This is a genomic window from Chryseosolibacter indicum (genome assembly GCF_018598585.1).
GTDB classification, from domain to species: Bacteria; Bacteroidota; Bacteroidia; order Cytophagales; family Cyclobacteriaceae; genus Chryseosolibacter; species Chryseosolibacter indicus.
Genome location: NZ_JAHESD010000022.1, coordinates 1 through 57,671, shown reverse-complemented (window position 1 = coordinate 57,671; position 57,671 = coordinate 1). Strand labels below are relative to the sequence as shown.

The window sequence follows — 57,671 nt, the reverse complement described above, 5'->3', positions numbered from 1 at the left end:
GACATATGAAGAAAAGGGGCTCGATAAAGACTTGTTAAAACAAATTTTCTTTCATGACATCTATACAAGCAAAGAAAAACAAAAGCAGGTTAGAGTTCCTTATACCGTTTATACAAGACTTCAAAAAGCAGGACCTCCAATTACTTTCGCAAAGTATTTTGGATATGAACAACAGAATATAAAGGGAAACGCTATTGCCGGAGCAGACGAACATCTTATCAAAGCGTTACTAAAGGATTCTACAGCAGTATCCTATAATAACCTGGGACTAATCTATAACACTAAAACAAAACAGGTTATTGATGGACTAACCATTTTACCCGTAGACTTAGACGACAATGGCCGGATAACAAACGATGAAAAAATATATTCATCACTAGATAATGTACTGGCTAAACTGGAAAGTGAAGAGGTGAAAAACGTGCCAATTGCAGATTTTCATCTCTCTATAAAAAAGAGAGGCTACAATGCAGATGCTCTTAAATTTTTGCTTTGGGTAATTTATAACGGACAAGACGATCTTAATGAATTTGGTTTTTTGAAACCTGATCTCAAACGTTTCTCCGAAGAGAAGCAGAAGTTTGAGCACCTCACCAGGAAATAATAAAAGTATTTATTCTATACATAAAGAGATTGCTGACAGATACATCAGCTCTTTTGAAAGGTGGATTCAATTGAGTTGATGTATTTGAAGGCAGGTATTATCAAAAAAGTCAGGACATCCATGAATAAAAAATTACTCAGTATATTCTTTTTCCAGTTAACTGTCGCCTTGGCCTTGGCCCAGGAAAATGTTAAGGGTATTGTTAAGGACGATTCAGGTGTGCCTATTCCAGGGGCTACCGTAAATGTAAAGGGGACGACAAAATTTGCAGTTACAGATATTGATGGCCAGTTTGTACTTGCATCTGCAAAGGAATTCCCATTCTCTCTTCAGGTTAACCTGGTCGGCTATAAATCACAAGAGATAGAAATCTATGAATTGATTGACGAGCCACTGGAAGTTGTGTTAAAAAATGATAACCTCCTTGACGAAATTGTTGTAGTAGGATATGGTACCCAGGAAAGAAAGGACCTGATAGGATCTATAGTCAAAGTTAATCCTGCCGAAGTAAAATCGATACCAACAGGAAGCTTTGATGCGCAATTGCAGGGGAAGGTATCCGGTGTACAAATTTCAAGTAATACCAGTGTTCCGGGAGAAACAGTTAATGTACGTATCAGAGGAGCAACGTCAATTAATGCAGACAATGACCCTCTTTACGTAATAGATGGTGTATTCATAAACAGCAATAGTCTTCAGACACTCAGTACTGGTGGAAAATCTACTTCACCCATTGCTGATATAAATCCTTCAGATATAGAAAGTATTGAAGTGCTTAAAGATGCTGAGGCTACAGCTCTCTACGGCTCTCGAGGTGCAAATGGTGTTGTCATCATTACTACCAAACGAGGAAATTTTGAACAGAAGCCGACGATAAATTTTAATGCTTCTTATGGATGGGCGAAGGCACAAAAGCTTTGGGATCTCGCAACGGGACCAGAACACGCACAATTAGTAAATGAGTGGTGGATTAATTCTGGTATTGATGATCCTAAGCTAAACCGTACTTTCGCCAACAGACCTTTTCGGCCAGTGTCAGAAGGAGGAAGGGGGCTTCCTGAAGAACAGCAAACTTACGACAGGCTTAGTGAAGTATTTCGAACTGCTGTACTTCAGAATTATGATATATCGTTGACGGGCGGTACAACTAATACCAAGTATTACATAGGAGCGGGATATAATAAACAGGAGTCAATATTGCGTCCTATTGATTTCTCCCGTGCCAGTTTTAAAGTTAATCTCGATCAGAAAGTAACAGATAAACTACAGATTGGAGTTAGTAACGTACTAACTCGTTCAGATAGAAACCAGGGCAGAGCCGGAGACGGACCTCAGGGAGGAATTCTGCAGGCTGCACTACATACACCTACCTATCTGTCTCCTTATAATGAAAGTGGCGTTTTAGTTGGCAGAGCTGGGTTTGATAATGTTACCCTGTTAATGCAAAACTATGATATCGGATCAGTAAGCTTACGTTATATCGGAAATATATACGGAGAAGCAGAACTTATCCCTGGCTTAACATTTCGTTCAAGTTTTGGAGTCGACTACAATAACTACGACGAATCTGAATACTGGAATACTTTTACGCTACTTGGAGCACAAGGCGGTTTAGCTACTTCAAGTGTTAGTCAATTTACGTCGTTATTAAATGAACAGACGTTATCCTATAAGAAAGAGATTGGGAAACATTCGTTTGGTGCACTGGTAGGTAATACCCTTCAAAGTGATGTTCTTACGCGGACATACGCAGAAGGTCGCGGATTTGCGAGTAACGATCTGAAAACAATATCTGCGGCGGCTACCACAGCAAGTACACAGAGTTGGACAAAGAGCAATCTTGCATCATTCTTTGCAAAAATTAATTATGGATTTAATAGTCGTTATCTCATAGATGTAAGTCTACGCGCCGATGGCTCGTCACGTTTCGGTGCCGATAATAAATGGGGTTACTTCCCTTCTGTTGGTGCTGCATGGCGTGTTAAACAGGAAAATTTCCTAAAGGACGTTAATGTCATCAGTGATCTTAAACTTCGTACAAGTTTTGGCGTAATTGGAAATCAGAATGGTATTGGCAACTTCGCGGCACAAGAACTTTGGTCAGGAAGTGCCTCTTATCAGAATAATCCAGGACTTTCACCTCAACAACTTTCAAATGCTGATCTTAAATGGGAGACCACACGACAGTTTAATGTAGGTGTAGATGTTGGTTTGCTTGCTGACAGAATCTCGTTTGAATTCAACGTGTACAATAAATATACCACCAATGGTTTGCTGCTTGTTGCATTACCTGCAAAAACAGGCTTTTCAAGTTATTGGAAAAATGGCGCAGAGATTAGTAATAAAGGATTTGAATTTGCAATCACATCTCAGAACATATCCAAACGAGACTTTTCATGGACAACAAGTTTTAACATTTCAAGAAACGTAAATAACATCGAGAAACTTGAGAACCCGTTAAAATATGGAAGCCGTGATTTGATTCTTCAGCAGGAGGGGCATCCGTTGTATTCTTTCTGGGTGTATAAAGAACATGGGGTTGATCCTCAAACTGGAAATGTAATTTACGATGAAGTTGTAAAAGATGGTAAAATCACAACAGAAGATCGTCAAATCTATGGAAGCATCTGGCCCGACTTCTTCGGCGGTATTACAAACAATTTAAACTATAAAGGATTTGATCTTTCAGTATTCTTTGCCTTTCAATATGGCAACCAAATATATAATCACAATAGGTTCTTTGGAGAAGGCGGAGGAGCGCGCGATGCCGCTCGCGTTATCTTTAAACATAACATAAATCGTTGGCAAAAGCCGGGTGACATTACGGATGTTCCAAGACCTGATGATGTAAACAGAAATAATTACAAAGATGGTGGAAGTCGATGGCTTGAAGATGGCTCTTTCCTTAGGCTTCGTTCTTTAACATTAGGTTATACGGTGCCTTCCAATGTAGCTCAACGCCTTAATCTTTCATCACTTAGATTTTATGTAGCAGGAAGTAATCTTCTGCTGTTCACAAACTACACTGGTCTTGATCCCGAATCAGCTTCTAGTAGTAGTCAGAACGAACAAGGGATTGACCTTGGAACTCCACCTCAACCCCGAAGTATCCAATTTGGTATTAACCTCTCATTATAAAGTTGGCATATGCGTAACAGCAATTTTAATATATACGTAACATTCTCCCTTGTAGCACTCACAGTACTTTCATCCTGCGACGAGTTCCTTGATGTAAAGCCAAAGGACGCACTGGCGACAAGTGAGACCGTAATCCTAGATAAATCATCGGCAGAGTCGGCCCTTCGCGGTCTCTACAATGCACTTGGTGATGCTGGGTATTATGGAACATCGTTTCAATCTATTGGCTATTTGTCCGGTGATAATATTCAATGGACCGGCTCTCAATCTCAAGTACAGGAGTTTATTAATCGCAAGGTGAATGCTGACAATGCCACTATCAGTTCTGCATGGAATGCGATCTATCGTACAATCAACAGGGCTAATAATATACTGGCGGCTGTTCTTGAAATAAAAGATGCTACGCTCTCGGAGTCTCTTAGAAGCCAGATTTTAGGTGAAGCTTATTTTATAAGGGGATTGGCATATTTCGACCTTGCCAGAACCTGGGGTGGAGTTCCCATCGTTACTTCTCCAACTAAAGCAGCTGGCGATAATGCCAATGTTGCTAAAACTTCAGTTTCTGATACGTACGCACAGGCATTAAAAGATCTTGATGCTGCCGAACCCTTACTACCGGAAACAATAGACAGGTACCGGGCTACGAAGAAGACCGTTTGGGCATTGAAGGCCAGGTACTATTTGTATCAGAATAATTATGTAAAAGCGGATGAATATGCAACGAAGATTATTGCAGATGTACGGTACAAACTTTTAAAACCATTTAACGCATTCTTTGCTTCCAATGCGCGAGGAACAGATGAATCCATATTTGAATTGTTTTATAACGGAACAACAGAAGTAAATGCGCATAGAAATCAGTGGCAACCTCAGTCAAACGGAGGTACAAGACAATGGGCACCAAATGATGCTTTGGTAAAACTTTTAAACGACCCTACCATTGGAGGAACAAGAAGTACGCTGGTTGCAAAAGACAATCAAAACAGATGGTACGGCAATCTGTACTACAGAACTCCTGCATCTGATCCATCTTATATAATACGAATAGCAGAGTTGTACTTAATAAGAGCTGAAGCACGGGCTCAACAAGATCAATTAAATGATGCGTTGAATGATCTGAACGCAGTACGTGATCGTGCTGGCTTGCTGGCAATTACTGCATCATCAAAAGAAGAAATCTTACTGACAATTGAAAACGAGCGAAGAGTTGAATTTGCACTTGAACCCCATCGGTGGTTCGATTTGGTCCGGACGGGAAGAGCAGATGAAGTTTTAAATGTAACCGAACCTTTCAGGCTTGTATTTCCTATTCCAGCTGACCAAGTGTTAACCGATGGTGATTTGGTGCCTCAAAACGATGGTTACTAGTTTAAAAAATAAATTATCTTTTATGGAACTTATAGAAACACCTGTAGCCCGGAAAGAAAAAAGTATAGTTAACGGTGGGCATGAGTTGAAGGATAAAAAGGATAACGTTCCCGTTACTCCAGCTTGGACTGCTTATGAGAAAGTAGCTTTCAGATTCTTTTTTATTTACTTCCTTCTGCAGGTGGTTCCTCTGGATTGGAAGTATTACAGCGACCTGCTGGCTCTTGACTGGTCGCCATTACACTTCAGTAATATCTTTTATGCTGCACGATATACGCCGAGATTTTTCTCAGATGTTCCTGTATTGCAAGATTGGCTCGTTATTGCTGTAATAGCAATAATAGGCACTATTGCTTGGGGCATTGTCGAGAGGAAGAATAAAGAGTACAATAATTTATACTATTGGTTGAGGGTTGTTCTTCGCTATCGGCTAGCCGTTGCGTTACTTGCTTATGGATTTATTAAATTCTTTCCAATGCAGATGCCTGAGCCTTCGCTGAGTAATCTCAATACCAACTACGGCGATATCTCTCACTGGAAGGTATTTTCCATGAGCACAGGTATTGTACCAAATTATGAATCCTTCCTGGGACTAATTGAAATATCAGCAGCACTTCTGCTATTATATCGGAAAACAGCCTCTGTTGGCGCATTCATTATCCTTCCTTTTACAGGAAACGTAGTGATGTCTAATCTCGCTTACGAAGGAGGAGAATATGTTTACAGCTTACTCTTGGTGTCATTTGCACTGTTTCTATTTGCTTATGATATTCCAAGATTAATATCATTAACTTCCTTCGAGAAGAGTACGCTGCCTTCACGCTTTAAACCCGATTTTAAAGAGGACTGGATTAGCAACGGTAGGATTATTGCGAAGAGCTCTTTTGTTTTCATTTTTGTTTTCTTCTACGGCTATAAAACATATTCAACCTACCAACAGGAAAAGGGTTACCAGTATCCTAATAGCAAAGGCTTGGTAAATGCACGTGGCATTTATAATGTAAAGGAGTTTGTATATAATGGCAAAACATTGCCCTATGCCGCTAACGATCCCATTCGATGGAAGGACGTCGTATTTGAAGAATGGGCCACGTTAAGCATAAGATCTAATCAGGCTGTAAATCTTGTTACTGCCACTACAGAAGAGATTTTTACAAAAGATACAGAGAGGAACTATGAGTTTGCCGGTATAACAGGAAGGCATTATTATAATTATAATATAGACTCTGCAAATCAAATATTAAAGCTTGTAAACAGAAACGGAAATTATCCAAAAGATCAATGGACATTAAAATATGATCGTACTACAGATGAGCAGATTGTTTTGTCAGGTACAAATCCTAATAATGATTCTGTTTACGTGGTTCTTGAACGGATTAACAAAAAATACTTGTTAGAAGAGGCCGCTAAACAAGGAAGAAGAAGAGGCCTCAAGCTTTGAGTGTAAACGTCGTAATCGTTACATCATCAACATTTGATTTAAACTTATTTGCTCATTATGGAATTAAATAATGTTAATATATCCAAAGAGAATGCTGAATACAATGCATTAGATGGAACTCAGGCTGTAATACAAGAGGCAGCACATTCGAATCCCGCTCATAAGTGGAAGCAGTGGCAGCTTATTGCTTTTCGTATCTCATTCATATTTTTTATTAGCATTTGTATTCCCAATAATTTTGAGTGGTATAAGCATGTCATTAATATCGATTGGACAAACCTTCACTACCGCGATTTGTATGACATTGCAAGGTTTGGATCAGGGTTAAACTTCTTCGGCAACTCCATCTTTGGGAACACATTGCTGGGATATGCCAATTGGATCATTACCTTAATCTTTAGTACTGTTGGTGGCTTGCTATGGACTTTCATTGACCAAAGAAGAAATCCTCAGCCAACGGAATACAATGTTCTATATTATTGGTTAAGGGCTATTGTGCGCTACCGCGCCGCAATAGGAATTATAGGATTTGGTTTTACAAAACTATTCCCAGTACAAATGCCTTATCCTTCATATGGTCTCTTGAATACTGACTTTGGTGATTTTACAGCGCAAAAAATATATTGGTTATCAATAGGTATTGTCCCATGGTATCAGGTGTTTGCAGGTGTAGTAGAAATAGGAGCAGGAACATTATTATTTTTTAGAAAGACTACTTTGTTAGGCGCGGCTTTGTTGTTCGGAGCGCTAGGTGATATTGTTTATGTCAATTTTGCTTATGATGGAGGAGTGCATGTATATAGCTCATACTTTGTTCTTCTATCAGCGTTCTTAATCGTTCATTATGTGCCTGCATTGTATAATCTTTTGATCCTTGAACAGCCTGCAAAAGTTGTTAGTTTCTATCCATCGTTCTCGAAGGCGTGGCAACAAGGCGTTAGGGTAAGTTTAAAAGTTGCAACTATCGCAATCTTCCTGGTACTTTTCTTTTACCTCCAATGGATAAACTTTTTATACGACCCATATAAACAGCCATCTACTAAAGGTGTAACAGCGTTAAGAGGTTATTATAACGTTACAGAGTTTAAAGTGAATGGAAAGGAAATCCCTTACTCTCCATTAGACACCACACGATGGCAGGAGGCCACGTTCGAGAATTGGACAACATTAACATTTAAAGTGAACAGACCTACTCCATTGGATCTTTCAAATGGAGGGGGAGATCCACAGCGCGATATCAATAGAACTTTTGAACTCACAGGTATTGCTGGCGGTAGACGTGTGTTTCATTATTATGCTGATACAGTAGAGAACATGTTATACCTGCAGGATAAATATAAAGCACTGCCGGATAGAAGAAACGTAGTAGCAGGAGCCGGGGGAGATGGACCAGGGAATGGATCTCCTGCTGAAAAACGAGTTGAAATTCCTGAAAACAGAAAAGGTGGAATTTACAGCGATACCTGGATTAGCAAAAAAGCGTGGTCAAATATAGGGGAAGAGGTTAATTTCATTGATCCCCGCGCGTCATCAACAAGAAGAAATCGTGAGTTTGCAGAAGCAGGTAAAAAACTGGATAAGCGTAACCGTATGGTGTTGCAGTATCAGACGGATGATGGACAAAGAGTAATCCTCCAAGGATTGAATGAAGATCAGGATTCATTATATGTCGTATTGGATAAAGTTGACCGACAATACATCCTTTCTAAAAGTGATCTTGTAGCTGGTAAATATTAATGCACTTAATTAATGAAAAGACGATAAGGAAAGGATCTAACACATTAATCGTGTTTCTAAAAATAATTTCTGTTTCCTATTTACTGAGTTTAGTTTTTCTGTTTAATCAGTGCACAACTAAAGATACGCAGGGTTTAAGTTCATATGATTCTGCAGGATGGCCCAAATCATTTGGATATGGAAGGCTTGCTCAAACGCCTGAAATAGATTCACTCAATAGGGACATTGATATGGATGGGCGAGGTCTGCCTCAAGGATCTGGAGATGTGTTAAGAGGAAGAGAGATCTACGTGGCTAAGTGTGCATTGTGTCATGGTATGAATGGAACGGAGGGACCATACAATAAACTGGTAGCACACTTTAACGAAAGCGATAGTTTGTCAACAAAAGAAAAGGCAATTGGAAATTACTGGCCTTATGCAACAACATTGTATGATTATATAAACAGGGCTATGCCTTACAATTCTCCAGGTACACTATCACCTGATGAGGTTTACAGTTTAACAGCATTCTTGCTTTACAAAAATAATATTATTGATTCAACAGTGGTTATTGATAAAAGCAATCTCGCAAAAGTTGAGATGCCAGCCAGAAAGCTTTTTGTTGATGATGACAGAAGAGGAGGGCCTGAAGTAAGATGAATAATCAAGGCAAGATATTGGATTCAAATTCAATTAAAATAAGACGTAGAACGTTACTTGGAGGAGCCGCCGCTGCCGCGATTGCAGTGGTGCAAACTACATTTGGAAAAGCCATGCAGAAGGTTGTTACCCAACAGGAGCTTGGTGATCCGACAAAAAAACAAGGCCCGCCCCCAGGTATTATAGGTACACGTTCTCCTTTTGAAAAGCTAGGTAAGCTTCCTTCTGATACTTCATCACGAACACCGCTTCAAGATCTTTTTGGCACAATTACGCCATCTGATCTTCACTATGAACGTCATCATGGAGGTGTGCCATTAATTGATCCAGAAAAATATGAGTTGCTTATCCATGGCATGGTAAGGAAACCGATGATTTTCAGGTTAAAGGATTTGAAAAGATTTCCGTCCATGTCAAGGACAATGTTTCTCGAATGCTCTGGGAATTATCGTGGAAGCAAACATACACTATCGCCACAGGAAATATGTGGGCTTACGAGCCAAAGTGAATGGACAGGCGTGATGTTGTCAACATTATTCCGTGAAGTAGGAATAGATCCGAAGGCTACATGGTTTCTTGCCGAGGGAGCAGATGCAGCGGTGATGACACGCAGCATTCCAATTCAAAAGGGATGGGACGACACAATGGTTGCGTATGCACAAAACGGTGAGGCAATACGTCCGGAACAAGGTTATCCTGCAAGGCTCGTTCTCCCGGGTTGGGAGGGGAACACCTGTGTGAAATGGATACGCAGGATTGAAGTTTCTGATAAGCCTTTTATGACACGGGAAGAAACCTCAAAATATACTGAACCCGTCAAGGGAGGCAAGATTCGGCAATTCAGTTTTGTAATGGATGCTCGCTCGATAATTACATACCCTGCATATCCTGCCATGGTCGAGAAAGGATGGATTGAGATCCGGGGAATTGCATGGAGCGGCAGAGGGAAAGTTGTTAAAGTAGAGATTAGTACAAATGCAGGTAAAACCTGGCAGGCGGCTCTCCTACAAACTCCTGTTCTCGATAAGGCACATACCGGTTTTCGCTTTCTTTGGAATTGGAATGGACAAACAACTGAAATAATGAGCCGGGCAATAGATGAAACCGGTTATATTCAACCCTTCTATAAAGATTTACTAAATGCCAGAGGAGGTAAGAGTGGCTATCACTTCAACCCAATAACAAAATGGGTTGTTCAGAAAAATGGTGACGTGTATTTAAACGCAGAATCTAAAAAGTAATTAGTATTTTCAACGCATGGAAAAAGCAATTGAAGTGTCAGCAGAAAAAAGATCATTCGTGTTATCAGAAGATTGGGCTATTGTATTGTTAAGTTTCGTGATCATTTTCGTTTCTTTATTTGTATTCGTTTCACCTGTTCCTGCATATGGATGGAAAAACGGACACGATCTTTTTGAAAAGGTATTTAGTGCAGGCAATTTATCTTCCATAGTAATTCAATTTATATCAACATACTGCATCGGGATACTTGCAGCATATTTCACGGCCAAGAAGATCAAACATTTCCTGATCGTATTTCCCGTTGTCTTTATCATCACACTTGTAGCCCAAATTGTAGCAGGTAATAGTGAGGTGAAATTACTAAATCTCGAAGCTGTTATTTTCAGTTTGTCCTTTGGGTTAATTGTGGGAAATCTTTTTAACCTGCCTGATTGGTTTCGTTCCGTATTATCGGCAGAATTGTTCGTGAAGATTGGTCTGGTGTTGTTAGGGACAAGCGTTATTTTCGGTGATATTTTAAAGGCTGGTTCACTTGGGTTAATACAGGCTTTGCTGGTAGTACTGTCTGTATGGTACTTTGCTTTTTGGTTGTGTAAAAAGCTTAAACTGGATGATGAACTCAGTATGATGTTATCAAGTGCAGTATCAATATGTGGTGTCTCTGCAGCTATAGCTACAGCCGGAGCGATAAAAGGAGATAACAAAAAATTGTCGTATGTAATCTCCCTTGTATTGATAACAGCAATTCCCATGATGGTTTTTATGCCATACATAGCGAAGTACTTTGGCTTTTCAGAAGAAGTTACCGGCGCATGGCTTGGAGGCAGCATAGATACAACGGGTGCTGTAGTAGCATCGGGTACGCTAGTAGGAGAGACAGCATTGAAGATAAGTACGATTGTTAAGTTTTCTCAAAACGTACTTCTCGGTCTAGCAGCGTTCGCGATCAGTATATATTGGACATATACCAAAGAAAAATCCGAAGCTGCAGCTGAATCCAAACCTACATTGGCTGTAATCTGGGATAGATTCCCCAAATTCGTCATTGGTTTCCTTGCAGCATCTTTGCTATTTTCTTTCTTCTTAAGTCAGGATAGTATAAGCCAGGTAAAAGATAGTTTAAAGAGTATTCAAACGATTTGGTTTGTACTCGCTTTCACGAGCATTGGGTTAGAAACAAGATTTTCTGATCTAACTAGTAAACAAGGAACAAAGCCGTTGTTTGCTTTCCTGTTAGCGCAGCTCTTTAACATCATCATCACCCTGGTAGTAGCTTACTTTCTATTTGGATAAACTTCAATCTTTATCCTAAAAAAGGCGTCCTGGCACCGTATTTCGAACATTTATCGTCTAAATAAAATAAAATTTCTAATATCTAGTAAACTAATAGATTATTGGTTATGTTTGTCTTATAGTTTATAAAGAATAGGGGAGAGAGCAGACTTTATGATCCTATTGCAACCTGTCAAAATGATAAGGTGCTAATTTCTGCCTAATAAATTAGGGAATATAAATTAATAAGTATGAAAGACACATCGTTATCTTTTCTGTTTTACCGGCCTTATTGTTGGTGTTGTTGTTGATCCTCATCATTAACAAAACAATTAAATAACATTTTAAAATAACATTATGGCACAGACAAAACCTGTTCTGGTAACAGAATCGTATTTACATATAATCAAAGAAGAGTTTCCAACAAGCATCCCTACTAACGATGCTCAAATATCAACTCGTCTCGTTGGCAATAACTCGTCATTTAGAATAATATCATCTTTTACCTATGGCAAGCGTACACGCTTGTCTCTTACTTTAAAAGACGAATTTATCAATCACTTCGTCATGGTTAAGGGCTTGCTTGAATTTAGCCGATCTAAGGACTATCAGTTCTCATATAATGTTGCTGAAAGAAGTTTTCTGGTTGATTTTGATGAGTCACTTGAAGACGGACTTAAAGAACTGTTGACATTTGTTTCAGCAAGGCTGTCAGAAGAAATCCGCTTTAAAAAAGCGCTAACACAAATTCGTGAGATAGAAGCAAGACATAAAGAAGAACTCGCGGCGCTATATAAAGCCCTCTAATTTGTTTAAGAGGCAGGCCCATCCACCAGGTCATAAAGTAGAATACATTGTTTAGTATTATCCTAAGAATAAATGACTATTCCACGGAATAGCCATGCTTATAGATTTCATCTGGTGTTTAGTTTAAGGGTAAAGGAACTCATCTGCGTGGGTTCCTCCTTTTTAATCCTCCTTCAAAAATGAACATTTTTAAAGAACCTTTATTTAGTCAGTCTTATATTGATACAGGTGAGGGGCAACCTGTTATTTTGTTGCATGGCTTGTTTGGTAACATCGCCATGTGGCGTACAACAATTAATACCTTAAAGCATAGATACCGCGTTGTTGTGCCGCGACTTCCTCTTTTTGAAGTACCAATTCACAGAGCTAATGTAGATTATCTCGTTGAAGTATTCCACGAATTTTTGCTATGGCACAACCTTAATAATATTATTCTGGTGGGGACAGATATCGGCGGTCAACTGGCCTTGGATTATGCTTATCATTATCCTGAAAACGTAAAGAAGGTAATCATTTCAGGATGCTCTGGTTTATTTGAAAACATTCCACCTATTAACAAAGCCGATCAAATAGATTATGATTCTGTTGAAGATCAGGTAAAAGATGCCTTCTATAAAAGGGATATAGTGGGTACTACCATGATTAACAAGGTTTACAACACTGTTAATGCATCATCTAAGAATTTACATATTTCTGCTTTTGCAAGCTCATCTAAAAAGAGTCTTGTATCGAAATTCTTATTTAGGGTAAGTAGACCAGTGCTTATGATTTGGGGGCTTCAGGATAAAATTACTCCGCCGGAAGTAGCTCTTCATTTTCATGACCTCCTTCGATATGGCACTATTAAGTTTATTGATGAATGTGGCCATTATCCGATGATCGAAAAACCTGAATCGTATAATGAAGCATTGCTCGAATTCCTAAACTAAACCATCAGTTAGGATTGGTTATCGACCTGGTGCATAAAATTAAGCCACCATGGGATAGTTCTGCTGAACGTGCATCGCTATATACGATGTCCAAAAATAATTTGTTGTTTCTGATATGGAAAAAATGCATTGAAGCATCATTATATCAAAACATTAAAAACCATGGCAGAAATAAATCAAAATAAAGAGCAAAAGATTGCTGGGGGTAAAGTAAGGGTGAAGAAAAAATCCACCCGCATTGATATGACACCAATGGTGGACTTGGCGTTCCTGTTGTTAACATTTTTTATACTTACGTCTACCTTTAATAAGCCCAACATATTGCAATTAACCATGCCCGATAAGGGAGATCCAGAGCCAATAAATGAACGCAACATTTTAAATCTCGCACTCTCTGAAAACAATAAGGTTTATTGGTGGATGGGCATTGACGCTCCGGTAGCGGAAACTAACTTCTCCAAAAACGGAGTACGAAAAGTACTTCTCGAACAGCGAAGTGCCAATGAGAATTTAATGGTTCTGATAAAGCCTGGCGATGACTCAAAATATGAAAATATAGTAGACGTGCTTGATGAGATGAACATAACAAACATGACAAGATATGCAATTGTAGATTTTACTGATCATGATAGCGACATAATATCGAAGTATATTCAATCCAGATAAGAAAATCTATAAACATGTAATAACCCCTTACTTCGTACAAGTAAGGGCTATTGCGCTTAGTAGCATAGATATAGACAGAAAAAACACATTTCTATGTATAAGCTTTGTCTGATTTCCACGTTATATTGCTAAATATTTAAACTAGAATGAAGTACGTCGTTTTTTCTCTTTGCTTACTCTTTTCGCTTTCTGCTACAGCACAATTAAACCTCAATAAAATTAAGAATGCTGTTAAAGGCGAAAAATTAAGCAGTGAAGAAGTTGGAAATGGATTAAAAGAAGCGCTCACGCAGGGTGTTTCTAAAGGAGCCGATCTTGTTTCAAAGACTGATGGTTATTTAAAGAATCCATCGATAAAAATACCTTTTCCTGCTGAAGCAAAACGGGTTGAATCAAGATTACGGGAAATGGGAATGGGAGGTGAAGTAGATAAGTTTATCGTGTCGTTAAACCGAGCAGCTGAAGACGCGGCAAAAGAAGCAAAGCCGATATTTATTGCCGCTATTAAACAGATGACCATTGAAGACGCATGGAACATCTTAAAGGGTGAGGATAATGCTGCAACAGTATATTTAACCAGGACCACGTCTCCTGAGTTAAAAGAAAAATTTTTACCGGTAGTAAAGGCGTCACTGGCGAAGGTGAGCGCAACCAAATATTATGCAGATCTTGTAAATACCTACAACAAGATACCACTCGTTGAGAAAGCAAATCCGAACCTGGATGAATACGCTACCAATAAAGCCATAGAAGGATTATTCTTTATGATAGCCCAGGAAGAAAAGAATATCCGTGAAAATCCCGGTGCGCGCACTTCTGCTTTAATGAAAAAAGTTTTCAGTGCTCAATAATACCAGGAGTTATGCAGAAAAGTACGGACAGAACTATTCGAAGGACTTACTCTTTACATATTCCTGAAATTGCTCTTTGTATTTCTCTGCAACGGGTATGGTCACCCTTCCGAAGATGATTTCATTTCTTTGTATGGTTTCTATTTTGTCAAGGTTTACAATAAAAGACCGGTGAACCCTCATAAATTTCTTCTGTGGGAGGTTCTCTTCAAGTACTTTAAGGCTCATGAGTGAAAGTATGGGTCTTTCTTTCCCTACGAGGTGAAATTTTACGTAGTCTTTCAACCCTTCTATGTAATTAATTTCATCAAATGCAATCTTTATTATTTTGTATTCTGATTTTACGAAAAGGCTGTCTTCTTTAATTCCTTCCTGAAAGTTGGATTTACTTACAAGATCAAACCACTCTTTGGCTCTGTTCGCCACCTCCAGGAATTCTTTATAACTGAATGGTTTCAATAGATACCCTAATGCATTAACCTTAAACCCCTCCAACGCATACTGTTCAAACGCAGTTGTAAAAACTACTTTTATTCTACTGCTTAATGTTTGAGAGAAATCTAATCCAGTAACGTCAGGCATCTGGATGTCTAGAAAAAGAAGCTGAACATCGTTACGCTCCATTTGCTTCATTGCTTCAGCCACACCACTACACCTGGCAACGAGGTTAAGAAATGGTGTTTTCCGAATATAGCTCTCTATTATATCCAGGGCAAGTGGTTCATCGTCTACTATAATACAGTTAATCATAGTTTTACTGTAAGTATGGTTGAGTAATAATCTGCATCAGACGTAACATCAATTGAGTGTTTATTTGCATACAACAAGTTTAATCGCTTTTTAAGATTCTCTAACCCTATTCCTGATCCGCTTCTGTCGTTATCCTTCTTGGGAAAGGATGTGTTTTTGATGGAGAATACAACTTCCTTTTCCGTTGTTATTTTTAAATCCATATGAATTTCAGAGGGCTTATCGGCACTTATACCATGTTTAAAACTGTTTTCAATCAGTGAGATAAAAAGCAATGGTGCAATTGTATAACCGGAAGTTTCTTTAGGAAAGGCGTAAGTAACTTTAACATTATTTGTTACGCGCAATTTCATCAGGTCTATGTAATGGTGCATAAACTCAATTTCTTTGGTAAGAGACACATATTTTTCATTGCTGTCATAGATTAAATAGCGCATGAGCTTGCTGAGTTGCAGTACCGCTTCCTGTGCTTTTTCCTGGTTCTGAATTATAAGACCATAAATATTATTTAAGGTGTTAAAAAAGAAGTGGGGGTTAAGCTGGTTCTTCAGATTAGCTAATTCTGATTTAAGGTGTTCCCGCTCCAGATCCTTGCGAACATCTTCAGAAATAAACCATTGTTTTGTAGTACGTATGGCTACAGCAATTCCGGTTGTCATTGTAAAAGCAATAAGGGCTCGCATAATCATATCGGATGCAGGCGGTCCTAGGTGATGTAGCGGTTTTACAATGTTGCCATGTGCATCACGCATATGTGGTATACTTAAATTTGTTGATGACCTGGAATGGAAGAAGGTCCGCGTAAACTCCATTACAGCTCCGCTGGTACTATATAAAACAATATTTGCTACGAAGAACACGACGAGCTTTTTGGGAAGTAACAATCTGGGAATTAGAAAGAGATAATTGGTATAGAATACTATTCCAAAGAAAAATGGTAGAATCAGGCTTCGAATGTAGGAATCAAAAGTGATAGGCAGGTTGTGGTTTCCCGAGAGTAGGGGGATATTAAATATCAGCACCCAGATTAGGATATGTAAACCGATTTCAATGTTTCTACGTGTATGGTTCTGTCTAGACGTCATTAAAAAATCAAAAGGAATTAGAACGTATACTAAAGATATTCAGTGAAAGGCGTTTTTTTAACATTGTTCTAGATAATTGCCGATATTGTATAGAAGAACTGGGGAGAATATGACTTCAATTTTACAGCGTAGACAAAAAAGGGTCGTCCGTCGACTTAAATTGTGATAACGCAGACAAGCAAACACCGAAAACGTAAAAAGTACGTTCTTACACAAAGAATCACAAAAGTTTTTCAGAGAGGGTCTTTTCTTTTGTGCTTTAGGCCTTTGCGCAAGCAAAGGCTTTTTTATTTATAGGAAGTTCCACATTCTAATCCTTTTCTAATACCGAAAGGTGTCTGCATACGTACCCATTCGTCAAGGCAAGTTTTGGAAACAATCTGTGATTGCTTTTATTTGAAAATAAACAAGTAACAGAATTGCCTGTTATCATAATAAAAACATATGAAAATATTGTTGGTTGAGGATGAGCCGAATGTGGTTTCTTTTGTTCGACGAGGACTCATGGAAGCTGGTCATGAAGTTTCTGTGGCAATGGATGGAACCACAGCATGGCAAATGATTCAAAACGATGTTCCTGATATCATTATCCTCGATATTATGTTGCCGGGAATTAACGGCGTAGAGCTTTGTCGCAAGATAAGAAGTAACAACATTAATACATCTATTATAATGCTTACAGCATTAGGCACGTCCGAAAATGTTGTTACAGGACTCGAATCTGGCGCTGATGATTATATTATTAAGCCATTTAAATTTTCTGAACTCCTTGCCAGAATTGGTGCTGTTACCAGAAGAGCTTCAGGTAGTGGAAGTCAGGGGAGTACTATTGTAATAAATGATCTTACCATTAATACGCGAGGTAAAACTGTATTGCGTGGTGAGGAGAAAATTAATTTAACAGCTACGGAATATAACCTTCTTGAATTTCTTGCCAGAAATAAAGGACGTGTATTTTCCAGAGCAGAAATACTAGAACGTGTATGGGATATTAATTTTGAAATGAATACCAATGTTGTTGACGTTTATATAAATTATTTGCGAAGGAAAGTTGACAAGCAAAGTGATAAAAAACTTATTCATACTGTCGTAGGAATGGGATACGTACTTCGCGAGGAGTGAACATAAAATAAATATCTGTCACAGATATTAATTATTCAATGAGAATCAGGACAAAAATATCATTAGTATTCACACTTATTACAGCTGCTACTATACTTTTTCTAAGTGGCTTTGTTTATGTAGTTTCTTTTCAGCATTCATTAGGCTTTTTTTTTACCAGGTTGAAGGTTAGGGCTACCATTAGTGCCGAAAGTCATTTTGAGGTAAATGGTGAAAGTAGTACAAGGGTTAGGGAAATTCGTGAGCGCCATCTTCAACGGCTCCCGCAAGAGGAGGAATTTTTTTTTAATAACGATTCTTCTGTTTATAACGAAATAAGTAAGGTATTACCTAAACTACCCGAAACTTTTGTTGATGAAGTAAAGCGTAGTGGTGTGGCAGAATATAGCAGAGGTTTTTTACGTTATGCAGGTATTAAATATACTACTGAAAATGGCGATCATATTGTAGTAGCCAGAGCATACGATGAAAGTGGTGAAGATCAGATGACTTTCCTCAGAAATATTTTGTTGGCAGGTTCCGCATTAAGCTGTGTTTTTGTATTTGGACTTGGGCAGCTCTTTGCTAAACGCATAATGCGTCCTATATCTTCTATTGTTTCTAAAGTACATGGTATTACTGCTTCTAATCTTAATGACAGGCTGGATGAGGCTCAGGGCGACGACGAGCTTGCAGAGATGGCAGGTACATTTAACGACATGTTAGATCGCCTGGAAACTACATTTGAATTGCAAAGTAATTTTATTAGCAATGCTTCACATGAACTGCGTACTCCGCTTACAGCAATTCTTGGTGAAGCAGAAATAATTCTTGCTTTGCCTAGAAATCAGGAAGACTACGTGAAGTCCATTAGAACCATTCAGTATGAAGCGAAAAAACTGGAAGACGTAACAACAAGCCTCCTCAGACTTTCACAAATCAGCTTTGATGGTAAAAAGCAGAAGATCGAACCTGTGCTGATGGATGAGTTGTTAATGAGTATTAAAATAACGCTGGATAAGCGAATGCCCGGTAACCAGGTAAAGGTATTGGTGCAGCATGTTGATAATAACCCAGACTTCTTTACGATTGTATGTGTACGTGTATGGATGGAACTTGCTCTTATTAATATCATACAAAATAGTATTAAGTATTCTGACAATAAAGAAGTGTTGGTAACGCTATCTGCAGGAGATGGCGACTTTTTTGTTCATATTTCTGACTATGGAATCGGTATCCCGCCTGAAGAAATTCGACATATTTTCGAACCCTTTTTTAGAGCAAGTAACACTTTTAAATATGAAGGGCACGGTATAGGGCTGCCCTTGGCAGCTAGAATTATTCGATTACATGGCGGAAGGATCAATATTCATTCTAAAACCAACGCCGGCACTAAGGTTACATTACAATTTCAGCAAAGCGGCGAGATTAAAACCTGATTAAAGCAATTTTTAGTACATTCTAATTTGAGGTTAAGAGCCCACTAATAACCATACCGTTTTTTAGCACAATACTAAAAACGTAGGGTTATGAAAAACATTCTTATTGCAACTACTTATCAAGCAGACACGCTTCAGGCTTTAAAAATTGCCGCCGATTTCAAGAGAAAAGACGAAGGAAATATTATCCTTTTAAGCATTTCAGAGGTGTCAGACTCAATTACAGACTTACTTTTTCTTTCTTCCCACGAGCATATTGATCAGAATAAGCGAAGCGTCATATTAAGCTCATGGAATGAAATAAAGAGACAGAATAATTTTTCGGCGTCCCTGGAAGAGCATCATCAATTTGGTATGTCAAGACCTATATTGGATCAGCTACTCCAACGCTTTAATGCCGATATGGTTATTGTTCCCTTATCCTTTCAGCATAGCAAGCAATATATTCATAAACTTGTTTTAAAACTGCTACATAAGAGTGAGTGTCCTATGATGCTTCTTCCTGAAGAACAAAAGCTACCGCTTGATATTCAACGCGCACTCTTCCTGGATCAAGTCGGACAACCGCTTACTTCCTCTATTCAAAATTTGCCGTTTCATATTATACATCAGTCAATGGTAAATACAGAGCATACAGAAGATCAATCGTTAAAAATTCTTATAGAAAAGTTGAGCATTAATCTTATCGTACAGGCAAAACGCAAGAGCGAGATAGCAGAGGATAATTCTCACGTTGTTAACCTTGGCTTACCAGTACTTGCAGTGTGAGTAATCGCACTGGTGGTATTGTAACGTATAGTATTTCTGGTTTTTAAATAATTAAAACATGTTGTTGAAGAAGAGCATTCCGTGGGGATATATACTTGGCAAAATTAAGTATGAGATTTTGGTAGTTGCATGTTATGCATTAGCATTTGGGTTATGGCATGAAAATCTTAACCTGCATCACATCACCATTCCCTTAACAATACCAACAATTATAGGAACGATTATCTCATTATTGCTTGCATTTCGGTCTAACCAGGCCTATGACAGGTGGTGGGAGGCACGTATAATTTGGGGAGCAATAGTGAATGATTCTCGGTCGTTGATCAGGCAATTGCAATCATTTATAAATGATCCTGAGTTTTCTGTTGAGGTAAGCAAGTTTACAGAACGCTTTGCCAAAAGGCAGATATTCTGGTGCTATAGCCTTGGCCAAATGTTGCGTAATCAGGACCCGCTCGGGCATGCAAATGAATATCTTTCAAAAGAAGATTTTAAATTTATTAGCACACATGGGCATGTTCCCAACGCATTACTTCTCCTTCATGGCCGTGATCTTAAATATTGTTTGGATGAAGGACTGTTGAATCCTTTTCAACAAGTAGAGCTTGATAAAACCCTTACACGTTTGTGCGACTCCATGGGAAAATGTGAGCGGATCAAAAAGACTGTATTTCCAACAACTTATGGGTTATACATAAATTTCGCGCTGTATCTTTTTATTACACTTCTTCCTTTCGGTTTAACCGAGTATGTGGGTTTAGTGCTCGTTCCGCTTATCATTCTCATATCGGCTGCTTTTCTGTTTATTGAAAAGATGGCTATTCATCTGCAGGATCCGTTTGAAAATAAACCAACGGATACACCAATGACATCTATTTCGCGTACAATTGAAAAAGATTTGAGAGAGATGATCCGTGATTATGAATATGTTCAGGAAAAACATACAGCATCGGGACATAAGGTAGCTGAAAAAGACTTTTATATATTATAAGGTTAAAGAAAGGGTAGGAATGCCCTTTCTTCATTCTACGTTCCCATTGCATCATTCTCATTAGAATCGCTATTGCCTGGTAAAAGAAGTCCTGTGATTTATTTTCAAATACCAGCTAAGTAAATAATATTGCATGTCAGCGGTAGCATCTCAAGTCGATGCTATGCTTTCTATTGCTAAACCATAAAATAGTAAACTAATGAGAATTTTAATCACGCTGCTTTTTAGCGTATGTCTCCTTGCGGGGTATGGGCAAACCATAAAGTCGCCGGATGGAAACCTTTCCCTCACATTCACATTGCTGGATGAGGGCATTCCGGCTTATGATCTCACTTATAAGCAAAAATCTGTTATTAAGACCAGCAAGCTTGGTCTTGAAACACAAAATGTACCTTCTTTTGTAAAGGGCTTTACAGTAACAAAATAGGAAGAAGCTTCGGTATATTATTCGTGGGAGCCTGTTCTTGGTGAGCAACAAACTATCCGCAATCAATACAATGAGTTATCGCTCACACTCGCACAAAAGGATCAAAATGATCGTTTTATTAAAATACGTTTTCGCCTTTTTAATGATGGTCTTGGCTTTCGTTATGAGTTTCCTCAACAAGATCACCTTAAGTATTTCATAATTAAAGAAGAGAAAACCGAGTTTAACCTTGCAGGTGATCATAAGATCTTCTGGATTCCTGGCGACTATGATACCAACGAATATCCCTATACAACATCTACTATTTCAGAGATTCCTGGGTTAATGAAAAAGGCTACCGTTCAGATAACGGCACAACAACCTATTAAAAATCCTTCTGTACAAACGCCAGTTATGATGAAGTCCACAGACGGACTTTATATCAATATCCATGAAGCGGCATTAATTAACTATCCTGCAATGGCTCTGAATGTAGAAGGATTTAAGCTTAGCGCACACCTTGTGCCTGATGCTGTTGGTAATAAGGGATATATGCAAACAGATGCTCAAACTCCCTGGAGAACAATAATAGTAAGTGATAAAGCAACGGATATATTGTCATCAAAGCTCATTCTTAATCTCAATGAACCTTGTACTTACGAAGATGTATCTTGGATTAAGCCTGTTAAATATATAGGCGTGTGGTGGGAGTATTTTGTATCGGGTAAAAGTACCTGGGCTTACAGCGACGTAACCAATGTAAAACTTACTGACGACTTCAGTAAGTTTAAACCAAATGGAAGACATGGTGCCACTAATGAGAATGTAAAAAAGTATATTGACTTTGCTGCAAAGCATGGTTTTAATGCTGTGTTGGTTGAAGGATGGAATATTGGATGGGAGGATTGGATTGGAAATTGGAAAGAAGAAGTTTTTGATTTCGTAACACCCTATCCTGATTTTAATGTAAAGGAGTTGAATGCCTATGCTGAGTCAAAAGGTGTAAAGCTTATTATGCATCACGAAACCTCTGCCTCCGCCACAAATTACGAGCGAAGATTACATAAAGCGTTTCAATTCATGAAAGACAATGGATACAATGCCGTGAAGACGGGCTATGTAGGTGACATTATTCCCAGAGGTGAGCACCATGACAGCCAATGGATGGTAAACCATTATATCCACGTAGCACGTACTGCAGCAGATTATAAAATTATGGTGAATAGCCACGAGGCAGTAAGGCCAACTGGTTTAATTCGTACTTATCCTAACTGGATCGCGCAGGAGTCAGCCAGGGGTACAGAATTTGAAGCGATGGGTGGTCTTTCGCCTGATCATACTACCATACTTCCTTTCACAAGATTAAAAGGAGGACCTATGGATTACACCCCTGGTATCTTCCAGACAGACCTTTCTTATTATGGCACAGGAAGTACGCAACGGGTAAATACTACGCTTGCAAAACAACTTGCATATTATGTAACAATGTATAGCCCGTTGCAAATGGCAGCAGATATGCCCGAGAACTATGAACGTTTTGCCGATGCATTTCAATTTATTAAAGACGTAGCTGTTGATTGGGATGATACGTATGTGCTCGAAGCAGAGCCTGGAGATTATATCACAATCGCACGCAAGGCAAAAGGCAAAGACGAGTGGTTTGTGGGAGGTATTACTGATGAAAATGCACGTACAGCAAATATCAATTTCTCATATCTGCCAAAAGGAAAGAAATTTACAGCAACAATTTATGCAGATGGAAAAGACGCGAGCTGGAACGGAAAGCAGCAAAGTTATACCATCAAAAAAATTACTGTAACATCTGAAAGCAAGTTAAAGCAACAACTGGCACCGGGAGGAGGAGTTGCTATAAGCATTAAATAACTTCGATTTGAAAATCAAAACAGAAGAGGGGCTTAAAAGCCCCTCTTCTGTTTTAATAATATGTTCTTTCAAACTCGTAGTTTTTGAAGCGTTCAAACGCAGCACGCTCTAATGTTTCGCGGTGGTTAGGGTGAGCTATTTCAATAAGTGCTTTGGCCCTTTGTCTTAAATTCTTGCCATATAAGTACGCTACGCCATATTCTGTTACAATGTAATGGGCATGCGCCCGTGTGGTAACAACACCTGCTCCTTGTTTTAGGAAAGGTGTGATTCTTGAAATCCCTTTTGATGTAGTTGATGGCAGAGCAATAATCGGTTTACCTCCTTCTGAAAGGGCAGCTCCTCTCATAAAATCCATTTGTCCGCCTACGCCAGAGTAATGGTAAGTACCAATAGAATCAGAACATACCTGACCCGTAATATCAACCTCAATCGCACTGTTAATTGCAGTTACCTTAGGATTTGTTCTTATTACGGCAGTGTCATTTACATAATCAATACCAAGAGCAGTAACAGAAGGGTTGTCATCTACCCAGTTGTAAAGCTTCCTGCTTCCCAGCAGAAATGACGTAACAGTTTTTCCTTTATGCTTCTTCTTATGCTGATTAGTAATTACACCCTTTTCTATCAGGGGAATAATACCATCAGAAAACATCTCCGTGTGAACTCCTAATTCCTTATGATTAGTAAGGCTGGCCAGTACCGCATCCGGAATGGATCCTATTCCCATCTGTAGGGTAGCTCTGTCATCTACAAGATCAGCGCAGTAAGAACCAATGCGCATTGCTATTTCTGAATCGGAGTCAGTACTCACAACTTCAGGTAACTCCTGATTTGCGTAAACTACAGCATCAAAATCATCAATATGAATAATTCCTTCACCGAGCGTACGAGGCATTTTTTCATTTATCTGGGCAATAACATATTTTGCTGTTTTTACTGCTGTTGCAGCAATGTCGACCGATACTCCCAATGAGCAATATCCATGCTTGTCAGGCGGCGAAACCTGCACAAGCGCAACATCGAGCGAAAGAATATTTCTTCTGAAAAGAATAGGAATTTCACTTAGAAAAATAGGAACGTAATCTCCGCGCCCGTCATTAACAGCATCACGTATATTAGGCGATACGAATAGAGAATTCATTCTAAAACTGTCTTTGTATTTTTTGTCTGCCAATACTGCATCACCTTGTAGACTGATACTTACAAGCTCTACATTCCATAATTCATTGGCCCGGTCTGCAAGTTTTTTAAGCAGGTAATGTGGGGTTGCTGCACCGCCGTGAATGAAGACTCTGTCTCCTGGTTTTACTATTTTTAAAGCTTCTTCTGCTGTGGTAATCATAAATGTTGAAATAAATAGCGTGAATAATTATTTAGCCTTGCTATTGCTTTGCTTAATGCTATATACGTTACAAAGAACCGAGCCGATCGTCTTTCAATTACTGATAGTTGTCTGAAAAACAGCTGATTTTAATCATACTTCTCTGTGAACACTATTGATAAAAAGCACACGAATGGCTGACTTTCATCATGTTTTTCCTTGCACTGATAATGGACCTTGCGGCAGTAAAAAAAGGGCCGGTGAGTAGTTTTCTTAAGTTTCACAAAAAAAATAATTATGGAGAAGCACGAATACCCATCTTTTAAAGACAAGTTTTTGATGGTAAAATCAAACAGCTTCAAATATAGTCTTGCTTATCTCGGATGCTTTCTCGGTTTTAGTCTGATTGCCATTGCAATTGTCGTAGATATAGTAATCAGTAAAGCTTCATTTAATCTTCAAAACATTGCAAGGCTTTATGAAACAAATCCGGTTCACTGGATTATTTTAACCTCTCCTTTCTTTCTTACTGCATTGTTCTTCATCATGGGTAAAATGATTACGGAGCGCGAACTTCGTATAGATCAGCAGTTGGAGAAGGAGAAGCGCCAGCTTACATTATTAGAGCAGTTTATCAACGCGCTCGAAAACGAAAGGTTTGATACATCAGTATCCTCCTCTTTTGACAACAAAAAACTTGCAGGGCAGCTCGAAAGTTTTAGAGATAAACTATATGAAGGTAAAATAACAGAAGAAAGAAGATTGTGGGAAAACCAGGGGCTTGCATCTTTTGGTGATTTACTCCGCAGGTTTAACGGCACCGAAAAGCTAGAGGATGAAGTGATTCGTTTTTTGGTTAAATATTTATCCTGTAATCAGGGATCTCTTTTTCTCTTAAATGAAAATAACTCTGAATTGCTCCAATTAAAGGCGTGCTATGCCTTTGATAAAAAGAAATATGTTTCTGGCTGTATAGCAGTCGGGCAAGGCCAGGTGGGGCAGTGTTTTCTGGAAGGGGAAACCATATATCTTTTAGATGTACCGCAGAACTATATAAAGATAACCTCGGGACTTGGTACTGCCAATCCAAATTGTATTGTAATTGTTCCGGTAAAGTATAACGAGCAGGTTACAGGAGTTATAGAGGTGGCATCGTTCACTAAATTAGATAATAACCAGGTCAAGTTTCTTGAAAAATGTGCAGAGGCTTTTGCTTCAGTAATACAGTCTGCAAGAATGAACCAGAACGTAAAACAACTATTAAACGAATCGCAGCAGCAAACTGAAGAGTTGCGTTCTCAGGAAGAGGAGATGCGCCAGAATATGGAAGAACTTCAGGCTACGCAGGAGCAGATCTCCCGTCAGATGGAAGAAAATAATCAGGTGAAGTTGCTTTTAGAGGCACGTGAAAGAGTACTTGCTCTTACAACTATTCTTTCAGAATCAGATTTATACGGCACGATTACTTATATTAATCCTAAGTTTACAGAAGTCTCTCAGTATCGTCCTGAAGAATTAATAGGAAAGGGTCATAATAAAGTAAGGCACCCTGATATGCCTAAAGAGTTGTTTAAGATTATGTGGTCTAGAATTAAAAAAGGGGAGATTTTTCGCGGTGTGGTTAAAAATAGAAAGAAGGACGGTGGACATTATTGGGTTGATGCGGTAATCGTACCTGTTTTTCAAGATGGAAAGATTATTAAATATATAGGGGCGAGGTATCATATTATAGATGATATGCTGGCGGAGAAATTATATGAGAAACAATTAATCGCTTTAGGTATAGAAAGCAATCTGATTTTACAGGACTAGTTTAAGCACTGATGCGTTGAGCCTTCAGATGTTATCATTTCTCGTGGGCTTGCTGATTAAAAAATTTTTCCTGGCTGGACGGGTAGGGCAGGAAATGTGCAGCAAGAGTGCAGAAATCGTTTAGCTCGCCCTTTACTTCGGATATTTGTATGGTAATCTTTAATTCAACTTTTGACAACGGGCTGTTAAAGCCCTTAAATATGTTGCCTTAAAAAAGGAGGAACAGGGCTACAATCCAATTAAATTCTCTCGTAAAGGGTAGCTTGGTTCTATCAGCAACACTTGTTATCAAGTTTCCAGTAGTTGCAAACTACCAACCCGGTTAAGTAACTAGAATATTATGCTATCTCAAGCCATCTTTTTGTGTTGTATAAACGCTAAACGAATGGGCTTAAGCTTGTGCCAGAAATAGTTACTTAAGGACAATCATTAATGATTGATACGTGGATACGGTATTTTAGAAGATGCCATAAATAATTGGTTTTTAAACGAAAATATCCTGATCGATTGTCAAATTGTGTCAAAACGAAATTAACCCCACCTTTTTATGAGAAATTTTGAAATAAGTGTTTTTATCAGCCCGAAACATCATGAATAAGTCATAGATAAGCCATGGATGAGCCATGGATGAGTCATGGATGAGTCATGGATGAGCCATGGAACTCCATGCCCCACATCCTCCACTTAAAAGACAATCGTTTGGATAAACAGGCAGAAATTTCAAGGCTGCCTTTGCTCAGTCTAAGGAAATATTAAGGAATCCCCAAAAGAAGGCTTATTTCCTGCAAAGGCAAAGCTTAAGCTATCAAGGCTTATACAGCGGCTGTGGATGAAGTAAGGGTGAGGTTAAGAATATTTATACCAGAAAGTTAAATGGAGAGTGGGTGACGGCGTGAAATTAGGGTATTAAAAAAGACTTTACTGAAAATGAGGTAAAGGTTGCGGTGTTGGGTGCGGAAGGAAAAAAATAACAGCAGAGTTTGCAGCAAGAAAGGAACCTGAAGTTATACTGAAGAACGTAAAATGAAAGAAGTGATAAAAGAAACACTTATTCAATAGGCACACATACCGAAATCAGCGGTGCTTTCGTTGATTAGCAGTTGCGCAATTTTAAAAACAGAGTGCCTTGATAAACCGCATTGAATACAAATGCATCGGCTTCAGCTTCCAATGTTGAAGGGTAATTCTATTGCGGAGAATGTTAATGCGTAATACTCCAGAATGCTTTCTATTGCAAGCAAAAAGCACGTACCGTTTCTCCTTGTGTTGCGGTGATTTTTAATCAAGTTTAATAATGCTTAAGCTTTTTATATTAATAGAGAATGAGACAAAGCAGAAACATGATGTGTTTCGCAACCGCAAATTCTCTTAATAACCATTCATTGAATAGTCTCTGTTTCTGCTTACGAAAATTTTGCAACTATCAAAAAAAGCACCATTTTTAACGGCAACTTAAATTGTCAAGGACCGTACTACCCAAATTTTGATCCTAAACTATTTAAGAACCAAACTACTGTAAAAAACCTATGCAGAAACTACACACGCCGGACTACATTGTCTTTTTAATTTATTTTATCATCGTAGCCGGATATGGCTATTGGGTCTATTGGAAAAAGAAAAAAGCGGTAACTGATTCAAAAGATTTCTTTCTCGCCGAAGGTTCTCTTACCTGGTGGGCTATCGGTGCTTCGCTTATTGCCTCAAATATCTCAGCTGAACAATTTATTGGCATGTCCGGCTCGGGCTTTAAGATGGGTCTGGCTATCGCAACGTACGAATGGATGGCTGCCGTAACCTTGATTGTTGTTGCTGTATTCTTCATGCCCATTTATCTGAAGAATAAGATCTATACAATGCCTCAGTTTCTCACGCAGCGTTACAATTCTACCGTAAGTACAATAATGGCTGTGTTCTGGCTTCTGCTATACGTAGTCGTTAACCTTACTTCGATATTATTTCTCGGTGCACTTGCAGTAAGTACTATCTCTGGTATTGACTTCTGGGTGTGTATGACAGGCCTTGCGGTTTTCTCGATCATCATTACACTTGGCGGTATGAAGGTAATAGGGTTCACAGATGTTATCCAGGTATTCTTCCTTATTCTTGGGGGGCTCGCAACAACTTATCTTGCGCTTAACCTTGTATCAGAGAAATTTGGTTCTACCGGTGTGTTCGAAGGTTTTTCGTTCCTGATGAACAAAGCAGATGATCACTTTCACATGATCTTCAATCAGGCGAACGAAAATTATCTTGATCTCCCCGGCTTATCCGTGCTTATAGGAGGGATGTGGATCGTAAACCTGAACTACTGGGGATGTAACCAATATATCACTCAGCGTGCATTAGGTGCAGATCTTCCAACAGCACGAAACGGTATTCTCTTTGCCGCTTTCCTTAAATTGTTGATGCCAGTGATTGTAGTATTGCCAGGTATTGCAGCTTATGTTCTGTATCAGGAAGGCATGTTCCAGAACGAAATGATTTCAGAAGGTTCTTTAAATCCGGATAGAGCATATCCTGTTCTTCTTAATCTTTTGCCTGTAGGTTTAAAAGGTTTGGCTTTCGCAGCACTTACTGCAGCTATTGTTGCTTCACTTGCTGGTAAGGCTAATAGTATTTCAACAATCTTTACGCTTGATATCTACAAGAAGTTCTTCAAGACCGATGCTACCGAGAAGCAAATGGTATACGTAGGCCGTGTTGCAATTTTCGTGTCTATGGTTTTGGCAATGGCTATTTCTCCATTGTTAGGAATAGATAAAAAAGGAGGATTCCAGTATATTCAGGAATACACAGGATTTGTTTCTCCTGGCATCTTCGCCATCTTCATACTAGGTTTCTTCTGGAAGAGAACAACAGCAAAGGCTGCTCTCGTTGCTGCCGTTGCCACATTTCCACTTTCACTTTTGTTTAAAGTACTCCCCAACTTTGCGGACCTTTCTTGGCTAGGAAATATCGGATTTGCTGTACTTAATCCACAGTCAGCTCTTTTCGAAATTCCTTTCATCGACCGTATGGGATTGGTGTTTTTAATTGTGGTATTCCTTATGGTGGTTGTTAGCCTTGTAGACCCTGCAAGCAAGAACAACCCTAAAGCTTTGGACATTGAACCAGCAATGTTTAAAACACAAGGATCATTTGCAATAGGCGCGGTGATCGTGTGCGGCATCATTGCAGGTCTTTATTTGTACTTCTGGTAATAGAAACAATCTAACCCAAACAATAAAGCCACGGGGTCGCTCCTGTGGCTTTTTATTATTTATTCATATAGTGCTCAGTATGGAAAGCACATCATTAGAAATAAGTAATTAATATAAACATGGCATGAAGATTACTGTTATATAGAAAAAATCATTGCTATGAAACGGATCTTATACATAACGGCACTGCTACTGGTTCTTGTGGTTGGAGTAAACGCACAGGAAGTAAAAACTTCTTCTGAAGAAGGAACGAAAGAGTCAGTAGTGAAGAAGAAAACACGTAAACAGGACCATGCAAGTTTGCTGGCAGGTGCAATTCCGGTTGAACTCCTTGATATTCCTGATGGGCTTAGAATGACTTTACAGGAGAACAAGATTTACAGAGGCTGGGAAAATGCTTCCATCTTTTTCGTTGAAAATGCTAAGCAATATTTATTGCAGCTGATGAAATCAAATAAGAGTAAGATCTATCTCTTTGATGAAACAGGTAAGCCTATTATGGCAAAGGCAACAAGAAAGAATAGTTCAAGCGAGAATAATTCTAACATGCAGAAGACAGCAGGTCGCTAACATCGATCTGCTTTAAATACTTATTTAAGTCTGAAGTTTCGGCTGTGCAAATCCGGGAGATCTCTTTAATCTCGGTATCGTAATATTCTTCTATGAATGTGTTTTCGTAGAGATACAAAGTTACCCGGTAATTGTAATAACGTACAGACGCTATGACCTGGCCATTGAAATGAAGCACTATTGATTTTGAGTCAAGGTCTAGATGGTCGAATCCCTTCATACAATCCTGATTTTAAATGTGACTAATTACAGCTGCTTGCTCACATTGGTATGCTACAGTGCGGCCTCATGCTGTAAAGAAAATTTTTATGCCATCGTTACCGTCCCTTATCTTGAAGGGTTATCTTAAACTGGAGAGTACAATTCTGGATAGATATTTATCCAAGTCGCTATAATCTGCCAATGCAATCTTTTCAACCTGCCGTGTTAAAATATTATAGTATACTTCAATGAAATGGCTGTTAAGCGAATAAAGATGAATTCTGTAATCGTAAAACTCTATTGAATTTAAGAAGTGTCCGAACTCAGCTACCAGTAAAGCTTTATCTGTTATCGGTAGCTCATTAAATCTTACTTGTCTCATGCTACTTTCCCCTCATTAAAATGCAAGTGTATGTCTTTGCGCGGAGCTGGTCCGGGCTTGATTTCATTCGAAATTCATTTCTAAAAGTTTAAATTCTTATGCCATTGCAAGAGGTGTTTTACGAGCATGCTTATTATATCGATATCCTGCAGAAATAGAATTTGAAGAGCGAGATCACTCGTACGATGGCATGTTTCTTTGGTTACAATGCGAAAAATTTAGCTATGAAATACCGCTTATTAATATCTGGTCTGTTGATGATAATGGGATTAACATCAGCATTTGCACAGCAGGATTCGGTTCATCTTCAGCCTCCTCGTCGGCCTGATCCGAATATACCTACAAGCACGCAGCCTTCTATTCCTCAAACAAATGAGTACAATAGTACTGACCCGCTTATTCGCATCCGCTTTGATGCTGTTCCTTCTTCCTTACGAAGAAATCTCGAAGGCACCCAGTACCAGGGTTGGGAACAGTCAGAGATCTATCACAATAAAAAAACGAATGAGTATTCAATAGATATTCGTAGTGGTGACTCCATTAAAAGTTACCGATTCGACCGTTACGGCAATCCGGTAAATGTGAATAGTCCTTTAATTAAAGATCCGGAGAAATAATAAGATCTTTAGCTGTTAATAAAAAAGAAGAGCGTGGCCTAAACTTTGAAGACACGCTCTTCTTTTTTATAGAACATCTCGCAATAGCACATATGCTTCCCAGGTAGAAATTGATTTAAGCTGTCGACATTGGGCTTCAAAATGAAAAGCAGTGTGTATTAATCCTACAGGCAGCAATTGAAGCAGCTTCCATTCATCTTTATTACCATCAATCCAACGTTTGAACTACCAGTTCTTTCAGAATGGCATACTTTATTCTCTAAAGGGGCAAAGAGAAAGATATGTGGGATTTAAAAAAAGGATTATTATGAAGAAAATATGGTTAACAGTAGCTGGCTCCTTATTAATTGCAATTACGGCAACACATGCACAGGAGCGTAGCGATACAACGCGAACACGAACCAATCAGGAGTCATCGAATTATAGAAATACTGAAACACAAACTCCAACAGAAGACAATGAATCGTCTAGTACACTTTCACAACCTCCTCATGATGATGCTTCTATGCGTTGGAGAGCCGAGGATCTTGAAAGTGTAAGCCGCGAAGACCTTCCTGATGCTCTTGTTCAGACATTAAGTAACAGCAATTTCGAAGGTTGGGAAGATGCCACCATCTATAAAAACAAATCAAGTGAAGAATACATGATTGTGATGGACAACAATGGGAACCCAAGTACGCTTTACTTTGATAGGGATGGAAAACAAATTCCCCAATCAGATTTGAAATCAGGATCTCCTGACCAAACTACCGCTGGATCTTATGGTAACACTACAACTTCCAGCGATGCTTCATCTTCTTATGGTACAACCGGAGAGGATAGATCGTCAGAAGCCGCAACACAGCAAGGTAGTTCACAATATGGCACTGAGCCCGCTTCTGCAGGTACGCAGTATGGGACACAAGACCAAACATCCCCTAAACAGGAAAGAAAAAATAAGAAGAAGAGAAGTGGCTCAACTTCCGCAGGATCACAACCGGAATCAAATAGTTCTGCTACAAACTCAGGTTCAGGCGCTGTAGGCACTTCGGGTACAACGGGAAGTAGCACAACAGGTTCGAGCTATGGAGCTGCAGGAACTACTGGTACAACTGGCACCGGAACTTCCGGTAGCGGTACTACAACTTCAGGTTCAACTTATGGTACCTCAGATAGAACTACCAGTACTGATGTAACAGGCGGCGGATCTACAGGTACTTCCGGATATTCAGGAACAGCAGGAACTACAGGCACTGGTCCTGGAAGTAATAGCCCTTCGGGAAATACAGCAGGAACAACAACTCCTTCCGGATCATCAACAATGTCACAAACAGGTGATCAGGATAACGACGACAATTCAACTACCTCTTCATCAAGCCAAACATGGCAATCAACAGATCAGGACCAGGACAGAGACCAAACGCAGTGGCGCGCTGAAGATAGAGTGTTAGTAACTGTTGATGATATTCCTACATCACTGCGCATGACCTTGGAAGACGAACAATACGAAGGTTGGGAAAACTCAAGCCTCTACCGCAACAGAAATACCAATGAATATATGGTGGAAATAAGAGATGGTAGCAGCACCAAGACTTACTTCTTCGATAAGGACGGCAAGCCAAAAAATAAAGACAACGACAACAACAGATAAACCAATAGGGTGAACCGAAAAGCCGGAGGATATAATGTGTTCTCTGGCTTTTTTTATTTAAAGTGGTAGAGCAATACAACAGTTGCTGTAAAGGCCGGCTTTGGATTTCCTTTTATTTCAAGTTCTGCGTCAAGTCCTGCTTTTGCTACGCCTCTTAGATTAGTCAATGAGGCCAGTTTCACTTTAAGCCGGACTTCGCTGTCAACAATTACAGGTTGGTTAAACTTAAGCTTTTCAACGCCATAGTTGATCAGCATCTTAATATTATTAAATGTTGCAATCTGATTCCAGAGATGAGGCACGAGCGATACCGCCATGTAACCGTGTGCAATGGTTTTTTTAAATGGGCTTTCAACTTCTGCGCGTTTTTCATCAACATGTATCCACTGATGATCCATGGTGGCATCTGCAAAAAGATTGATCTTGTTCTGATCGATTTTAATATAATCAGATACTCCTATTTCTTTGCCTAGATACTGTTCAAATTCTGCGTAGCTGTTAATAAAAACTTTACCCATAGACTTATTTAATAATGCGCCTAAAGTATAATAAAATACATGAGAATACAATTATTGACTTTATATCTCGCAGCAGACAGGTAGACCTGCCCTTTTTATGTTCCAAAGGCGTAGTAGGCATTCCGTTCTGTTCGTGATGGGATAGGGAGACTAAACTTCCGGGCAAATTGAAGTACACGTCTCGCGGGTAGGAGAGAGTCCCTTATTGGAGGGGAAAAACTTAACGCTCTCGCATGTAAAGTTATTGACAATGCAAGTGCGTTAAGTCCTGATATCTTAATCTTGAAGTATTTCAATTTCTATTCTGTCATTCAACCTTGAACTTGGGCTATCAAAGTCTACCAGTTTGTAGCTTCCGCCCCATGAATAGGTCTTAATCCTTTTTTCAGAAATACCATTCTCTACGAGGTAGTTCTTAACAGCGTCAGCACGAAGCGACCCCAACAGTTTTGCAGATCCGTATACTTCCATTGAACCTTCTGTTTCAAAGTAAGGCTGGCCTCCGCTCATCGCTACTATCCTTCTTTCCTTTTTGCCATTGCAATGGCCGTGCACTTTAATTACATAGTTGGGGTTCTCCTTCATCATCTTAACTAGTTCATCAAGGTCAGTTTTTGACTGGGGTAACATCACCGATGCATCATGATAAAAGGATACATTATACATAACAGATACATCTCCCTTCTCAAGTCTTTCAAGCTTGTAAGGAATAACCCAGGCGCCGTTTTCATCCTGGTACGCACCCAGTACTGAAGAAGGGTCGCTATAATCAATATACTGCTCCACCTGTTTGTAGCCGAATATGCCGTATACCACGGTCATATCTCTATCTACCCCGGGGTGCAAAATGTCCGTGTAGGTATTGGCAGGATAAATAGCAACGTCTTGCTCCTTTTCAAAATCGACTTGATGTACGTTTCCAGTAAAAACATCTCCTGCCGGCGATGAAACAGCAAATTTAAAAAGCTTTCCCTTTGGCTTTAAAGGTGCTGCAGCCATACCTCCACCTGCAAGAGCAGTGGTTCGGGAAGTAGAGGCATCATCTGAAATCTCATATGCAGGCTGTGCCAACGTGTTTTGTAATACTTGCGTCCTGGCCATTGCCTGCTCTTGATCATTCGTTTTCATAATATACATCCGGATAGACTCATCCTCGTTTTGTATTGCGTATGCTGTGTCTACGCTTGACATAGGAAGATGGGCAGTAAGATTTTTAGCACTGGCATCAGTGCTAAACGAGCTGATAACAACATAATAAGTCTTTTGCCCAAATGATGGCAAAAAAATTCCTGTGAAGGCTGTGAAGAGGACAGCCAGCAATACCCTGCATTTCATTTTATTTTTGGATTAGGTGACGTTAAAGGGAGGTCACTGCTCCTTAAACTCAAAAACTTGTGCCAGCCATACTCAGAACAGCAGGTTACATAACGGCGTGAATGCTAATCCAATTTTAACTTGAATGTGTACTGTTGTACACAATGAGAATGAGAAATCGTGCGTGTAGTAGTACCGTGTTTCAAGCAGCAATAAAACTGATAAGGATGTATAACCGGCTATTGAATTAAATCTACCTGGTATAAAAACAGCTGCTTATGATTGTTTTTTTATTGTGTATAAGCTATATTTCTTGGATTATAACTTTTTAAACTAAAGTGGCTGGTATTTTTTCATCTGCTAACCTGGCTGGTAAAGTGCCTCTCGAGTATGAGAGACAGGTACTTATCGCCAATATAATGGCCATTATTCTTGGGTTTATTGTAATGGGCACTTTATCGGTTTCCTATTACATGTTTGGCTGGCTTTCCGCTTTGCCATATTTAATGCTCGTTGGGCTTCTTTGTTTTTCTATACCAACTATAACCAACAGAATAAGTCATAAGGCCGGTCGCACGCTGCTCTGCCTTATCCCGATATGGTTTACCATCTTCCTTACACTGTATTCCAAGCTCGATTCCAAAACACCGCTAACCTATATCCTTTATTTCGACAGCCGCTTTGTTCTGATGGTGGCGCCTATATTACCGGGCATCATATTCCGCCTCGAAGAGCGTGTGCCACTATTACTGTGTTTAGGATCCGCTGCCCTGTTCCTCTCCTTTTACGATCCCATCCATGAGCTTTTCGGCGTCGGCTATTATCAACAAGGTTTTTCAGAAGCATCCTATAGCTACTTGAATTATGTTGTATGTTTTGCGTTCACCATCCTGCTTTTCGGTATCCTCATGTTACGGTCAATCATGGAGCGGTCCGAACGCGATCTCAAAGCCCAGTATACGCAGTTGCAGGAAAAGCAAAAGAAGATTGAAACCCAACACGAAGAACTTCTCCATCACCAGGAGGAGATGGCCACAAGTGCGGAGAAACTTGAAGATGCCAACCAGCTTATTTCCTCGCAGCGCGAAGAACTGAAAAAATATAATGCAGCCCTTGAAGCCCTGGTAGAGCAAAAAAGCTTTGAGCTCTTATGTGCTAACGAAGAACTAATCAAATCCAATAATGAACTGCTTCAGTTTTCCTATACCGTGTCCCATAACCTCCGGGGGCCTGTTGCCCGGTTGTTAGGGCTTACACGTTTGATGAAAGTGGTTGAAGGAATGGACGAGAAAAAGAAGATGGAAGAACTCGTCCTCCGCTCCAGCGAAGAGTTGGATGAAATTCTCAAAGACCTCAGTCTTATCATCGACATGCGCAATGACATTCACCGTGTACGCGAAAAGATTGCTTTGCAGGAGGAATGGAATAAGGCAGTAAGTTTACTCGGAGATAATGTCAAGTCTGTTTATCAGCTTTCTGTTGATTTTTCAGCAGCCCCATATATTTATGGTATCAGGTCTATGGTGCAAAGTATCTTCTATAACTTGTTGGGTAATGCTATCAAATATCAAAGTCCTGAGAGGAAATTAAAGATTCAGGTTGCCTCCTTTGTATATGGAGATAATGATACCGTAATTGAAATCCGGGATAATGGACTTGGTATCGATCTATATCGCCAAAAAAATAACCTATTTAAACTTTATAAGAGATTCCATGCCCATGTAAGCGGAAAGGGACTTGGTTTATACCTCGTTAAAACTCAGCTTGAAACAATGGGCGGGTATATAACAGTTGATAGTGAAGTCGATAGGGGGACAACCTTCCGTTTGCTCTTTAAACATCCCGGAGATGTTGCGCGCCAGGTAATGTACGAAACAGATGCTATTCAACTATACTACGATGCTAACCTCAACATCATTATTATTGAATGGAAAAGGGAAGTTACAAGTGAGGAGTATCGCGAAACTGCCCATGCCTTCTTAAGTACACTTAAAACATATCAAACCCGATCCTGGATAGCAGACCTCCGAAAACAGGGCAATGTATCACGTGAAGACCAATTATGGTTTTCGTTACATATTATACCCGAACTCGTGAAATATGGACTAAGAAAAGTAGCTGTATTGGGTGGTGAAGCACATGACAGAAGTATTTACTTTAAGGATGATAGCGCTTCTACCATACATTTCGGATGCGAGATTAGGGTATGTGAGTCATTAAATGAAGCCATCGCCTGGCTTGAAGGATCCAATATCAACATTGGTGAAGAAGTTAAGATGTAACTATGCCTGCGTCAAAGTTTATTGAATTTACTGCACCGCTCGAAGAAGTAGATCGAGCATTAATTAAAACGGTTGTTTTCATCCCTGCTCAAATAATCAAATCACTTTCACCTGGCCGTCATAGGGTTAAAGGAACAATGAACGGTGCACCATTTGCTTTGGCTATTCAATATCGGAAAGAAGGTAATAGCTTCTTTGTTGTAAGCAGTGCTTTGGCTAAGGCAGCAAAAGTAAAGCCTGGAATGCCTGTAAAAGTCAAGTTTCACCTTGTAGATCCGGATAAGGTAGATGTACCTGAAGAGCTTGAAGCAGTGCTTGCCCAGGACGATCAAGGTAAAAAGGCATGGGACCAAATCACAACGGGGCTTCAGCGAAGCCTTATCATATATATTAATGGTGTGAAAAATGTAGATAGCAGGATAAAACGTGCTTTATTTATAATTAATAAAGCAAAGGCAGGAGAATATTCAAAAGAAGCAATAAAAAAGAGAACAAAGCCTAAGGAATGAAGTTGAATTACCTATATGCATGCCTCATTAGTATCATATCGCTGGGCTGCGCATCCTCAGTAAAATCAGTTCAAAGTGATCCGTTCTATAAGCCCGCAAGTGATTCGATCGCGTATGTTGGGCGCGTGAAAAAAACAGATGACTCAGTTACTATCTATTGGTCTGGCACGAGCATCTCGTTTCGTTTTAAAGGTCAGTCCTTAAAAGCACTTCTAAGGGATAATACCGGTAAGAACTACTTCAATGTGGTCATCGATGGAGATAGTCTGCATTATTTTAAACTCGATACTACAAAACGTTTCTATACGCTTGCAGAAAACCTTAAAGATGGCGAGCATACAGTACAATTGGTAAAAAGAACAGAGTGGGATAGGGGTACCACGTGGTTTTATGGGGTAAAGGTTCAGCGCGGCTCCTTACTTACTTTACCTTCTCCTAATAAAAGGATTATTGAATTCTTCGGCAATTCAATTACTGCAGGATATGCTATTGAAGATAACACCGGGGGAGATTCTCCCGACAGCATATTTACCAATAACTATTATACATACGCAGCATTAACAGCGCGTCATTTCAAAGCGGATGGATACTATACTGTAAAATCTGGCATTGGCATTATGGTAAGTTGGTTTCCTCTAATAATGCCTGAAATGTATAACCGACTCGATCCAAACGATTCAAGCAGTACCTGGAATTTCTCAGCGGTAACACCACAGGTAGTCGTTATCAATCTTTTTCAAAATGATTCGTGGCTAGTGAAAAAGCCTGACCATCCTTCTTTTAAACTACGGTTCAGAACAAAACCTCCTGCATCACCTCAGATTATTGATGCCTATAGATCCTTTGTCTCTAAAATAAGAACTGTATACCCTCATGCATATATTATCTGTGCATTAGGAAGCATGGATGCCACCAAAGAGAATTCACCATGGCCGGGTTATGTATTAGAAGCCGTAAAACAACTTAACGATCCTAAAATTCTTACCCATTTCTTCCCATACATGAATAAAGGAGGCCACCCGCGAATAAAGGACAATGAGGTTATGGCCGAAAGCCTTATTCAGTTTATCGAGAAGAATATAGTATGGTAAAGATCTGCGAATAACGTTCTGCCTGATTAATACGCAGGCATTAATAATTGGTTTATTTTAAAGCCATTATCTTTCTTGCGCATTCCAGGCCACTGGTCAATCCTGCCTCAACTGTTCCCATTGCCGGCCCCTCATACAATGCTTCTCCGCAGAAATAAATCTTGTTTTCTAAAGGCGTTGAAAGTAATTGCCTTACGGGCTGTGTTTTCACAGTCGGGTAAGCATAAGCTCCCCGCGCATAAGGATCAGCAACCCAGTTAGCAATGTGATAGGCGTGGATCTGATCTTCAATATCCTTTTTCGGAAGAGAGAGAATATATGCAAGCGAGTCAATGGCTCTGCCATATAGTTCTCCTTCTCCATAGTTGTGGTGGTAGGTTATCGGCCCTCCCAGCCATCCGGTTAACAGCCTTCTTTTCTCCGGCTCTTGTGTCCACCAGGTAGGTACCGGGGCATCCGAAAATATAAACCCTGCATCTTTCATTCTTCTGGGTGAGCGACTTTCCCAAATGGTTTCCTTAAACTCAAACAGAAACTTGATAACACCGCCAAAACCTATGTCATTAAACGCATTTTCATAATTAGGAATGGTGGGAGTAAACTCAATTTCTTTCCGCTGAAGAATGGAAATAGGTACCGTAACAATTGCCCTGTCACCTTCATAAAATGCTCCTTGTTGTGTTATTAGTCTTACATTCTTTTTCCATTCAATTTGTTTCACAGGTGAGGATAAGTGAATCTTCCCGTTTAAGTCTTCAATATGCTTACACAGATATTGAATAATTTCCTGGTAGCCCTTAACCATTCTAAGTTGCATATCATCATTGCTCTCTGACCATTCTTCCCGCAATGCAAAAGAACTTACTTGTCTAATGTCTGCTGCATCATAACCTTCTACAAACTTGACCACAGACTCGAAAAGGCGCCGGTTATTCTCCCCTGAAAACTGTTGATCAAGAAAAGTCCCAATAGGCATGTCTTCTCTTAGCGCATTCAACGCTTTAATGAGTTGATCCCAATTGGTATCAAACATGTCATCTTCTGCCAGTGCACCCTTCTCTATCTTATAGCTTCTCCCTTCCATTGCATGTGCCCGTATTCTGGCTTCTTTTAAAATAGCAGTAGTAAGAGGTAGGTCTCCATGAATAAACTCTGCCCCTGTTTCTACAGGTACAGTGAAGGGAGCATTGATTGTGTGAACGCGCCCTCCAATTCGGTCTCTCGCTTCAACAATAGTAACATTATAGTTGTTCTCAAGTAAAGTTTTTGCGGCCAGAAGCCCGCTAACACCCGCACCCACTATGATTATATTTTCAGACATTGTTAAATTCCTCTTAAGCGACAATATACTAAGGACAAGGCACAAAATTTTCTCATTATATCTGTTGCACAACAGATGTTCAACTGAATTTTATACTTATGCCAAACAGAAGAAGTGATACCAGTACTGTGCCTTCCCGTACTGATAACGAAGAGGAGCCTCGAAGAAAAAGAGAGCATCCCAGGGAGGAGGGAAGCGTGAATGAACATAGAGAACGTGTTAAGCTCAGAAGCCAAAAGCAGAAAGATGAAAAATTAAACGGCAGTAAGAACAATTAAACTAAAACAACCAAAAGAAATACAGTGCTCCGACAAGGAGCACTTTTCATTTTCGCGTAACCGTAGCGTTGTAATAGAATTACTCATAAAGAAATCAATAATGTTGGAATCGTGGACATTAATCCGCATGCAAAAAAAATCTCTAAACTTGGCATCGTGGCACGACTTTATTTACTAGTACTTGCGTGCTAATAGGTCAACGTAAGTAAAGCTCAACATACATGGAAGATAGAAAGGATACGAAGGGGAAGGTTACAAGAGGAGATGCTTCTATGAGCAGTGAAGAGCAGCGTGCGATTGATAATAGAGGCGCTTCGGATGGTGGATCGTCGGGGAGGTATCAGGGTTCATCCGGACGCAGCAGAGAAGACGAAGATCTACAAAGCATAAGCAAGCAGGCTGATACTTCTGAAAAAGATCTGAACGCGTTGCAAGAGGAGGAGATAACAGGGGCAAGATCTGAATCAGACGATTTAAAGTCTGCAAATTACAGTGATACCGATGAGGATGAGGATGAGGGGTTAGGTGATGGTAACCTCGGGCGTGCCCGGGGCGAGTTGTAAATCCAATCAGTATCACGGTGCATAGGCAATACGAAAGTATTGCCTATTTTTTTGTCCTTAACCCAACCATCTTAGTAAAACTGATTCTACTTGTAATTGTAAAGTAGTTCGTACCTTTGTCCATGTCATATCCGGTGTTAGAAATAACTGACCAGCTCAGGCAACAACTCCAAAAAAATAATATTGTTATTCTTCAGGCTCCTCCGGGTGCTGGTAAATCTACTGTGCTACCCTTACAATTAATAAATGAACAATGGCTCAGTAATAACAAGATTGTCATGCTCGAACCGCGCCGTCTCGCAGCACGGTCAGTTGCATTACGCATGGCATCTATATTAAATGACGAAGTAGGTAAAACAATAGGTTATCGGGTTCGATTCGACTCCAAAGTGTCCGATGTTACCAAAATAGAAGTAGTTACAGAAGGTATACTTACCCGGATAATTCAACAGGATAATGTCCTTGATGGCATCGGACTTATAATCTTTGATGAATTTCATGAACGGAGTTTACAAGCCGACACGGCTCTGGCCTTAAGTATTCAGGTACAGCAGGTTTTAAGACCTGACCTGAGAATTTTAATAATGTCGGCAACACTTGATAGTGAAAAATTATCTGCTACGCTTAACAACGCACCTATCGTAACAAGTACAGGTAAACAATTTCCTGTAGAACAAAAGTATTTCCCTGCTGAATCTAATACACATTTAATTCCTCATGTAGTTCGCACAATTCGAAAAGCTTATCACGAACATAGTGGCGATATACTTGTATTTCTTCCAGGGGCGGGGGAGATCAATAGAACAATGGCAAGTCTTGAAAACGAAAACTTCGATGCTGTTGTATATCCTTTATTTGGAGATCTTCCCTATCGCAAACAACAGGAAGCAATATTGCCAGACCCTGCAGGTAAAAGAAAGATTGTTTTATCTACATCCATTGCTGAAACTTCCCTTACCATCGAAGGTATTGCCATTGTTATAGATAGTGGCTTATCGCGTGTTCCTAAATTCGATCCGCGCAGTGGCTTTACCAGGCTTCAAACGGTTCGTGTTACCAGAGACGCCGCGGATCAGAGAACTGGCCGTGCTGGCAGATTAGGTCCTGGCCTCTGTTATAGATTATGGAGTGAGGCAATTCAAAATAATTTACTACCGCAGCGCGTACCCGAAATTCTGGAAGCAGATCTTGCTCCATTAATGTTGGAATTAGCAGTGTGGGGTGTCAAAGACACCAATGAACTAATATGGATTACACCTCCTCCTGCAGGGGCTGCTAGCCAGGCAAAAGAAATCCTCCGTCAACTCGAAGCGCTTCATGATAACAAGATCACCGCCAAGGGTAGAGAGATGACCAAGTTGCCAACGCACCCCAGAATTGCACACATGCTCCTGCAAGCATCTGAAATAGAAACAGAAAAAGCAGTAGCAGTAGCAACTGACATCGCTGCGCTTCTCGAAGAAAAAGATCCGATGGATAAAGAGGTAGGTGTAGATCTTTCGCTCCGGGTAGAAATGCTCAGAAGGTGGCGTGCCCTAGAACGTGTTAATGCCGATGTTTCTGTTTTAGACAGGATTGAAAAACTGGCTGCGGCATGGAGAAGACTCATGAAGGTTAAGGAGGATAATACACGCGTTGAAGATACTTTGGTAGGTCGCCTGGTCTTCTCTGCTTACCCAGAGAGACTCGCAAAGCAGGTTGATAAAAATGGCAGATATAAACTCACCAATGGACGAACCGCTAAACTTCACGATAACGATCCGATAGCAAGAGAAACATTCTTGGCAATTGCAGATCTGGACGCAGGCAGCGGAGAGGGAAAAATATATCTCGCCGCACCTGTAGACGTTTATGACTTGTTAATCTTAAGCGAGGAAAGAAAAACTGTTCGGTGGGATGAAGACAGAGGAATGATTACCGGAACAATAGAAAATACAATTGGAAACATTTCCTTATTAACTAAGCCTCTGCCAAAAATCCCTGACGACCTCCGCATCAAAGAGCTTTGTAAAGTCGTACAACAAAAAGGACTTCAAATGCTGGGGTGGGATGATACACACGAAGCCTGGCAGTCAAGAGTTCTCAGTTTAAAAAAATGGCGACCTGAAGAGGAATGGCCAGACGTGTCATCTGCTAACCTTTTATCCACCATTGAAGATTGGTTAACACCTTTTCTCACTTCAGTGAATAAGGCAACTGAATTACTGAAGCTTGATCTTTCCGCTATTTTATCAACCCTCATTCCTTGGAATCTTTCTTCGAAGTTGGATGCGTTAGCTCCATCTAAACTACCCGTTCCAAGCGGATCTATGATCAGTGTAAATTATTTCTCTGATGATCGGCCTCCCGTAATGGAAGTCAGGCTGCAGGAAGTTTTTGGGCTCGTCGATACGCCCACCGTCAACGAAGGGCGTGTTAAAGTAATCCTTCACCTTCTCTCGCCGGGTTATAAACCTGTACAAGTCACTCAGGATCTGAAAAGCTTTTGGACAAACACCTATGCCGAGGTAAGAAAAGAATTGAGAACAAGGTATCCTAAACACTCCTGGCCCGAAGATCCATGGACTGCCCAGGCGGTACGGGGTGCAAAGAAAAGGGTTTGAAAGCGCTTTACTTAAGCCCGTATCCTTAATGGATACATTAAAGTATACCCATGGTAGGCTTGGGTATACTGACAGTATCACCAGGATACAGCTACCCTTTAGCTAGAGTCAGGTTATGTCGTACAATCGGTAATTTCGTCATGCTCCTAAGTATCTTACTTAGCTAAAGCGAATTTCTTCAGATAATCTGCAATGTATTGCTCAACATACTTGCGCTTATATTGCATGATAAACCGGGGATGTGCTAAAGGAATGATCTCAGCAAATATTTTCTCTTTCTTATTAAAGTTCTGTAGGTATTTAAAGTTTTCTCCCTCACCTAAGCAGTAAACAACCTCGTTAACCCCAAACTCCATTTGCTGCAGTATTGACTTTCGGATAAACTTCTCAAGGCTTTGTGCCAGGTCTTTAGTGTCGTAATAATTCAGGTTTTTTCCTTCATAGGTAAAACCCAATGGCGATACAGAATTGAAATAGAATTTAGAAAAGAAACTTTCTACGCCTCCAAAGGCGGCAATCATAGCATGAATAAAGTCAGCGGATAACTCAGTTTTCTTTTGTAGGCCATTCGAAATACCACATATTTTCTCAAGCTTCACAGGATCTGTAAATGGAACACCGGTAAGCCCTCCGCCAAATCTTCCTGGGTTTATGCCGAAGATAATACTCCGCCTGCCATTATCGTCATAATACTTCTTATAGAATTGAGTACATAATTCAAAGGCAGTTTTATCCTGGTAAGGATTTAAAACCTCAACCCGATTAGGTAGGGATTCCTTGATCTTAAGCGCTTTGTAAAACTTCAATATCTTATCTGCAAATGTCATCTTCTTGTCTTACTTATCTGGAAATCTCAAATACACTCTTGTAGAATCCTTCGTTTTGTACATATTCAATCAGATCGAGGTAAAAGTCATGAGATCCCAGCGTTGCACTATCACCTACCATAATTAACTTTTTTCGGGCTCTTGTCATTGCAACATTGGTTCTTCTTATGTCTCCAAGAAAACCCACTTCACTTTTATCGTTACTTCTCACAAAGCTTATCGCAATAACATCTCGCTCTTGGCCCTGAAAGGCATCAACAGTGTTAATGTTAATAAGCTTTCCTAAAGGTTCAAGTACGGTTGATGCTTCAGCAAGTTTATGTAAATAGTCCACCTGGGCACTGTAAGGTGTTATAATTCCAAGTGTAATTTGCTCTGCAAGCCACGTCTCTGTGCCTATTTCATTAATAAGAGATTCTATAATGAATATTAATAATTCTGCTTCTTCACGATTTACCCTGCTTAGAGTTTCAGGATCCTGCTCTTCACTATAACCACAGCCTGCCGTATCAATAAACTCTACCGGTAGTTGGTCAGGTCGCAGCAGTACTGACTTCACTGAATCATGGGCTACCAGTTTATCCTTGTAGAAATATGCCGAAGAAAATTTCATGATCTTCTCATGCATGCGGTATTGAACCTCAAGCATGGAGGCCTTCGTCGGATGGTTAGCAATACCTTTTTCAAAAAGTGTTACAGATAGTCCTTGTCTTGCGGCATCAATGGACTTGATTGTTGGAGGTAGTTGCTGATGGTCACCTGCAAAAATAACACGTTGTGCACGCAGAAGAGGAATCCAGCAGGCGGGTTCCAAAGCCTGGGCTGCCTCATCAATAAAAACGGTCTTATATTTTCTTCCTCGTAAAGTAGGATGAGAAGTTCCTACCAGGGTTGCACAGATAGCTTGTGCGCTTTGAAGTACGTCGTTAATAATATAGAACTCCAGCATGTCCGCATCACTCTTTAAAAGCTTTGCTTCCTGTAGCAATAGCTTTCGCTGTTCTCTTTCATGATAGCCAAAATGCCTCTTGTATTTCAATGCTGTACTTCGCACTTGCTCCATACGCTTCCTCAGCGATCGAAGTTCCTGGTAGTTCGAATGTGCTGCTATCTTAGCATCAAGTGTTTTGCTGAGAGATTGTTCCGTTACTCTTGCAGGATGTCCGATGCGAACAACGTTAAGTCCTTGTTCACTTAGCTTGTCAACCAGTAGGTCAACAGCAGCATTACTGGGCGCAGTAACTAAAACTTGTCCCTCTTCCTGTGCTGTGAAAAGAATAGCTTGTACTAGCGTTGTTGTTTTACCCGTGCCCGGAGGACCATGAATAAAGCCTACATCTTCAACGCTTGCAATAAGATTAAGTGCATTTAGCTGACTTGTATTAAGAATATTAATCGTATCGAAACTTAACTTCCGATCGAGTGTTTTCGCTTTCTCATCACCCAATAGTATCCGCTTCAGCTCTGCGACCCTGTTGTCTTCGGCCTTAATAACTTCCTTCAGCGCAAACTCCATCTCACGATAAGTCATCTCATCAAACATCACATCCACTCCCAACATCCCATCTTCCGCCCATTCAGGTAGCTCATCAGTGTTAAGGGTAATAACCATTAAGTTATCACGAACGTAGTTCACAACGCCGTTTACATGATGTTTCTCCGGCGTACCAGATGCGTTTGTAAAAACACTTACTGCTTTACCACTTTGAAAAGAATGAGGCTGGTCTAAATGATTGGTACGCTCAACTTCAATAATAGGTCGCTCTCCGGTTCCTATATAATCCCTTTTCAGGGATACAGGATACCAGGTAGTTCCCTTTTTAGTCCGGTAGGCAATAGATTGAAGTAGTACTTTCTGCCGATATTGTTCAAGATCTGCCTGTCGCTCGATCTTTATTAACTCTAAAGTCTTTAGAAGCTGATCGTTTACACCCATAATAAAAAGATGGCCAAATGTAATAGTTACATAACGATCTTCTTCTATTCAGATAATGGAATTACTGACGGTTCCCCAGGTTGTCGGCCGTATTATAATAATACAAGGTGCGATTTTTAAAACTAATCCTGAAGAAGCTTTTTCAGCTGATCAATTGCTGTAGTATTCTTTGCCGAAGAAACATTATCAATAACACTCTGTTTCTCTCTCGTGGTTAAGCGCCAGCTTAAAGAAGCGCGGGCGTTGTGTTTTCTGATACTATCCATCTTTTGAAGAATAGGAACATAGTCTTCTGCTTCATACTCAATGTCAATACGATGTATCTCATTCTTAAACCACGATCTCGAATACCCAAGTAGTAAATCGCTGTTAATATCCTGGAAATGTTCAAAGTTATTGTATACGCTGCTTATTGGTTGTGTTACCGCGTCAACAATGGTTTGTCCTTCATTCTTGGTAATAGTACCTAACTTCGGAGAGTCTCTTATGGAAAGGAAAATCACACCTGAGGTATTTTCAGCAATCCACTCTTTAAAAGCAAATAGAAAACGCGAAGCATCTGTCAGACCAAAATTATCTGAGATACCGGCATCCATAATATAAATGGCAGGTGTAGTGGGTAGCGTAGTATTAGGCGTAATGTATGGAAACGTGGCAGACATTCTTAATGCTGAAAGAAAGCGCAACTTCTCACTTCCGTGTGCCTTAAACAGATGATGGAAGTCCACACCGCTGTATTTGTATGAATTGTATTCATGGCCGTCAACAGTTTCATAATTCATAAACGATACTGGCCTTGATGCGATGTAAAGCTTTCTGCCATCGTTAACAATGGTAGGCGTTAATATCATCATGGGTATGATGGCTTTCGTTTCGAATGAATCATAAGCAACAATAGGCTTATCCATCAGGCTGTTTGTTGTCTGATTCAACTGTTCTTCAAAAGTATAACCGCGGTCGCGCTGATAATTAAAGCCTGCGTATTTAAAATTGGTAAAGCCAACAAACAGATCATTAGCCAGGAGGCTGAAGATCATAGGGTTCAGGTTGTCACTTGAAATATTCAACCGATGTACTGGATCATACGGCTTTACATTCTCTTTCTGATACTCCCTCAACTTCAATTCTCTGAAATAACTAGCGCCTATCAGTCCCCCGGATGCCCCCGTAATCAAGATGCTGTTGTTAAACAACCTTCCTTGTGTAAGACTATCCGCTATCTGCAATGTTGAGAAAGCCCACAATGCAGCGCGCTTACCTCCGCCACTCACACATAAAAAAACCATCTTAGGTTTCTTTTCTGTCTTGAACTTTGCTTTCCATTGTTCAAGCATTGCAAATGTCTTTGCACGATCTTCAACAATTACAGTTGAGTCATTCATCCTTTTCAGGGAGTGAACGGAGTATTCAACGGGTTGTCTATCGTAGTTTAATCCAAAGGCTTCATACCTTTTAGTGAAAAAGTCTTCCCCAACAAGATAATTCAGAATGAGGAATAGAATAAGGGCACATGTTGCTGACCAGTTGCCGAACCAGTATGAAAAGGCTCCTGCCATCATCACAAAGATGGTAAGCAAAATCATAAAGCTCGAAGCTGCCGGAAGCTGAAAGGCAGGGTAGTCTTTAAAGATACCCAGGATAAGAACGATCACAAAGATCAACAACTCTATGATAACAAGGTTAAAGTGGTTTTGGTCAAACACCTGAAGTATAGTAGCACGATCGTAGAATTTTATATTCTCTACTTTTTTGAACTTAAGGTCGTAATCAAGATAGTTGTCTACGCGTACCTGCTTCTTCCTTGCAATATCCAGTTTCTTCATTGCACTGGCACGAGTAACTTTTACCTTTAATTTAATCTTCTCGTCAATCTGGCAAACCACATACTTAAAGATGTCCTTATTGGTGAGTAGAAAGTATACGAAGAAGATTAAGGTCATCGTAATATAACCTGTAAGTAATCCGGTAAGATTTAAAACAAGTCCCGTGTTCGTGGTATACTCATTGTTTATTTGAAACCTTACGATCTGATAAATATAAACGAACAGGAATAGTAAGGGGATCGGGCTATTGTTAATTGCAAACTTTGTGAACGGTCTGGATAGTGTTCCGATAAATGAAAACCGATGACCATCATTAATATAACAGGTAATGTGATATGCAGTAGTGAACCCTGCTGTACACAAGCCTATTATAAAAAAGCTTGTAAAGTTAACCTTGTTCAGATATTCAGGATCGAGAAACAGGTAGGGAATGCCCAGGTATTTGCCGAAGCTTCCTGTTATCATGGCAAACAGCAAAACCCAACATAAAACAAGGACGTGATTCCTCTTAAAGTTGTTCAGGAGAAGCTGAATTGGAAAAGAATAGATAATCGCCTGAAAAAAACGGTTAAGCCTCTGCATACACAATGATACAATAAGTTAATTCTATTTCATGGATTGAAGTAACATGTAATAGAAGAATAACTTACGTGCGTTTTAATTTGAGATAAGCTTGTGCAGATCATCTGCAAGTCGCCTGTCATTAGATAAGCGGGGTACTTTATTTTGACCGCCAAGTTTGCCTATTGATTTCATGTAATCAATAAAGGCATTTCTTGGTAATGTGGTGATTCTCAATGTTCTTAGGATGTTCCCCGTGATCAGATCGTCATAGTAAACATTTAATTCTCTTAGCTGGTTATCAAGTTCGGATGCAAAAGCCTCCAGATTGTGAGGAGGTTTGGAGAATTCAATCAACCACTCGTGATGTGGCAAACCTTCTCTCGGGGTTACCTGCGGCGCTACAGTAAACTCTACGAGCTCCGTTTCAGGTAACTTCTGTATAGTTTGTTGCATCGCTTTCTCTACTTCCTCGCCTATAACATGCTCTCCGAAAGCAGATATAAAATGTTTGATCCTTCCTGTTACAACAATGCGGTAGGGATTTTTAGAGACAAATTTAATGGTGTCTCCAATAGAATAGCCCCACAGCCCGGCATTGCTGTTAATGATCAATGCGTAGTTCTTACCTAATTCAACTTCTCCTATGCTCAATCGGCGTGGGTTTTCATTGAAATACTCCTCTGCGGGAATAAACTCAAAGAAGATTCCACTGTTAAGAAGTAATAATAACCCCTGTTCACGTTGCGAATCTTGATAGGCGATAAAGCCTTCACTGGCAGGATAGGTTTCAATGGAATCGATCTTCTTACCAATGCTTTCAAACAATTTTGCGCGATAAGGCTCAAAGTTTACACCACCATATACAAACATTGAAAAGTTAGGAAAGATATCTTTGATGCTCTTTCCGGTCTTTGCTTGGATACGGTCAAAGTACATTTGCACCCAGGGAGGAATACCGGAGATAAGGGTCATGTTCTCATGAAGGGTCTCCTCAATGATCGTATCTAGTTTCTGTTCCCAATCTTCAATACAGTTTGTTGTATAACTTGGCTTTTGATTGGTTCTTAAATATTGCGGTATATGGTGATTTACAATGCCCGATAGCCTTCCGGTTTTTACACCTCCTTTTTCATCAAGTTCAGGACTTCCTGAAAGAAATATTAACCCACCATCTAAAAAGGAGGCATTACCTGTTTCATGAACATAACTCAACAGCGCATTACGCGCACTGTTTATATGATTTGGAAGTGATTCTTTTGTAATAGGAATGTACTTTGTACCCGATGTTGTTCCAGAAGTTTTTGCGAAATAAGCTGGTTTACCTGGCCACAAAATATCAGGCTTGCCTTCCAGTATTTTCTCAACATAAGGCTTCAGCTCTTCGTAATCGCGGATGGGAACTTGTTTTTTGAAATCATCGTAGCTGCGAATGGTATCAAAGCCGTGATCCTTTCCAAAAACAGTATTCTTGGCAGTGGCAACCAAATGTTTAAAAGTCTTCTCCTGAAAGGGTATCGGGTTTGAAGCCCACTTTCGGGTAGAGGAAGCAATGTATGCCGCAAAAGGTCTGGCAAGGGTAGATCGTATTCCCATAGGGCGCAAGATAAATTGAATTTTACCATATTGAGTTAGTATTTCTGCGGATTTTTTGAGCATCAAAATGTGTTAAACCCAAAATGAAAAATGTCGTTTTATATTTGATGGCTGTAAAACTTTTGTCGGTTATTTTACATCACTAGCGGATAATGAATAAAGTACTATGAAGAACACGTTAAAGATTATAGTAATAGGTTTCCTCGCAGGACTAGGTGGTTCGTATACGGGTTATTATTACCTGATAAAGCCATCCATTCAACAAAATCAGCCCGGAGAACAGTTCAGGGCTGTACGATACGATTCTCCATCCGTGTATGTTCCTGCAGCATCCAGCGCCACCTCCTCAGGTGCATCAGCAGACCCTGCTGTAGATTTTAGTGCAGCGGCGGCAAAAGCTACACAAAGTGTTGTTTATATTAACAGCATTTCAGAAGGTGTCTCTTATTCTTATTGGGATTGGTTCTTCGAACGTGGGAGCGGAAGGCAAACTCAGGTAAGCAGTGGCTCTGGTGTAATCTTTACTTCCGATGGGTATATTATCACAAATAACCACGTTGTAGCTTCAGCTGAACGAATTGAAGTAAATTATAATAAGCGAACCTATCCTGCGCAACTTATTGGTACTGACCCGTCGTCAGATCTTGCTGTAATAAAAATAGATGAAAATAGTCTTCCCGCTATTTCTCTAGGTAGCTCTAAAAATGTCCAGGTAGGGGAGTGGGTTGTCGCTGTAGGAAATCCTTTCTCTCTTGCATCAACCGTAACAGCAGGTATTGTAAGTGCCAAAGGTAGAAGGATAGGAATTCTGGAAGACAAATTTCCCCTTGAGTCATTTATTCAGACAGATGCCGCAATTAATCCGGGTAATTCCGGTGGTGCGCTTGTTAACAAAAGCGGAGAACTTATCGGTATAAATACTGCAATTCTCTCCCGAACAGGTTCTTATACCGGATATGCTTTCGCAGTACCTGTCGATATTGCTAAAAAGGTATTTGATGATCTTGTGAAATATGGAATCGTACAGAAGGCAGTATTTGGAGGAAGTGTTGTAGAGTACGACTATGAAAGTGCGAAGAAATATGACTTGAATACAGATGTTAAAAAGTTCAACGGCGTGCTTCTCGAACGTTTGGATAAAGAAGGACCAGCGTTAAAAGCAGGTTTGAAGCTGGGTGATATTATTGTAAAAGTTAATGATCTCGATATCAACACACAAAGTGCATTTGAGGAGGAATTAAGTTACCATTACCCGGGTGATAAAATCAGTGTAACATACATTCGCAATGGAAAGACTTCTACAACCAATGTTACGCTTGTTAACAGAATCGGAACAACAGAAGTTATCAAACGCCAGATCTACAGCGATTCGAAAATAGGGGCTCAGTTTGAAGCGAATGAATATGGCGTAAAAGTCTTTCAAATTAAGAACAATAGTGTGCTTAAGAAGATCGGTGTGCCCGAAAACTTTACCATACTCTATATTAACAGAGAACGTGTTAAAGATCCGAAAGATGTAATCAACTTCTTCGACAATTTTAAAGGGCAGGGATCCTTATATGGAATTAATAGTTCGAGACAGCAGATAGAAATCCCTTTTGTAATCAGGTAGGAAATAAGCCTGATTAAATAAAAAAGACAGGATCAAAAGATTCTGTCTTTTTTATTTATGTACCGAGCTGAATCGGTATATAAGATTCTGGTAGTATCAGGCATTAAGCCACTCTTAACTTAAGCTTTTTGCCAAGCTCGTCTACAGACGATTTAAAATTAGCATCGGTCTTCATCATGTCTTCAACAGATTCTAGCGCGTGTATTACTGTTGAGTGGTCACGGCCACCAAAATTCTCTCCGATAAGTGCGAGTGTCAATTGCGTATAGCGCTTACAGAAATACATTGCAACCTGGCGTGGTATAACGATTTCCCGTTTTTTAACTTTACCTTTCATTGCTTCAAGATCTACCTTGAAGAATTCTGCAACTGTTTTTTGAATAAAGTCAACGCTTACATCAGACTGAATTTCCTTGATAATGTTCTTGAGAACCTCTTTAGCAAGGTCAAGATCAATTTCTTTTTTAAGAAGTGTAGCATGGAAGATAAGAGAGTTTAATACTCCTTCCATGTCTCGTAAGTTCGTATCAACGCTATAAGCAAGATATTCAGCAACCTCTGTAGGAATCTCAATACCATCTGCCTGCATTTTACGGTTTATAATAGCAAGCTTCGTTTCAAAATCAGGCTCCTGTAAATCAGCTGTTAGTCCCCACTTAAATCTTGATAACAATCTCTCTTGGAAGCCTTTAAGGTCTCTTGGAGGGCAATCGCTTGTCATAATAATTTGCTTGCCCGATTGGTGCAGCTGGTTAAAGATATGGAAGAACATCTCCTGTGTCTTTTCCCTGCCGGCGAGAAACTGTACGTCGTCAAGAATTAAAAGATCGACTTGCAGATAAAAGTTCTGGAAGTCCTGTAGCTTGTGATTTTGAAGTGCATTGAGGAATTGGCTGGTAAAATCATTCTGATCAACGTACAATACCACTTTAGATGGCATGTTATTCTTGATTTCATTGCCGATCGCCTGCACGAGGTGGGTTTTACCCACACCTACACCCCCGTAAAGCATCAAAGGATTAAACGAGGTAACGCCCGGTTTCTTTGCTACGGCCAAACCAGCAGATCTTGCTAGCCGGTTACAATCACCTTCAACAAAGTTATCAAACGTATAACTATGATTTAACCGCGAATTGACGGTTTGAGGATTTAGCGCTTTAAAAGTAAAAGGAGAATACTCGTCAGAGGTAAAACCGTTATTGTTAATGTTACTTCTTCTTGTTTGCGAAGCAACAGTATTTGCAGGATAATTTACAGCAACCGGAGGAGCTTGCCTGTTCCCGCTATCAACTACTACTGAGTATTCCAGGCGGCCAGTGGCACCCAGAACGGTATGAATTGCTTTCTTTAGAACCGGAACGTAATTATCTTCAAGCCATTCGTAAAAAAACTGTGAAGGTACCTGGATAGTAAGTACATCACCATCAACACGTAAAGGAACAATGGGTTTAAACCACGTATTGAAGTTTTCTGAATCAATATTTTCTTTGATTACTTCAAGACAATCGTTCCATACTGTGCCGCAGCTTACTTCCATTTATAGCTCTGATTTGTTAGGGGTTTTATGTTTCCCAACTGGGAAGGGGAGACAAAGATGTAAAAAAAGAGCTTACGAAAACAAGGTAAAGACCTCTTGATTTTTAAGAAAAAAATTTGCTACTGAAATTTTTATTTCTAAATGCAAATGAATGATAGAATCTTAAGTTAAAATTGAAATAAAATGATTGTTTATGAAGGAAACTGACATTCAGAAACTTTTAAGTGACACTTTCTCTGTTTCTGATGTAAATGAATGGAAAAGAGTCGCAACATCTGAATTAGACGGAAAAGAACCTTTCCAGGAATTAAAATGGAAAGATCCCGATAATATAGAATACTTACCTTATTATGATAAAACAACTACACAACACACAGAAGTATCTGAGTTTCATCGCTCTCCTTTAAATAAAGATTTTTTAGGTAACAGAACATGGTTTAACACACCTGTAATTCATGTTGTTAGTTTAATTGCCGCAAATCAAAAAGCCCTGCAGCATCTGAAGAATGGTGCAGATGGAATTGTTTTCGACTTCAATTCATTATCTTCCATTGATTTAGAAATTTTATTAAAAGATATAGAGCTGCCCTACTGTGCAATTTCCTTTATCAATGCCACTGCAGACGTTTCAAATGCCTTCATCAATCATGTCGTAAAACATAACATCGATCAGAAAAGTATTAAAGGAAGCTTTTTTTGGAAGAATATAGACGATGCTATCTCATCAGGAAGTCTAAGAAACTTCAACTACCTTGGTTGTATTGTAAATTCATCAACGCCTGTTAATGAAATATCAGAAGCACTGCTGGCAGGTGTAAAGCAACTTGAGAAGTCCCAGGGAGATGAGCGCGTAAAAGCATTTTCAAGAATTTCTTTTTCATTACCTATCCATACCAACTTCCTGATCGAGATTAGCAAGTTAAAAGCACTGCGTATGTTATGGTTCCAGATTGCAAATGTTTATAAGGTGAATAGCTATAACTTTAATGATCTTCATATACACGCGCGTGTTGAAGCATGGTCAAACGAAAAGTTAAGTCCCCACGAAAATATGTTGAGAGGAACGACTAGTGCAATGGCATCAATTATTGGAGGTTGTGATTCACTATCTGTCTATCCTCAGGATGAAAACAACTCGATGATGGATAGGATAGCGCGAAATGTATCTAATATCCTTCGCGAAGAATCTCATTTTGATAAAGTTGAAGATCCATTGGCAGGAGCATATGTAATTGAATCAATGGTAAACCAGTTGGCTGAAAAGGCCTGGGATTTATTTAAGACTAAACAGAAATAACAACATGCCTGATTTCTCTAATATTCGATACAATCAATTTCCTTTAAATAAAAATAGTCATTCCGATTCTAATGCTTCAGGTTGGGAGAGTCCCGAAAAGATCAATGTAAAACCTTCATACACAAAAGAAGACATTCAAACTTTTACGCATATAGGTTACGGTGCAGGTATACCACCGTTTTTACGCGGACCTTACGCTTCCATGTATACGACAAAGCCATGGACCATCAGGCAGTATGCCGGGTTTTCAACAGCCAAAGAATCAAACGCATTTTATAGAAGAAATCTTGCTGCAGGGCAGCGGGGCTTGTCAGTAGCTTTTGATCTTGCTACACATAGAGGTTACGATTCAGATCATCCTCGGGTTGCAGGCGATGTCGGTAAGGCTGGTGTTGCTATTGACTCTGTGTTGGATATGAAGATCTTGTTTGATCAGATTCCACTGGATAAGATGTCTGTATCGATGACAATGAATGGTGCAGTGATCCCGATTATGGCATTCTATATTGTTGCAGCTGAAGAACAAGGAGTATCACCCAAACAACTTAGTGGCACTATACAGAACGATATACTTAAGGAGTTTATGGTGAGAAATACATACATATATCCGCCTGCACCTTCTATGCGCATTGTAGCGGATATATTTCGGTATACTTCTCAGTACATGCCGAAGTTTAACAGCATAAGTATAAGTGGCTATCACATGCATGAGGCAGGAGCTCCCGCACATGTAGAACTGGCATATACCTTAGCAGATGGTCTTGAGTATATCAGAACAGGTATTAAGGCAGGTATTGATATTGATGATTTTGCGCCAAGGCTTTCCTTCTTCTGGGGAATAGGAATGAACTTCTTTATGGAAGTTGCAAAAATGCGTGCTGCTCGTGTGCTGTGGTCCAAGATTGTAAAGGATTTCAATCCAAAGAATCCGAAGTCGATGGCATTGCGTACGCACTCGCAAACTTCAGGATGGAGTCTTACTGAGCAAGATCCCTACAACAATGTAACCCGTACTTGTATTGAAGCAATGGCTGCGATATTAGGTGGTACTCAATCCTTGCATACAAATTCGCTCGATGAAGCGATTGCACTGCCCACAGATTTCTCAGCACGGATTGCACGCAATACACAGCTTTATATTGAGAAGGAAACAGGTATAACAAAGGTAGTGGATCCGTTAGCTGGCTCTTATTACATCGAATCGCTTACTGCATCTTTAATAGAAAAAGCATGGGCGCTTATGGAGGAGGTTGAACAGCTAGGTGGAATGACAAAAGCCATTGAAAGCGGAATTCCGAAGATGCGAATAGAACAGGCTGCAGCAGCAAAGCAGGCGAGAATAGATTCTGGTAAGGATGTGATTGTAGGTGTTAACAAATACCGTACGGATGAAAAGCCTGACTTTGAAATATTAGAGGTTGATAATACTGCAGTACGTCAGGAACAAATAGCGCGACTTGAACAATTGAAGCGCGAACGTGATGCCGATAAAGTTCAGATGGCTTTGCAGGCAATTCTCCAAAGTGCCGAATCAGGACAAGGAAATCTTCTGGAACTTTCCGTTAATGCAGCACGTGAGCGTGCAACATTGGGTGAGATTTCCTCTGCAATGGAAAAGGCCTTTGGAAGGTATAAGGCTACAATCAAATCTATTTCAGGCGTATATTCAGGGGAGATGAAAAACGAAAGTGCTTTTGAAGAAGCGAGAAAGCTTTCTGATCAATTTGCAGACCTGGAAGGAAGAAGACCAAGAATACTTATTGCCAAGATGGGGCAAGACGGTCATGACAGGGGAGCCAAAGTAATTGCAACAAGTTTTGCCGATTTAGGTTTTGATGTAGATATCGGTCCATTATTTCAAACTCCCGAAGAGGTTGCTATGCAGGCCGCTGAAAACGATGTTCACATTATTGGAGCCTCGAGCCTTGCTGGCGGTCATAAAACGCTCGTACCTGAGTTAATTGCCGAACTAAAAAAGATAGGACGTGAAGATATTGTAGTAGTTGCGGGGGGTGTTATTCCTCAACAAGATTATGATTATTTATATAAGTCCGGCGCTTCTTTTATTTTTGGACCCGGAACTATCATTACAGACGCTGCAAAAGAAATTTTGAAGAAGTTCATCTATTCCTAATGATGTTCTAATTTTAAATATTAAGAAGTAATTCGTTCATTTTGACTTCACAGAGAAAAAGGGTAGCCATTTTTGGTTCAACAGGTTCAATTGGTAAACAGGCACTTGAAGTAATTGCATCACATCCTGATCAGTTTGAGGTAGAAGTACTTACAGCACAGAATAATGCAGCGCTTTTAATTGAGCAGGCCAGACAGTTTCAGCCGAACGCTGTTGTGATCACCAATGAGAGTCACTATAATCTTGTTAAGGAGAGTCTCATTAACCACGATATCAAAGTATTTGCAGGAGAAAATGCCCTCGCATCAGTTGCGCAGATGGACACCATTGATCTTGTACTCACAGCCCTTGTTGGTTATTCTGGCCTAAAGCCTACTATCAAAGCTATTGAAGCCGGTAAAACAATTGCGCTGGCCAATAAAGAAACACTGGTCGTTGCTGGTGAATACATCACCAAACTGGCAAGAGCAAAAGGTGTCAATATCTTTCCTGTTGATTCTGAACATTCGGCTATCTTTCAATGCATTGTTGGTGAGTTTCACAACCCAATTGAGAAAATCATTCTGACAGCGTCAGGGGGACCTTTCAGGGGCAGAACGTTAAAGGAGTTGCAAGGCGTAACAAAGGCACAGGCGTTAAAGCACCCGAACTGGAGCATGGGTGCCAAAATCACCATCGATTCAGCCAGCTTAATGAATAAGGGACTCGAAGTGATAGAAGCAAAGTGGTTGTTTGGATTGGATGTGTCACAGATAGAAGTAATTGTGCATCCGCAGTCTATCATCCATTCAATGGTTCAATTTCAAGATGGATCAATAAAGGCACAAATGGGCCTGCCGGATATGCGTTTGCCAATACAGTTCGCGCTTACTTTTCCCGAAAGGCTTAAATCAGCTTTCCCTCGTTTTGATTTTGCCAGCTACCCGTCGCTTACCTTTGAAAAACCTGATACCGAAACTTTTCGTAATCTTGCATTATCTTTTGAAGCTTTAAAGAAAGGTGGAAATATGCCG

The 57,671-nt window shown here is 39.8% G+C and carries 44 protein-coding genes, 1 pseudogene and 1 riboswitch (1 of these 46 running past the window's edge); of the genes and pseudogenes, 32 read left to right on the top strand and 13 right to left on the bottom strand.

The features are described from left to right. From KK060_RS11555 to KK060_RS11500, 12 genes are all read left to right on the top strand, one after another. Window positions 1-604, top strand: the 3' portion of a protein-coding gene (locus KK060_RS11555) for a type 2 periplasmic-binding domain-containing protein (protein WP_254153889.1). It extends 332 nt beyond the left edge of the window; 604 of the gene's 936 nt are visible here — the last part of the coding sequence; its start codon lies off the left edge, out of view; it ends in the stop codon at window positions 602-604. Between the two features lie 120 nt (window positions 605-724). Next, window positions 725-3,742, top strand: coding sequence for a SusC/RagA family TonB-linked outer membrane protein (locus KK060_RS11550; RefSeq protein ID WP_254153888.1), 3,018 nt, complete (start codon window positions 725-727; stop codon window positions 3,740-3,742). A gap of 9 nt (window positions 3,743-3,751) precedes the next feature. Beyond that, window positions 3,752-5,110 carry a RagB/SusD family nutrient uptake outer membrane protein gene (locus KK060_RS11545; RefSeq protein WP_254153887.1) on the top strand — a complete coding sequence of 453 codons (1,359 nt, stop codon included), beginning with the start codon at window positions 3,752-3,754 and terminating at the stop codon, window positions 5,108-5,110. A gap of 22 nt (window positions 5,111-5,132) precedes the next feature. Further along, window positions 5,133-6,551, top strand: coding sequence for a DoxX family protein (locus KK060_RS11540; protein ID WP_254153886.1), 1,419 nt, complete (start codon window positions 5,133-5,135; stop codon window positions 6,549-6,551). A gap of 57 nt (window positions 6,552-6,608) precedes the next feature. After that, entirely contained in the window at window positions 6,609-8,288 is a 1,680-nt protein-coding gene (locus tag KK060_RS11535; RefSeq protein WP_254153885.1) for a hypothetical protein, read from the top strand. Next, window positions 8,288-8,929: a c-type cytochrome gene (locus KK060_RS11530; protein WP_254153884.1), complete on the top strand. Its 642-nt coding sequence runs from the start codon at window positions 8,288-8,290 to the stop codon at window positions 8,927-8,929. The genes KK060_RS11535 and KK060_RS11530 overlap by 1 nt, the downstream gene beginning before the upstream one ends. Further along, on the top strand, window positions 8,926-10,170 hold the full coding sequence (soxC, locus tag KK060_RS11525) for a sulfite dehydrogenase (protein WP_254153883.1): 1,245 nt from the start codon (window positions 8,926-8,928) through the stop codon (window positions 10,168-10,170). The genes KK060_RS11530 and soxC overlap by 4 nt, the downstream gene beginning before the upstream one ends. A gap of 16 nt (window positions 10,171-10,186) precedes the next feature. Next, on the top strand, window positions 10,187-11,464 hold the full coding sequence (locus tag KK060_RS11520; protein WP_254153882.1) for a YeiH family protein: 1,278 nt from the start codon (window positions 10,187-10,189) through the stop codon (window positions 11,462-11,464). Between the two features lie 120 nt (window positions 11,465-11,584). Beyond that, window positions 11,585-11,687: riboswitch (SAM riboswitch) on the top strand. Window positions 11,688-11,800: 113 nt separating this feature from the next. Then, window positions 11,801-12,250 carry a hypothetical protein gene (locus tag KK060_RS11515; RefSeq protein ID WP_254153881.1) on the top strand — a complete coding sequence of 150 codons (450 nt, stop codon included), beginning with the start codon at window positions 11,801-11,803 and terminating at the stop codon, window positions 12,248-12,250. Between the two features lie 179 nt (window positions 12,251-12,429). After that, entirely contained in the window at window positions 12,430-13,179 is a 750-nt protein-coding gene (locus KK060_RS11510) for an alpha/beta fold hydrolase (protein WP_254153880.1), read from the top strand. A 162-nt stretch (window positions 13,180-13,341) separates the two neighbouring features. After that, complete coding sequence (locus tag KK060_RS11505; RefSeq protein WP_254153879.1) at window positions 13,342-13,845, top strand: ExbD/TolR family protein; 504 nt, start codon at window positions 13,342-13,344, stop codon at window positions 13,843-13,845. A 146-nt stretch (window positions 13,846-13,991) separates the two neighbouring features. Beyond that, window positions 13,992-14,696 carry a DUF4197 domain-containing protein gene (locus KK060_RS11500; RefSeq protein ID WP_254153878.1) on the top strand — a complete coding sequence of 235 codons (705 nt, stop codon included), beginning with the start codon at window positions 13,992-13,994 and terminating at the stop codon, window positions 14,694-14,696. 33 nt (window positions 14,697-14,729) lie between these two features. Here the strand turns inward: KK060_RS11500 and KK060_RS11495 are convergent, their stop codons facing one another. Beyond that, window positions 14,730-15,446 (bottom strand): LytR/AlgR family response regulator transcription factor, encoded by a 717-nt coding sequence (locus KK060_RS11495; protein ID WP_254153877.1) that lies wholly within the window; start codon window positions 15,444-15,446, stop codon window positions 14,730-14,732. Further along, window positions 15,443-16,306, bottom strand: coding sequence for a sensor histidine kinase (locus KK060_RS11490; RefSeq protein WP_254153876.1), 864 nt, complete (start codon window positions 16,304-16,306; stop codon window positions 15,443-15,445). Before KK060_RS11490 ends, KK060_RS11495 begins: the two co-directional genes overlap by 4 nt. A gap of 669 nt (window positions 16,307-16,975) precedes the next feature. Between KK060_RS11490 and KK060_RS11485 the strand changes: the two genes are divergently transcribed. From KK060_RS11485 to KK060_RS11465, 5 genes and pseudogenes are all read left to right on the top strand, one after another. Then, window positions 16,976-17,653, top strand: a complete 678-nt coding sequence (locus KK060_RS11485) for a response regulator transcription factor (protein ID WP_254153875.1) — start codon at window positions 16,976-16,978, stop codon at window positions 17,651-17,653. Window positions 17,654-17,691: 38 nt separating this feature from the next. Beyond that, the gene (locus KK060_RS11480; protein ID WP_254153874.1) at window positions 17,692-19,071 is read left to right on the top strand and encodes a HAMP domain-containing sensor histidine kinase; all 1,380 of its coding nucleotides are present in this window, start codon (window positions 17,692-17,694) and stop codon (window positions 19,069-19,071) included. 90 nt (window positions 19,072-19,161) lie between these two features. Next, entirely contained in the window at window positions 19,162-19,839 is a 678-nt protein-coding gene (locus KK060_RS11475) for a universal stress protein (RefSeq protein WP_254153873.1), read from the top strand. A 58-nt stretch (window positions 19,840-19,897) separates the two neighbouring features. Further along, window positions 19,898-20,830, top strand: coding sequence for a bestrophin family protein (locus KK060_RS11470; RefSeq protein ID WP_254153872.1), 933 nt, complete (start codon window positions 19,898-19,900; stop codon window positions 20,828-20,830). 199 nt (window positions 20,831-21,029) lie between these two features. Next, window positions 21,030-23,120: pseudogene (locus KK060_RS11465) on the top strand (glycoside hydrolase family 97 protein). Between the two features lie 52 nt (window positions 23,121-23,172). On the opposite strand, the gene KK060_RS11460 reads toward KK060_RS11465, so the two are convergent. Then, window positions 23,173-24,465 (bottom strand): acetyl-CoA hydrolase/transferase family protein, encoded by a 1,293-nt coding sequence (locus KK060_RS11460; RefSeq protein WP_254153871.1) that lies wholly within the window; start codon window positions 24,463-24,465, stop codon window positions 23,173-23,175. Window positions 24,466-24,741: 276 nt separating this feature from the next. On the opposite strand from KK060_RS11460, the gene KK060_RS11455 reads away from it, so the two are divergent. The 3 genes from KK060_RS11455 to KK060_RS11445 all read left to right on the top strand — a co-directional run bounded on the left by KK060_RS11455 (window position 24,742) and on the right by KK060_RS11445 (window position 30,026). Then, a complete protein-coding gene (locus KK060_RS11455; protein WP_254153870.1) occupies window positions 24,742-26,256 on the top strand; it encodes a GAF and PAS domain-containing protein in 1,515 nt (504 codons plus the stop codon). Window positions 26,257-27,782: 1,526 nt separating this feature from the next. Then, complete coding sequence (locus KK060_RS11450; protein ID WP_254153869.1) at window positions 27,783-29,456, top strand: sodium/sugar symporter; 1,674 nt, start codon at window positions 27,783-27,785, stop codon at window positions 29,454-29,456. 159 nt (window positions 29,457-29,615) lie between these two features. Further along, window positions 29,616-30,026 carry a hypothetical protein gene (locus KK060_RS11445; RefSeq protein WP_254153868.1) on the top strand — a complete coding sequence of 137 codons (411 nt, stop codon included), beginning with the start codon at window positions 29,616-29,618 and terminating at the stop codon, window positions 30,024-30,026. Here KK060_RS11445 and KK060_RS11440 read toward each other — a convergent pair. Both KK060_RS11440 and KK060_RS11435 read right to left on the bottom strand, forming a co-directional pair. Continuing rightward, window positions 29,998-30,246, bottom strand: a complete 249-nt coding sequence (locus tag KK060_RS11440; protein WP_254153867.1) for a hypothetical protein — start codon at window positions 30,244-30,246, stop codon at window positions 29,998-30,000. The genes KK060_RS11445 and KK060_RS11440 overlap by 29 nt on opposite strands. Before the next feature lie 120 nt (window positions 30,247-30,366). Continuing rightward, window positions 30,367-30,609, bottom strand: a complete 243-nt coding sequence (locus tag KK060_RS11435; protein WP_254153866.1) for a hypothetical protein — start codon at window positions 30,607-30,609, stop codon at window positions 30,367-30,369. Window positions 30,610-30,833: 224 nt separating this feature from the next. Here KK060_RS11435 and KK060_RS11430 point away from each other — a divergent pair, with 224 nt between their 5' ends. Both KK060_RS11430 and KK060_RS11425 read left to right on the top strand, forming a co-directional pair. After that, on the top strand, window positions 30,834-31,226 hold the full coding sequence (locus KK060_RS11430) for a hypothetical protein (protein WP_254153865.1): 393 nt from the start codon (window positions 30,834-30,836) through the stop codon (window positions 31,224-31,226). Window positions 31,227-31,533: 307 nt separating this feature from the next. Continuing rightward, window positions 31,534-32,856, top strand: a complete 1,323-nt coding sequence (locus KK060_RS11425; protein ID WP_254153864.1) for a hypothetical protein — start codon at window positions 31,534-31,536, stop codon at window positions 32,854-32,856. A 53-nt stretch (window positions 32,857-32,909) separates the two neighbouring features. Here KK060_RS11425 and KK060_RS11420 read toward each other — a convergent pair whose 3' ends face one another. Together KK060_RS11420 and KK060_RS11415 are read right to left on the bottom strand one after the other, a co-directional pair. Further along, on the bottom strand, window positions 32,910-33,374 hold the full coding sequence (locus tag KK060_RS11420) for a MaoC family dehydratase (RefSeq protein WP_254153863.1): 465 nt from the start codon (window positions 33,372-33,374) through the stop codon (window positions 32,910-32,912). 276 nt (window positions 33,375-33,650) lie between these two features. Next, window positions 33,651-34,709 carry an OmpA family protein gene (locus tag KK060_RS11415; RefSeq protein WP_254153862.1) on the bottom strand — a complete coding sequence of 353 codons (1,059 nt, stop codon included), beginning with the start codon at window positions 34,707-34,709 and terminating at the stop codon, window positions 33,651-33,653. 317 nt (window positions 34,710-35,026) lie between these two features. Between KK060_RS11415 and KK060_RS25195 the strand changes: the two genes are divergently transcribed. Genes KK060_RS25195 through KK060_RS11400 form a run of 3 tightly spaced genes read left to right on the top strand, consistent with a single transcriptional unit; the run spans window position 35,027 to window position 38,570 of the window. Continuing rightward, entirely contained in the window at window positions 35,027-36,970 is a 1,944-nt protein-coding gene (locus tag KK060_RS25195) for an ATP-binding protein (RefSeq protein ID WP_254153861.1), read from the top strand. Between the two features lie 2 nt (window positions 36,971-36,972). Then, window positions 36,973-37,479 carry a YdeI/OmpD-associated family protein gene (locus KK060_RS11405; protein WP_254153860.1) on the top strand — a complete coding sequence of 169 codons (507 nt, stop codon included), beginning with the start codon at window positions 36,973-36,975 and terminating at the stop codon, window positions 37,477-37,479. Continuing rightward, window positions 37,476-38,570 carry an SGNH/GDSL hydrolase family protein gene (locus tag KK060_RS11400; protein WP_254153859.1) on the top strand — a complete coding sequence of 365 codons (1,095 nt, stop codon included), beginning with the start codon at window positions 37,476-37,478 and terminating at the stop codon, window positions 38,568-38,570. Before KK060_RS11405 ends, KK060_RS11400 begins: the two co-directional genes overlap by 4 nt. Before the next feature lie 52 nt (window positions 38,571-38,622). Here KK060_RS11400 and KK060_RS11395 read toward each other — a convergent pair whose 3' ends face one another. Next, entirely contained in the window at window positions 38,623-39,891 is a 1,269-nt protein-coding gene (locus KK060_RS11395; protein WP_254153858.1) for a flavin monoamine oxidase family protein, read from the bottom strand. A gap of 98 nt (window positions 39,892-39,989) precedes the next feature. Between KK060_RS11395 and KK060_RS11390 the strand changes: the two genes are divergently transcribed. The 3 genes from KK060_RS11390 to hrpB all read left to right on the top strand — a co-directional run bounded on the left by KK060_RS11390 (window position 39,990) and on the right by hrpB (window position 43,335). Continuing rightward, complete coding sequence (locus KK060_RS11390; protein ID WP_254153857.1) at window positions 39,990-40,169, top strand: hypothetical protein; 180 nt, start codon at window positions 39,990-39,992, stop codon at window positions 40,167-40,169. A 221-nt stretch (window positions 40,170-40,390) separates the two neighbouring features. Next, window positions 40,391-40,732 carry a hypothetical protein gene (locus tag KK060_RS11385; RefSeq protein ID WP_254153856.1) on the top strand — a complete coding sequence of 114 codons (342 nt, stop codon included), beginning with the start codon at window positions 40,391-40,393 and terminating at the stop codon, window positions 40,730-40,732. A gap of 122 nt (window positions 40,733-40,854) precedes the next feature. Then, complete coding sequence (hrpB, locus tag KK060_RS11380; protein ID WP_254153855.1) at window positions 40,855-43,335, top strand: ATP-dependent helicase HrpB; 2,481 nt, start codon at window positions 40,855-40,857, stop codon at window positions 43,333-43,335. A 155-nt stretch (window positions 43,336-43,490) separates the two neighbouring features. On the opposite strand, the gene KK060_RS11375 is transcribed toward hrpB, so the two are convergent. The 4 genes from KK060_RS11375 to KK060_RS11360 form a co-directional block, all read right to left on the bottom strand. Further along, window positions 43,491-44,162, bottom strand: coding sequence for a uracil-DNA glycosylase family protein (locus KK060_RS11375; protein WP_254153854.1), 672 nt, complete (start codon window positions 44,160-44,162; stop codon window positions 43,491-43,493). 13 nt (window positions 44,163-44,175) lie between these two features. Then, a complete protein-coding gene (locus KK060_RS11370; RefSeq protein ID WP_254153853.1) occupies window positions 44,176-46,098 on the bottom strand; it encodes an AAA domain-containing protein in 1,923 nt (640 codons plus the stop codon). 122 nt (window positions 46,099-46,220) lie between these two features. Then, on the bottom strand, window positions 46,221-48,386 hold the full coding sequence (locus KK060_RS11365) for a patatin-like phospholipase family protein (protein WP_254153852.1): 2,166 nt from the start codon (window positions 48,384-48,386) through the stop codon (window positions 46,221-46,223). A 192-nt stretch (window positions 48,387-48,578) separates the two neighbouring features. Continuing rightward, window positions 48,579-50,078: a GH3 auxin-responsive promoter family protein gene (locus KK060_RS11360; protein WP_254153900.1), complete on the bottom strand. Its 1,500-nt coding sequence runs from the start codon at window positions 50,076-50,078 to the stop codon at window positions 48,579-48,581. Between the two features lie 166 nt (window positions 50,079-50,244). Here KK060_RS11360 and KK060_RS11355 point away from each other — a divergent pair, with 166 nt between their 5' ends. Further along, the gene (locus KK060_RS11355; protein ID WP_254153851.1) at window positions 50,245-51,690 is read left to right on the top strand and encodes a S1C family serine protease; all 1,446 of its coding nucleotides are present in this window, start codon (window positions 50,245-50,247) and stop codon (window positions 51,688-51,690) included. A 103-nt stretch (window positions 51,691-51,793) separates the two neighbouring features. Here KK060_RS11355 and dnaA read toward each other — a convergent pair whose 3' ends face one another. Further along, window positions 51,794-53,227: a chromosomal replication initiator protein DnaA gene (gene dnaA, locus KK060_RS11350; RefSeq protein ID WP_254153850.1), complete on the bottom strand. Its 1,434-nt coding sequence runs from the start codon at window positions 53,225-53,227 to the stop codon at window positions 51,794-51,796. 193 nt (window positions 53,228-53,420) lie between these two features. Between dnaA and KK060_RS11345 the strand changes: the two genes are divergently transcribed. From KK060_RS11345 to dxr, 3 genes are all read left to right on the top strand, one after another. Further along, complete coding sequence (locus KK060_RS11345; protein WP_254153849.1) at window positions 53,421-54,524, top strand: methylmalonyl-CoA mutase family protein; 1,104 nt, start codon at window positions 53,421-53,423, stop codon at window positions 54,522-54,524. Window positions 54,525-54,528: 4 nt separating this feature from the next. Further along, window positions 54,529-56,658 carry a methylmalonyl-CoA mutase gene (scpA, locus tag KK060_RS11340; RefSeq protein ID WP_254153848.1) on the top strand — a complete coding sequence of 710 codons (2,130 nt, stop codon included), beginning with the start codon at window positions 54,529-54,531 and terminating at the stop codon, window positions 56,656-56,658. A 41-nt stretch (window positions 56,659-56,699) separates the two neighbouring features. Then, window positions 56,700-57,671 (top strand): 1-deoxy-D-xylulose-5-phosphate reductoisomerase (gene dxr / locus KK060_RS11335; protein ID WP_254153847.1); only part of this gene is annotated, 972 nt, incomplete at its 3' end.

Bases quoted from the DNA above. Each gene is read 5' to 3' on its own strand.
- KK060_RS11550 (WP_254153888.1), top strand. From the start codon at position 725: ATGAATAAAAAATTACTCAGTATATTCTTTTTCCAGTTAACTGTCGCC.
- KK060_RS11545 (WP_254153887.1), top strand. From the start codon at position 3,752: ATGCGTAACAGCAATTTTAATATATACGTAACATTCTCCCTTGTAGCA.
- KK060_RS11540 (WP_254153886.1), top strand. From the start codon at position 5,133: ATGGAACTTATAGAAACACCTGTAGCCCGGAAAGAAAAAAGTATAGTT.
- KK060_RS11535 (WP_254153885.1), top strand. From the start codon at position 6,609: ATGGAATTAAATAATGTTAATATATCCAAAGAGAATGCTGAATACAAT.
- KK060_RS11530 (WP_254153884.1), top strand. From the start codon at position 8,288: ATGCACTTAATTAATGAAAAGACGATAAGGAAAGGATCTAACACATTA.
- soxC (WP_254153883.1), top strand. From the start codon at position 8,926: ATGAATAATCAAGGCAAGATATTGGATTCAAATTCAATTAAAATAAGA.
- KK060_RS11520 (WP_254153882.1), top strand. From the start codon at position 10,187: ATGGAAAAAGCAATTGAAGTGTCAGCAGAAAAAAGATCATTCGTGTTA.
- KK060_RS11515 (WP_254153881.1), top strand. From the start codon at position 11,801: ATGGCACAGACAAAACCTGTTCTGGTAACAGAATCGTATTTACATATA.
- KK060_RS11510 (WP_254153880.1), top strand. From the start codon at position 12,430: ATGAACATTTTTAAAGAACCTTTATTTAGTCAGTCTTATATTGATACA.
- KK060_RS11505 (WP_254153879.1), top strand. From the start codon at position 13,342: ATGGCAGAAATAAATCAAAATAAAGAGCAAAAGATTGCTGGGGGTAAA.
- KK060_RS11500 (WP_254153878.1), top strand. From the start codon at position 13,992: ATGAAGTACGTCGTTTTTTCTCTTTGCTTACTCTTTTCGCTTTCTGCT.
- KK060_RS11495 (WP_254153877.1), bottom strand. From the start codon at position 15,446: ATGATTAACTGTATTATAGTAGACGATGAACCACTTGCCCTGGATATA.
- KK060_RS11485 (WP_254153875.1), top strand. From the start codon at position 16,976: ATGAAAATATTGTTGGTTGAGGATGAGCCGAATGTGGTTTCTTTTGTT.
- KK060_RS11480 (WP_254153874.1), top strand. From the start codon at position 17,692: ATGAGAATCAGGACAAAAATATCATTAGTATTCACACTTATTACAGCT.
- KK060_RS11475 (WP_254153873.1), top strand. From the start codon at position 19,162: ATGAAAAACATTCTTATTGCAACTACTTATCAAGCAGACACGCTTCAG.
- KK060_RS11470 (WP_254153872.1), top strand. From the start codon at position 19,898: ATGTTGTTGAAGAAGAGCATTCCGTGGGGATATATACTTGGCAAAATT.
- KK060_RS11460 (WP_254153871.1), bottom strand. From the start codon at position 24,465: ATGATTACCACAGCAGAAGAAGCTTTAAAAATAGTAAAACCAGGAGAC.
- KK060_RS11455 (WP_254153870.1), top strand. From the start codon at position 24,742: ATGGAGAAGCACGAATACCCATCTTTTAAAGACAAGTTTTTGATGGTA.
- KK060_RS11450 (WP_254153869.1), top strand. From the start codon at position 27,783: ATGCAGAAACTACACACGCCGGACTACATTGTCTTTTTAATTTATTTT.
- KK060_RS11445 (WP_254153868.1), top strand. From the start codon at position 29,616: ATGAAACGGATCTTATACATAACGGCACTGCTACTGGTTCTTGTGGTT.
- KK060_RS11440 (WP_254153867.1), bottom strand. From the start codon at position 30,246: ATGAAGGGATTCGACCATCTAGACCTTGACTCAAAATCAATAGTGCTT.
- KK060_RS11435 (WP_254153866.1), bottom strand. From the start codon at position 30,609: ATGAGACAAGTAAGATTTAATGAGCTACCGATAACAGATAAAGCTTTA.
- KK060_RS11430 (WP_254153865.1), top strand. From the start codon at position 30,834: ATGAAATACCGCTTATTAATATCTGGTCTGTTGATGATAATGGGATTA.
- KK060_RS11425 (WP_254153864.1), top strand. From the start codon at position 31,534: ATGAAGAAAATATGGTTAACAGTAGCTGGCTCCTTATTAATTGCAATT.
- KK060_RS11420 (WP_254153863.1), bottom strand. From the start codon at position 33,374: ATGGGTAAAGTTTTTATTAACAGCTACGCAGAATTTGAACAGTATCTA.
- KK060_RS11415 (WP_254153862.1), bottom strand. From the start codon at position 34,709: ATGAAATGCAGGGTATTGCTGGCTGTCCTCTTCACAGCCTTCACAGGA.
- KK060_RS11405 (WP_254153860.1), top strand. From the start codon at position 36,973: ATGCCTGCGTCAAAGTTTATTGAATTTACTGCACCGCTCGAAGAAGTA.
- KK060_RS11400 (WP_254153859.1), top strand. From the start codon at position 37,476: ATGAAGTTGAATTACCTATATGCATGCCTCATTAGTATCATATCGCTG.
- KK060_RS11395 (WP_254153858.1), bottom strand. From the start codon at position 39,891: ATGTCTGAAAATATAATCATAGTGGGTGCGGGTGTTAGCGGGCTTCTG.
- KK060_RS11390 (WP_254153857.1), top strand. From the start codon at position 39,990: ATGCCAAACAGAAGAAGTGATACCAGTACTGTGCCTTCCCGTACTGAT.
- KK060_RS11385 (WP_254153856.1), top strand. From the start codon at position 40,391: ATGGAAGATAGAAAGGATACGAAGGGGAAGGTTACAAGAGGAGATGCT.
- hrpB (WP_254153855.1), top strand. From the start codon at position 40,855: ATGTCATATCCGGTGTTAGAAATAACTGACCAGCTCAGGCAACAACTC.
- KK060_RS11375 (WP_254153854.1), bottom strand. From the start codon at position 44,162: ATGACATTTGCAGATAAGATATTGAAGTTTTACAAAGCGCTTAAGATC.
- KK060_RS11370 (WP_254153853.1), bottom strand. From the start codon at position 46,098: ATGGGTGTAAACGATCAGCTTCTAAAGACTTTAGAGTTAATAAAGATC.
- KK060_RS11365 (WP_254153852.1), bottom strand. From the start codon at position 48,386: ATGATAACAGGAAGCTTCGGCAAATACCTGGGCATTCCCTACCTGTTT.
- KK060_RS11360 (WP_254153900.1), bottom strand. From the start codon at position 50,078: ATGGGAATACGATCTACCCTTGCCAGACCTTTTGCGGCATACATTGCT.
- KK060_RS11355 (WP_254153851.1), top strand. From the start codon at position 50,245: ATGAAGAACACGTTAAAGATTATAGTAATAGGTTTCCTCGCAGGACTA.
- dnaA (WP_254153850.1), bottom strand. From the start codon at position 53,227: ATGGAAGTAAGCTGCGGCACAGTATGGAACGATTGTCTTGAAGTAATC.
- KK060_RS11345 (WP_254153849.1), top strand. From the start codon at position 53,421: ATGAAGGAAACTGACATTCAGAAACTTTTAAGTGACACTTTCTCTGTT.
- scpA (WP_254153848.1), top strand. From the start codon at position 54,529: ATGCCTGATTTCTCTAATATTCGATACAATCAATTTCCTTTAAATAAA.